The 57153-nt window shown below is 40.7% G+C and carries 61 protein-coding genes, 1 pseudogene and 4 riboswitches (2 of these 66 running past the window's edge); of the genes and pseudogenes, 49 read left to right on the plus strand and 13 right to left on the minus strand.

Annotated elements, in window-relative coordinates; genetic code table 11:
- On the minus strand, positions 1-213 hold the start of the coding sequence (locus tag ACDZ29_RS21605) for a LysR family transcriptional regulator (protein ID WP_375088623.1). It extends 690 nt beyond the left edge of the window; the window shows 213 of its 903 coding nt (coding positions 1-213); the start codon lies at positions 211-213; its stop codon lies beyond the left edge, outside the window.
- A gap of 124 nt (positions 214-337) precedes the next feature.
- On the opposite strand from ACDZ29_RS21605, the gene hutG reads away from it, so the two are divergent.
- From hutG to ACDZ29_RS21625, 4 genes are all read left to right on the plus strand, one after another.
- Positions 338-1294, plus strand: coding sequence for a formimidoylglutamase (gene hutG / locus ACDZ29_RS21610; protein ID WP_375088624.1), 957 nt, complete (start codon positions 338-340; stop codon positions 1292-1294).
- Between the two features lie 293 nt (positions 1295-1587).
- Positions 1588-1743 carry a hypothetical protein gene (locus ACDZ29_RS21615; protein WP_155727292.1) on the plus strand — a complete coding sequence of 52 codons (156 nt, stop codon included), beginning with the start codon at positions 1588-1590 and terminating at the stop codon, positions 1741-1743.
- 60 nt (positions 1744-1803) lie between these two features.
- A complete protein-coding gene (locus ACDZ29_RS21620; RefSeq protein ID WP_289316670.1) occupies positions 1804-2475 on the plus strand; it encodes an SOS response-associated peptidase in 672 nt (223 codons plus the stop codon).
- Positions 2476-2810: 335 nt separating this feature from the next.
- Positions 2811-2919, plus strand: a riboswitch (SAM riboswitch).
- 173 nt (positions 2920-3092) lie between these two features.
- Positions 3093-4409, plus strand: coding sequence for a Na+/H+ antiporter NhaC family protein (locus ACDZ29_RS21625; RefSeq protein ID WP_375088625.1), 1317 nt, complete (start codon positions 3093-3095; stop codon positions 4407-4409).
- Positions 4410-4608: 199 nt separating this feature from the next.
- On the opposite strand, the gene ACDZ29_RS21630 is transcribed toward ACDZ29_RS21625, so the two are convergent.
- Positions 4609-5082 carry a chromate transporter gene (locus tag ACDZ29_RS21630; RefSeq protein WP_375088626.1) on the minus strand — a complete coding sequence of 158 codons (474 nt, stop codon included), beginning with the start codon at positions 5080-5082 and terminating at the stop codon, positions 4609-4611.
- A 156-nt stretch (positions 5083-5238) separates the two neighbouring features.
- The gene (locus ACDZ29_RS21635; RefSeq protein WP_289324801.1) at positions 5239-5868 is read right to left on the minus strand and encodes a chromate transporter; all 630 of its coding nucleotides are present in this window, start codon (positions 5866-5868) and stop codon (positions 5239-5241) included.
- A gap of 244 nt (positions 5869-6112) precedes the next feature.
- Here ACDZ29_RS21635 and ACDZ29_RS21640 point away from each other — a divergent pair, with 244 nt between their 5' ends.
- The 3 genes from ACDZ29_RS21640 (at position 6113) to ACDZ29_RS21650 (ending at position 9976) form a co-directional block, all read left to right on the plus strand.
- A complete protein-coding gene (locus ACDZ29_RS21640; protein ID WP_370014774.1) occupies positions 6113-6991 on the plus strand; it encodes a LysR family transcriptional regulator in 879 nt (292 codons plus the stop codon).
- 124 nt (positions 6992-7115) lie between these two features.
- Positions 7116-7241, plus strand: a complete 126-nt coding sequence (locus tag ACDZ29_RS21645) for a hypothetical protein (RefSeq protein WP_375088627.1) — start codon at positions 7116-7118, stop codon at positions 7239-7241.
- A 743-nt stretch (positions 7242-7984) separates the two neighbouring features.
- Positions 7985-9976 (plus strand): alkyl/aryl-sulfatase, encoded by a 1992-nt coding sequence (locus ACDZ29_RS21650; protein WP_375088628.1) that lies wholly within the window; start codon positions 7985-7987, stop codon positions 9974-9976.
- Here ACDZ29_RS21650 and ACDZ29_RS21655 read toward each other — a convergent pair.
- Positions 9946-10113 (minus strand): hypothetical protein, encoded by a 168-nt coding sequence (locus ACDZ29_RS21655; RefSeq protein ID WP_370014777.1) that lies wholly within the window; start codon positions 10111-10113, stop codon positions 9946-9948. The two genes, ACDZ29_RS21650 and ACDZ29_RS21655, sit on opposite strands and share 31 nt — an antisense overlap.
- A gap of 159 nt (positions 10114-10272) precedes the next feature.
- Here ACDZ29_RS21655 and ACDZ29_RS21660 point away from each other — a divergent pair, with 159 nt between their 5' ends.
- The 6 genes from ACDZ29_RS21660 to ACDZ29_RS21685 all read left to right on the plus strand — a co-directional run bounded on the left by ACDZ29_RS21660 (position 10273) and on the right by ACDZ29_RS21685 (position 17815).
- Complete coding sequence (locus ACDZ29_RS21660; protein WP_289324807.1) at positions 10273-11511, plus strand: MFS transporter; 1239 nt, start codon at positions 10273-10275, stop codon at positions 11509-11511.
- A gap of 124 nt (positions 11512-11635) precedes the next feature.
- The gene (locus ACDZ29_RS21665) at positions 11636-12541 is read left to right on the plus strand and encodes a LysR family transcriptional regulator (RefSeq protein ID WP_289316662.1); all 906 of its coding nucleotides are present in this window, start codon (positions 11636-11638) and stop codon (positions 12539-12541) included.
- A gap of 169 nt (positions 12542-12710) precedes the next feature.
- Positions 12711-13886 carry an acyl-CoA dehydrogenase family protein gene (locus tag ACDZ29_RS21670; protein WP_375088629.1) on the plus strand — a complete coding sequence of 392 codons (1176 nt, stop codon included), beginning with the start codon at positions 12711-12713 and terminating at the stop codon, positions 13884-13886.
- A 27-nt stretch (positions 13887-13913) separates the two neighbouring features.
- Positions 13914-15488, plus strand: a complete 1575-nt coding sequence (locus tag ACDZ29_RS21675) for a class I adenylate-forming enzyme family protein (protein ID WP_375088630.1) — start codon at positions 13914-13916, stop codon at positions 15486-15488.
- A 464-nt stretch (positions 15489-15952) separates the two neighbouring features.
- Entirely contained in the window at positions 15953-17380 is a 1428-nt protein-coding gene (locus ACDZ29_RS21680) for an alanine/glycine:cation symporter family protein (RefSeq protein WP_375088631.1), read from the plus strand.
- 213 nt (positions 17381-17593) lie between these two features.
- Positions 17594-17815: a YozQ family protein gene (locus ACDZ29_RS21685; protein WP_289324811.1), complete on the plus strand. Its 222-nt coding sequence runs from the start codon at positions 17594-17596 to the stop codon at positions 17813-17815.
- 103 nt (positions 17816-17918) lie between these two features.
- Here ACDZ29_RS21685 and ACDZ29_RS21690 read toward each other — a convergent pair whose 3' ends face one another.
- From ACDZ29_RS21690 to ACDZ29_RS21710, 5 genes are all read right to left on the minus strand, one after another.
- The gene (locus ACDZ29_RS21690; RefSeq protein WP_375088632.1) at positions 17919-18764 is read right to left on the minus strand and encodes an energy-coupling factor ABC transporter ATP-binding protein; all 846 of its coding nucleotides are present in this window, start codon (positions 18762-18764) and stop codon (positions 17919-17921) included.
- An 18-nt stretch (positions 18765-18782) separates the two neighbouring features.
- Positions 18783-19496, minus strand: coding sequence for a cobalt ECF transporter T component CbiQ (gene cbiQ, locus ACDZ29_RS21695; protein WP_375091195.1), 714 nt, complete (start codon positions 19494-19496; stop codon positions 18783-18785).
- A gap of 49 nt (positions 19497-19545) precedes the next feature.
- On the minus strand, positions 19546-19857 hold the full coding sequence (locus tag ACDZ29_RS21700) for an energy-coupling factor ABC transporter substrate-binding protein (RefSeq protein WP_289324814.1): 312 nt from the start codon (positions 19855-19857) through the stop codon (positions 19546-19548).
- A gap of 1 nt (position 19858) precedes the next feature.
- On the minus strand, positions 19859-20602 hold the full coding sequence (locus ACDZ29_RS21705; protein ID WP_375091196.1) for an energy-coupling factor ABC transporter permease: 744 nt from the start codon (positions 20600-20602) through the stop codon (positions 19859-19861).
- 20 nt (positions 20603-20622) lie between these two features.
- Complete coding sequence (locus ACDZ29_RS21710) at positions 20623-20793, minus strand: hypothetical protein (RefSeq protein WP_289324815.1); 171 nt, start codon at positions 20791-20793, stop codon at positions 20623-20625.
- Positions 20776-20972, minus strand: a riboswitch (cobalamin riboswitch). Its footprint overlaps the gene before it by 18 nt.
- 205 nt (positions 20973-21177) lie before the next feature.
- Positions 21178-21368, plus strand: a riboswitch (cobalamin riboswitch).
- Positions 21369-21516: 148 nt separating this feature from the next.
- Here ACDZ29_RS21710 and ACDZ29_RS21715 point away from each other — a divergent pair.
- From ACDZ29_RS21715 to ACDZ29_RS21800, 18 genes are all read left to right on the plus strand, one after another.
- The gene (locus ACDZ29_RS21715; protein ID WP_289316654.1) at positions 21517-21885 is read left to right on the plus strand and encodes a ferredoxin; all 369 of its coding nucleotides are present in this window, start codon (positions 21517-21519) and stop codon (positions 21883-21885) included.
- 14 nt (positions 21886-21899) lie between these two features.
- On the plus strand, positions 21900-23555 hold the full coding sequence (gene cobJ, locus ACDZ29_RS21720) for a precorrin-3B C(17)-methyltransferase (RefSeq protein ID WP_375088633.1): 1656 nt from the start codon (positions 21900-21902) through the stop codon (positions 23553-23555).
- An 18-nt stretch (positions 23556-23573) separates the two neighbouring features.
- On the plus strand, positions 23574-24488 hold the full coding sequence (locus ACDZ29_RS21725; protein WP_375088634.1) for a sirohydrochlorin chelatase: 915 nt from the start codon (positions 23574-23576) through the stop codon (positions 24486-24488).
- Positions 24485-25252, plus strand: a complete 768-nt coding sequence (gene cobK / locus ACDZ29_RS21730; RefSeq protein ID WP_289324818.1) for a precorrin-6A reductase — start codon at positions 24485-24487, stop codon at positions 25250-25252. Before ACDZ29_RS21725 ends, cobK begins: the two co-directional genes overlap by 4 nt.
- Positions 25253-25267: 15 nt before the next feature.
- Entirely contained in the window at positions 25268-25915 is a 648-nt protein-coding gene (locus ACDZ29_RS21735; RefSeq protein WP_230156409.1) for a precorrin-8X methylmutase, read from the plus strand.
- A gap of 5 nt (positions 25916-25920) precedes the next feature.
- On the plus strand, positions 25921-27054 hold the full coding sequence (locus ACDZ29_RS21740; RefSeq protein ID WP_289335531.1) for a cobalt-precorrin-5B (C(1))-methyltransferase: 1134 nt from the start codon (positions 25921-25923) through the stop codon (positions 27052-27054).
- Entirely contained in the window at positions 27029-28231 is a 1203-nt protein-coding gene (cbiE, locus tag ACDZ29_RS21745) for a precorrin-6y C5,15-methyltransferase (decarboxylating) subunit CbiE (protein WP_375088635.1), read from the plus strand. Before ACDZ29_RS21740 ends, cbiE begins: the two co-directional genes overlap by 26 nt.
- On the plus strand, positions 28224-28931 hold the full coding sequence (gene cobI / locus ACDZ29_RS21750) for a precorrin-2 C(20)-methyltransferase (RefSeq protein ID WP_289316648.1): 708 nt from the start codon (positions 28224-28226) through the stop codon (positions 28929-28931). The genes cbiE and cobI overlap by 8 nt, the downstream gene beginning before the upstream one ends.
- Positions 28928-29704 carry a precorrin-4 C(11)-methyltransferase gene (gene cobM / locus ACDZ29_RS21755; RefSeq protein ID WP_289324822.1) on the plus strand — a complete coding sequence of 259 codons (777 nt, stop codon included), beginning with the start codon at positions 28928-28930 and terminating at the stop codon, positions 29702-29704. Before cobI ends, cobM begins: the two co-directional genes overlap by 4 nt.
- On the plus strand, positions 29701-30825 hold the full coding sequence (locus ACDZ29_RS21760; protein ID WP_370014800.1) for a cobalt-precorrin 5A hydrolase: 1125 nt from the start codon (positions 29701-29703) through the stop codon (positions 30823-30825). The genes cobM and ACDZ29_RS21760 overlap by 4 nt, the downstream gene beginning before the upstream one ends.
- A gap of 16 nt (positions 30826-30841) precedes the next feature.
- Positions 30842-32257 (plus strand): cobyrinate a,c-diamide synthase, encoded by a 1416-nt coding sequence (locus ACDZ29_RS21765; RefSeq protein WP_370014801.1) that lies wholly within the window; start codon positions 30842-30844, stop codon positions 32255-32257.
- A 14-nt stretch (positions 32258-32271) separates the two neighbouring features.
- Positions 32272-33081 (plus strand): uroporphyrinogen-III C-methyltransferase, encoded by an 810-nt coding sequence (gene cobA / locus ACDZ29_RS21770; RefSeq protein ID WP_375088636.1) that lies wholly within the window; start codon positions 32272-32274, stop codon positions 33079-33081.
- Positions 33060-33623: a nitroreductase gene (locus tag ACDZ29_RS21775; RefSeq protein WP_289335526.1), complete on the plus strand. Its 564-nt coding sequence runs from the start codon at positions 33060-33062 to the stop codon at positions 33621-33623. The genes cobA and ACDZ29_RS21775 overlap by 22 nt, the downstream gene beginning before the upstream one ends.
- Before the next feature lie 14 nt (positions 33624-33637).
- On the plus strand, positions 33638-34174 hold the full coding sequence (locus ACDZ29_RS21780; protein ID WP_370014803.1) for a cob(I)yrinic acid a,c-diamide adenosyltransferase: 537 nt from the start codon (positions 33638-33640) through the stop codon (positions 34172-34174).
- 12 nt (positions 34175-34186) lie between these two features.
- Entirely contained in the window at positions 34187-35704 is a 1518-nt protein-coding gene (locus ACDZ29_RS21785) for a cobyric acid synthase (RefSeq protein WP_375088637.1), read from the plus strand.
- Positions 35705-35891: 187 nt separating this feature from the next.
- Positions 35892-36164, plus strand: a complete 273-nt coding sequence (locus ACDZ29_RS21790) for an HU family DNA-binding protein (protein WP_063233522.1) — start codon at positions 35892-35894, stop codon at positions 36162-36164.
- Between the two features lie 207 nt (positions 36165-36371).
- A complete protein-coding gene (locus ACDZ29_RS21795; RefSeq protein WP_370014805.1) occupies positions 36372-36764 on the plus strand; it encodes a hypothetical protein in 393 nt (130 codons plus the stop codon).
- Between the two features lie 307 nt (positions 36765-37071).
- Positions 37072-37194 carry a hypothetical protein gene (locus ACDZ29_RS21800; RefSeq protein ID WP_289324830.1) on the plus strand — a complete coding sequence of 41 codons (123 nt, stop codon included), beginning with the start codon at positions 37072-37074 and terminating at the stop codon, positions 37192-37194.
- Here ACDZ29_RS21800 and ACDZ29_RS21805 read toward each other — a convergent pair.
- Positions 37187-37999 (minus strand): protein kinase, encoded by an 813-nt coding sequence (locus ACDZ29_RS21805; protein WP_375088638.1) that lies wholly within the window; start codon positions 37997-37999, stop codon positions 37187-37189. The genes ACDZ29_RS21800 and ACDZ29_RS21805 overlap by 8 nt on opposite strands.
- Before the next feature lie 439 nt (positions 38000-38438).
- On the opposite strand from ACDZ29_RS21805, the pseudogene ACDZ29_RS21810 reads away from it, so the two are divergent.
- Positions 38439-38684: pseudogene (locus ACDZ29_RS21810) on the plus strand (flavin reductase family protein); the annotation flags it as partial.
- Positions 38685-38745: 61 nt separating this feature from the next.
- Here the strand turns inward: ACDZ29_RS21810 and ACDZ29_RS21815 are convergent.
- A complete protein-coding gene (locus ACDZ29_RS21815; protein ID WP_375091237.1) occupies positions 38746-39276 on the minus strand; it encodes a hypothetical protein in 531 nt (176 codons plus the stop codon).
- A gap of 107 nt (positions 39277-39383) precedes the next feature.
- Here ACDZ29_RS21815 and ACDZ29_RS21820 point away from each other — a divergent pair, with 107 nt between their 5' ends.
- The 15 genes from ACDZ29_RS21820 (at position 39384) to ACDZ29_RS21890 (ending at position 53928) form a co-directional block, all read left to right on the plus strand.
- Positions 39384-39812: a MaoC/PaaZ C-terminal domain-containing protein gene (locus tag ACDZ29_RS21820; RefSeq protein ID WP_375088639.1), complete on the plus strand. Its 429-nt coding sequence runs from the start codon at positions 39384-39386 to the stop codon at positions 39810-39812.
- Between the two features lie 5 nt (positions 39813-39817).
- Complete coding sequence (locus ACDZ29_RS21825) at positions 39818-41140, plus strand: sigma-54-dependent Fis family transcriptional regulator (RefSeq protein WP_289324836.1); 1323 nt, start codon at positions 39818-39820, stop codon at positions 41138-41140.
- A gap of 270 nt (positions 41141-41410) precedes the next feature.
- Positions 41411-42565: an acyl-CoA dehydrogenase family protein gene (locus ACDZ29_RS21830; RefSeq protein ID WP_375088640.1), complete on the plus strand. Its 1155-nt coding sequence runs from the start codon at positions 41411-41413 to the stop codon at positions 42563-42565.
- 388 nt (positions 42566-42953) lie between these two features.
- On the plus strand, positions 42954-43754 hold the full coding sequence (menB, locus tag ACDZ29_RS21835; protein ID WP_370014811.1) for a 1,4-dihydroxy-2-naphthoyl-CoA synthase: 801 nt from the start codon (positions 42954-42956) through the stop codon (positions 43752-43754).
- An 18-nt stretch (positions 43755-43772) separates the two neighbouring features.
- Complete coding sequence (locus ACDZ29_RS21840) at positions 43773-45410, plus strand: AMP-binding protein (protein WP_375088641.1); 1638 nt, start codon at positions 43773-43775, stop codon at positions 45408-45410.
- Positions 45411-45462: 52 nt separating this feature from the next.
- Positions 45463-46209 (plus strand): SDR family NAD(P)-dependent oxidoreductase, encoded by a 747-nt coding sequence (locus ACDZ29_RS21845; RefSeq protein ID WP_375088642.1) that lies wholly within the window; start codon positions 45463-45465, stop codon positions 46207-46209.
- 135 nt (positions 46210-46344) lie between these two features.
- A riboswitch (TPP riboswitch) is annotated at positions 46345-46473 on the plus strand.
- A gap of 135 nt (positions 46474-46608) precedes the next feature.
- The gene (gene tenA, locus ACDZ29_RS21850; protein ID WP_375088643.1) at positions 46609-47292 is read left to right on the plus strand and encodes a thiaminase II; all 684 of its coding nucleotides are present in this window, start codon (positions 46609-46611) and stop codon (positions 47290-47292) included.
- 13 nt (positions 47293-47305) lie between these two features.
- The gene (locus tag ACDZ29_RS21855) at positions 47306-47890 is read left to right on the plus strand and encodes an ECF transporter S component (RefSeq protein ID WP_289316637.1); all 585 of its coding nucleotides are present in this window, start codon (positions 47306-47308) and stop codon (positions 47888-47890) included.
- A 12-nt stretch (positions 47891-47902) separates the two neighbouring features.
- Positions 47903-49372 (plus strand): ABC transporter ATP-binding protein, encoded by a 1470-nt coding sequence (locus ACDZ29_RS21860; RefSeq protein ID WP_370014815.1) that lies wholly within the window; start codon positions 47903-47905, stop codon positions 49370-49372.
- Positions 49373-50155 (plus strand): energy-coupling factor transporter transmembrane component T family protein, encoded by a 783-nt coding sequence (locus ACDZ29_RS21865; RefSeq protein ID WP_375088644.1) that lies wholly within the window; start codon positions 49373-49375, stop codon positions 50153-50155. It abuts the gene before it with no gap.
- Between the two features lie 32 nt (positions 50156-50187).
- A complete protein-coding gene (tenI, locus tag ACDZ29_RS21870) occupies positions 50188-50799 on the plus strand; it encodes a thiazole tautomerase TenI (RefSeq protein ID WP_375088645.1) in 612 nt (203 codons plus the stop codon).
- A gap of 1 nt (position 50800) precedes the next feature.
- Complete coding sequence (gene thiO / locus ACDZ29_RS21875) at positions 50801-51925, plus strand: glycine oxidase ThiO (protein WP_375088646.1); 1125 nt, start codon at positions 50801-50803, stop codon at positions 51923-51925.
- 14 nt (positions 51926-51939) lie between these two features.
- Positions 51940-52143 carry a sulfur carrier protein ThiS gene (gene thiS, locus ACDZ29_RS21880; protein ID WP_370014818.1) on the plus strand — a complete coding sequence of 68 codons (204 nt, stop codon included), beginning with the start codon at positions 51940-51942 and terminating at the stop codon, positions 52141-52143.
- A gap of 1 nt (position 52144) precedes the next feature.
- Positions 52145-52912, plus strand: coding sequence for a thiazole synthase (locus ACDZ29_RS21885; protein ID WP_289324846.1), 768 nt, complete (start codon positions 52145-52147; stop codon positions 52910-52912).
- A complete protein-coding gene (locus ACDZ29_RS21890; RefSeq protein ID WP_375088647.1) occupies positions 52909-53928 on the plus strand; it encodes a thiazole biosynthesis adenylyltransferase ThiF in 1020 nt (339 codons plus the stop codon). Before ACDZ29_RS21885 ends, ACDZ29_RS21890 begins: the two co-directional genes overlap by 4 nt.
- A gap of 191 nt (positions 53929-54119) precedes the next feature.
- On the opposite strand, the gene ACDZ29_RS21895 is transcribed toward ACDZ29_RS21890, so the two are convergent.
- The gene (locus ACDZ29_RS21895; protein ID WP_083450736.1) at positions 54120-54263 is read right to left on the minus strand and encodes a small acid-soluble spore protein P; all 144 of its coding nucleotides are present in this window, start codon (positions 54261-54263) and stop codon (positions 54120-54122) included.
- A 116-nt stretch (positions 54264-54379) separates the two neighbouring features.
- Between ACDZ29_RS21895 and ACDZ29_RS21900 the strand changes: the two genes are divergently transcribed.
- Positions 54380-54643, plus strand: a complete 264-nt coding sequence (locus ACDZ29_RS21900) for a hypothetical protein (RefSeq protein WP_061462981.1) — start codon at positions 54380-54382, stop codon at positions 54641-54643.
- 117 nt (positions 54644-54760) lie between these two features.
- Here the strand turns inward: ACDZ29_RS21900 and sspO are convergent, their stop codons facing one another.
- Positions 54761-54913 (minus strand): small acid-soluble spore protein O, encoded by a 153-nt coding sequence (sspO, locus tag ACDZ29_RS21905; protein ID WP_034312428.1) that lies wholly within the window; start codon positions 54911-54913, stop codon positions 54761-54763.
- A gap of 385 nt (positions 54914-55298) precedes the next feature.
- Between sspO and acnA the strand changes: the two genes are divergently transcribed.
- On the plus strand, positions 55299-57153 hold the 5' portion of the coding sequence (acnA, locus tag ACDZ29_RS21910) for an aconitate hydratase AcnA (RefSeq protein WP_289324850.1). Its footprint extends 857 nt past the window's final position; 1855 of the gene's 2712 nt are visible here — the first part of the coding sequence; it begins with the start codon at positions 55299-55301; its stop codon lies off the right edge, out of view.

Below are 57153 nucleotides of genomic sequence, written 5' to 3' on the forward strand. Positions count from 1 at the left end.
CAGGTCAACAGATCTCGTATAAAAAATCTCCCCTTCTTCCGTAAGCTCTAGCCCCCTTGTATTACGTTCCAAAAGCTGCAAACTAACTTCTTTTTCCAATTTCATGATGGCATTGCTTAAGGAAGGTTGAGATATATGTAGTATTTTAGCAGCTTGGGAGTAATTCTTTTCTTGGACAATGGTAGTGAAATAACGAAGTTGGCGCAAATCCATATATTCTCCTTTCTATAGCTTTAAACTATAGATATATTAAAATTTAGTATTGGTAATTATATATTATCTCATTTATAATTTTTAAAAAAGATATTTTGGAATTTTTAAAATAAAGGAGAAAATTATGTATATTAAACCGAATTTGGATTATTGGAATGGAAGGGTTGATTCCCATACTGACATGGACAGCTTCAGATACCACCAACGAGTACGTTTGGCACCGATTTCGGAATTACCCATCTCTTCCGAAGCATCCAGAACCTTTGGAATGATTGGCTTCAAATGTGATGAAGGAGTCAAAAGGAATAAAGGCAGGATTGGTGCTGCAGAGGGTCCTGATCACATTAGGAAGTCCTTGGCAAAATTACCATGTCATTTATCTTCCCAAACCGAGCTGTTAGATGCTGGAAATGTAACGTGTGAAGGTCCAGAGATGGAGGCTGCCCAAACTCAACTGGGATCAGCTGTTGCTAAAATATTGGAGAGTAAAGCGATTCCTATCATACTTGGCGGAGGACATGAAACCTTTTATGGCCATTATCTTGGGATTAGAAAATACATTGGACCAAAGGCTAGGTTAGGAATCATTAATATTGATGCTCACTTTGATATGAGGCCTTATGAAAAAGAAAGTTCATCAGGAACGATGTTTAAGCAGATTTTGGACGAGGATCAAAGGTGTGGATATTTATGTGTAGGAATTCAGAAACAGGGAAATACGAAGGCCCTGTTTGAAACTGCTGAGAGGAATAAGGTCGATTACATATTGGAAGAAGATTTGTCATTGAACGAAATGGATGAAACCAAGCAGCGGATAAATGAATTCGTTAAGAAAAATGACTTCATTATTCTTACATTATGTACGGACGTTATTGATTCAGCCTACGCACCTGGGGTAAGTGCACCCTCTCCGTTTGGACTTAATCCGAAATTGGTCCGTGCGATTATTAGGCATGTCGTATCAAATGAAAAGATCCTCTCCTTTGATATCTCGGAAGTGAATCCTTCTTTGGACGAAAATAATAAAACGGTTACATTGGCAGCACATTTAATAAATGAGGTTTTGCTGAATTTTAAATAATATATGGACATGGATTATGGGTATCTCCCACGCAATAACAAGAGGCATTCCTCATCGACCTTTTTGCTATCCGATTATCATTATCAGTAAAAATTTGTTGAAGTGAAAAACCTTTTGACCAGACTGTCTGTGATCATTCATGGACAGTCTTTTTTATGTATATGTAAATAGCGGTGAACTTTTATATAGACTCATCATTAGTGGATTAACTACGACTCTACTAAAGGTCAATAATGATACTTGTGGGTTTTTGGTTTATAATAACAACCATCTAGCCTAATGAGGGGGATCCTATGAATGAATATAATGTAACGGTTAGGAATGGCAGTACCTTAATTTTGTCAGAAATCATTAAAGCTGAAGATGAGAGGGAAGTCCTGGGCACACTTTTGATTTCCAGCGAATTATTTAATCAACCATTTACCGACATCAGGATTTTAGAACGCTGATTTGTACCTGCCCGTCCCATTTGTTACACTGTAATAAATCCTAAAACGGTAGGCGATATTATGTGCGGACGTTTCACGCTTTTCACGGACATTGAAGAAATAAAAGAACGGTTTAATATTCAAGGACCTTTTGATGAAGAATACCAATTCAGCTACAATATTGCACCTTCCCACTCCGTGCTATCCGTCATTAATGACGGGGCAAGGAATCGACTTGGATATCTTCGGTGGGGACTCATTCCTTTCTGGGCAAAAGATGAAAAACTGGGCTACAAAATGATCAATGCCAGAGCGGAAACCATTGCTGAGAAGGCAAGCTTCAAGAATGCGTATAAGAAGAAACGATGCTTGATAATCGCTGATTCATTTTATGAGTGGAAGAAGGAACCCGGGCGAAAAATACCCATGCGAATAAAGCTTAAAAATCATGCGCCATTTGGAATGGCCGGTCTCTGGGAATCCTGGAAATCTCCAGAAGGAATCAACATCTATTCGTGCTCAGTTATAACAACCGTTCCTAATGAGCTAATGACCAGCATTCATGACCGCATGCCTGTCATCCTTAAACCTGAAGATGAAAAAGATTGGTTGAATCCATCCATTAATGATCCTGCCTTTCTGCAGCAGTATTTAAAATCATTCGATTCTGAACAAATGGAAGCATTTGAGGTATCGACTGATGTGAATTCAACTAAAAATAATTCACCAAACCTAATACAACAAATTTGCTAAGAGGTCCTTAGACCTCTTTTTATTTTAGTTCCGTCCCGACAAATGACATTATTCGAGATTTCATCCAAATATCACAATTAACCCAAAAACCTTATTTACTGTACATGTAAAAGTCCGTTTATAATATTAAGGTCCACACTTGAAATGCTTTTAAACTAAACCTTGCGAAAATACATAAAATGCTGTACTCTTATATTTGCTTTTCAATAAGGCTTTCGATGTCACTTTCCGAGAGTGGACAGAGGTAAACTTGGAGCGGTTATAGCAATTTACCAGCCTGCTTCTTTTCTCTTGGACACCGGTGCATTTGATAATATCATTATATAATTTAAATCTTCTTATCAAGAGAGACGGAGGGACTGGCCCGAAGATGTCTCGGCAGCAGACTTTAATAGGAGTGCTGTGCCAAATCCAGCAGGCTGATTTTTGCCTGAAAGATAAGGAGGGCGTTTTTTATAAATTAAAAGACCTCTTCTTGTTGTGTTTAATGGAAGAGGTCTTTTTTATGCTGAAAGTATTTTTAGCTATAGCTTCCATGAAGGTGTTATTTACGAAAAATGTTAGAAGAATAAGTGCTGTGACACATGTCATGGGAAAAATAAAAAGAGGTGTTCATCATGAGTGCAAACAATAAAGGGAATCCGTGGGCATTGGTCCCATTTGTCGTTTTTTTAATTTTATTTATAGGGTCCGGAATCATTACTAAAGATTTTTATTCTTTTCCGGTGATTGTAGCGATTTCAATTGCATCGGCAGCTGCATTGGCAATGAATCGGAAAGAGACACTCAATCATAAGGTTGATATCTTCTGTAAAGGTGCCGGGGACGCCAATATTATGTTAATGGTTATCATTTTCCTTTTGGCAGGCGCTTTTGCCGAAGTTGCAAATGGCATGGGGGCAGTTGAATCTACGGTGAATCTTGCCTTAGCGGTTTTTCCGCAAAATCTATTAATGGTAGGGATTTTCATCATCGCTTGCTTTATCTCTCTATCCATGGGGACGAGCATGGGAACGATTGTAGCACTAGCACCTATTGGGGTGGGAATTAGTGAGCAAACCGATATTTCGCTTGCTTTTTCAATGGCGGCCGTTATTGGTGGTGCGATGTTTGGGGATAACCTTTCCTTCATTTCAGATACGACAATCGCTGCAGTTCGTACGCAGGGAACGAAAATGAAGGATAAGTTCAAAGTGAATTTTTTCATTGTTTTACCTGCGGCCATCATCACATGTGTCATCCTTGGAGTTTTAACAATGGGTGAACAAGCTGCCATCGCTCAACATTCTTATAATTGGGTGAAGATCCTTCCATATCTTTGTGTATTGATCACTGCATTGGCAGGTGTAAATGTGTTCCTGGTCCTATCCATCGGAATCGTATTTGCCGGAATTATCGGCTTGGCGGATGGAAGTTATCAACCGTTGGGTGTCATTCAAAAAATCGGAGAAGGGATGGCGGGAATGTATGAAATCTCTTTCCTGGCCATTTTAATCGCAGGCATGGTAGCTGTAATCAAGCATAATGGAGGTATCGATTATCTTCTCCACCTCGTGACCCGAAACAGCAAAACTAAAAAAGGGGCTGAATTCAGCATTGCCGGGCTTGTTGGTTTGACGAACCTTTCCACGGCAAATAACACGATATCAATTATCATTGCCGGGCCACTTGCCAAAAATATTGCTGAAAAGTATGGGATTGATCTGCGTAAATCGGCGAGCTTGCTTGATGTTTTTGCATGCTGCATTCAGGGGTTAATTCCATATGGGGCACAACTGCTTGTTGCAGCTGGGGTAGCACATATTTCTCCGATAAGCATCTTGCCGTATTCATATTACCCAATACTAATTGGCCTTTGTGGAGTCATAGCCATCTTGATTGGTTATCCGCGATTTCAGCCGGTAGATAATGAAACGAAGAAACGTACTTCTTAATAATGAGAATAAGCATGAAAATAAACCTTGAATCATTAGATTCAGGGTTTTACTTTGTAAGGTGTATGGAAACATTGGTAAAAAATAATTAAAAAGAGCGATGTCACCTCGCTCTTCCATCAGTTTAAGTGTTATCAATGTTTAAGAATTCCGATTCATATTGATTAACCCAACGCATAATGGTTGTGTGAGCTAGTCGTTATGAATAGAGGACAACACCAACTAAACCAGAAAGAATAATGACATAGGCTGGGTGCCAGCGTAATTTCAATAGGGCAAATAACGATAATCCAAAAACGAGTAATAAGCTTATCGTATGCCAAGAAAAGTTCAGGGCTATCAAATGATTGGAAAGTGCAAAGCTGATAGCTGCAAAGAGGATTAAACTAGTGACAACGGGTCTTAATCCATAAAACATCGATTGAATAACTGGATAATGATTCAATTTGCTGAAGAAGGTGGCTATAACGGTTACGAGTATAATGGCTGGAAGCAAGATTCCGAGAACGGATGATATGGCTCCTGCTAATCCAGCAGTCGAATAGCCTACGAGAATGGCACTATTGGTGGTGATAGGCCCGGGAGACATGCCGGAAATAGCGATTACATCGGTAAATTGTTGCGTCGTCATCCACCCATGCTGTAAGACTTCCGATTCTATTACAGGAATCATGGCGTATCCGCCTCCAAACGATACAAAGCCGATAATAAAGAAGGTGCTAAACAACTCCCACAATTCCATTATTATACATCACACACTTTCTTGAAAATTAGTTAGACCGTTTATTCCTATAACCTTCAGAAAAATAACTGTGATCTTTCATGGAACCTATATGCCAGCACCCATGAAGTATTCGAAATCGTTTTCTTCTATTTTCTTTTCTTTTCGGTCCATCTTGACATCGAAACCTAATTTCCTCTTAATAGAGATGGTCACAATACCTGTTATAGCCCCTGCTAATATAACCAAAACAGGGTGAACGAAGAAAAGGACTGGGATTCCAACTATCAAAATACAGAAAGTTGATTTGTCAACAATAGCCGTTTTTCCTATCTTGATAGCCGCATAAGCGATGATGGCCACTATCGAAGCTCTAATCGATATGAATGCGGATTCTATCTTCGGATTATCGTGAATGAAAAAATACAAAATGCCGAGGATTAGAACAATTAAACATGTAGGTAATGAAACACCAATCATGGCTGCCATTGCGCCCTTCATTCCGGCAATTCGATGGCCGATAAAGGTGGCGGAGTTAATGGCGACAGCTCCCGGTACGGATTGAGATAAAGCAAAAACATCCGTAACTTCTTCGTTTGTCAGCCATTTTCTTTTCTCCACTACTTCTTTTTCGATTAAGGGGATCATCGCAAACCCGCCTCCGAATGTCACAGGTGCCATTTTAAAAAAGGTCCAAAATAATTGGAACAGTGTTTTCCATTGTCCTTTCATTGACATCCTCACTTCCTTTGCTGCTCTGTTTAATTCTTATCATTAACATATCAAAGAAAAAGGACTGGGTAAATTGCAACAAAATCATCGGGTATAACAAAACGTTATACCCAGAAGCTTTATCCGTTTTATATAGAATTTCATTAATGCCCACCTAATCAGGGGAAATAGCGGTGTTTTCTTATTTCACCATTTAGCTATATGATGCTATCATTTTATTAAACCATTAAAAGACAAGGAGGTCGGTTTCTTGAAAATAGAAAATCTAAGAATGTTTTGTTTAGTGGTGGATGAAGGAAGTATAAGCCAGGCAGCGAGGTTAAGCTTCTTATCTCAACCCGCGGCAACAAGACAGATTCATCAATTGGAAAATTTTTATAACACTTTGTTATTCGACCGTGAGGAAGGGAGGCTAAGAGTGACGGAAGCAGGAAAGTTGTTATACCCTTTTGCAAAAGCTATTGTAAATGACTTTAACCATTCAAAAGTAGTGATTCAGCAATCAACGGGCGAGTACAATGCTAACCTCATAGTAGGTGCATCCTTGACAATCGGCGAGTATTTGTTGCCGAGCTTGCTTGGGAAATTCAAAAAACAACAGCCTGAAATAAAAGTGACATTAACGATAAAAAATACCCCCCGGGTTCTGGAGGATTTATCAAACGATGTCATTGATTTGGCCTTGGTGGAAGGACTTGTGGAAAACACCGATTTTATTGTAGACAAGTTCGCCGAAGACGAATTGATATTGGTTTGTCCATTTGACCACCCATGGAAAGACAGAAAAGAAATCCAGCTAGAGGAATTGGGAAATGAAAGGATGATATGGCGTGAATCCATATCAGGGACACGACTTATCGTAGAAAACATGTTAAGGGAGCATGGGGTTTTAGAAAAAATAGAAAGCTACATGGAGATTGGTAGTACTCAAGCGATAAAAAGTGCGGTTGAGGCTGGACTTGGAATCAGCATTTTGCCAAGGTTGACAGTTGCCAGGGAATTGGAACAAGGTTTTTTGCGGGAAGTGGGTATTTCCAGAATAGATATAACAAGAAATCTGTGGCTGGTCAGGAAAAACAAGCGTTTTAATAAAATAGGGGTGTCTAATTTTGTGGATTTTCTTCGATAGTGAATGAATTACGTCACCTCTCATCGTTTGGTTACATTTAAAGTGAAATTTTTGGCAGGTGACAAAGTGTTCAAATAATTTTTGAAAAAAGTTTATTGGCAGCGTTTTCATGGTTTTGGTTACGATGTGGCTGGGACTATGGAGGTCAGGTTACGTTACTAGAATCGCAGAGATGAAATTGGGATATAGCGTATTGAAAACAGGCATGGTCTTGGCTTCCATCACGATTTTCATGCCCCTACCTGGATAACCATCGCTCAAAGCATGGCAAAAGGCTGTGCCTATACTTTTTTAATGACTAGCCTTAAGGTTTTAATGTAGTTACTTCCTGGCCGATCAGGATTAATGACGAGCCAAAGCGCATCGTTTATGAATATAGCAGGGAGGCCTTTTATCACTGGTGTGCTTGACAATCGCATACGAAAACGTATCACTTGGTTTTGTGTATTCCTTCTTTATTGCCGCAGGCTTTCTTTTAATTTTTAGAATTGAGTTCTCAATCTTCGTTAAACCAGCTTAAAGGTTCGAATTAGTAGATGCAAAAGCAAAGACTTCTACAATATAAAAAGTTAGAGGTTTTTACATTGGATAAAGGTTCTTCTCAATAGAGAGGGGCATTTTTGCATTTGGATATACAGCTTACGCACCTTTATATGAAATGTATAACAAAATGGGGCATTACATATTTTCTATAGAAAAAACTATCTCATAATGTCTTTATGTTCAAAATATACCGGAAATTAAGTATGCATGAATGCTTTTTAGCTTCCGAGCCATAGCTAAAAAACGAATTGTATTAATGGATACAAGTGGATTTTATATAAATAAAATTGAAGTTACCATGAAAAATAGTAAATTTACTTAATGACAAATCAATTATAAAATAAAGTTACATTATTCTAAATATTTAAAAAATAGAAAGACTACCGTTTCAATATAAAGAAGAAATTACAACTTTGATATCTAAAAACTCAAATGGGAAAGGGGTATGGAATGTCCAATAAATCTTTTATTAAAGGAATTGTTTCCGTTCCATTTGTTTTTGTTTTACTAGTAGGACCTTCTGTTACAAATGCTGCGCCCGATATGCCAATGCCGGCAACACATTCAACAATTTCAGCAAATAAGGCTGTTTATAAACAGTTGGATTTTACAGATAAGGAAGATTTCGAAAATGCACATAAGGGATTTATTGCACCTTTAAATATGAATCCAATTAAAAATTCAAAAGGTAACGTAGTATGGGATAGCAATCGATATTCATTCATCAAAGAAGATCAGCCGGCAAGTTATACTGTAAACCCTAGCTTGTGGAGACAGGCTCAATTACAAAATATAACGGGCTTATTTAAAGTTGTAGATGGAGTTTATCAAGTTCGGGGACAGGATCTATCAGTGCTTACCATAGTTGAAGGAAGAACAGGATTAATCGTTTTGGATACACTTTCTACAATTGAAACAGCCAATGCAGCCATGGAACTGTATTTTGAACATCGACCCAAAAAACCAGTAAGTGCAATAGTTATTAGTCATAGTCACGCGGATCACTTTGGTGGTATAAAAGGCATTGCTCAATACGCTGAAAATCCAGCAAAGGTGCCCATTATTGTCCCAGAAGGATTTAACGAAGAAGCGCTAAGTGAGAACATTCTTTTAGGTAATATAATGTCTCGGCGTGCAGGGTATATGTTCGGAAATCTTTTACCTGCAAATGAAAAAGGATTTGTAACTTCTGGTATTGGCCCGGGATTAAGTAACGGAACTTTTAGCTATTTACCTCCAACGATTGAAGTAAAGGATGATATTCAAACGGTGGAAATAGACGGAATAACATTTAAATTTTTATTGACGCCGGATTCAGAAGCTCCATCTGAGATGCATTACTATATCAATGATTACAAAACTTTAGTGGTAGCCGAAAACACCGGACACACGTTACATAATATTTATACATTAAGGGGAGCTAAAACCAGAGATACCTTAAAATGGGTAAAGGCACTTGATGAAACAGTAGATCTGTTTGGAAATGAAGATATAGATGCTATGGTTACCGCCCATACATGGCCTATATGGGGGAAAGACCGTGTTCTGGAACAGTTGGAAAGTCAACGTGATTTGTACAAATATATTCATGACCAAACCATACGATTAGCTAATTTAGGTCTCACACCAGATGAAATCGCGGAAAAGTTAAAGCTTCCTGAAAAGTTGGATAAAGTCTGGGCCAATCGGGGGTATTACGGAACATTGAAACACAACGTAAAAGCGGTGTACAACTTTTATTTAGGATATTTCAACGGTAATCCATCCGACTTGGATCCATTACCACAAGAGGAATCGGGAGCTAAATATATAGAATATATGGGTGGGGAAAAGAAGGTCATCAAGCGGGCAAAACTTGATTATAAAAAAGGGGAATATCGCTGGGTTGCTCAAGTCTTAAAGCATGTAGTCATGGCCAATCCCAAAAATACAGAAGCAAAAAATTTACTGGCTAAAGCTTATGAGCAATTAGGATACTCAGCTGAATCTTCTGTGTGGCGTAATTTCTATCTTACCGGCGCAGATGAGTTAAGGAATGGTGTGGCAGACTCGAAGGGAAGTGGCGGAATGATGAATCTTGATACGCTGCTCAATATGCCAATGGATGATTTCCTGAAATTCTTATCCATTAAATTAAACGGAACAAAAGCGGAAAATAAAAATATGACATTCAATATGAAATTTACAGATTCGAAAACTAATTACATGATTGATCTGGATAATTCTGTGTTTAATTTCAAAAAAGGGAAAATGGCGTCCACTCCTGATGCAACATTAACATTAGATAGAATAACCTTCTATCAGATTGCTCTAGGACGTGAAGATTTATCCAAAATGGAGGCGGCCGGGAAAGTTTCCATTTCTGGTAATAAAGAAAAATTCGAAGATTTCTTGTCTTTGCTGGATCAATTTCAACCAAAGATTAATATCGTTACTCCGTGATAATCAATCGCTTTATATTCTGTAAGCAGGATGGATCGGTGACCAATATCTGTACCCACGAGTCTAATATATAGTCTCGTGGGTTTGAATGTATCAATTAATCCTGTAGGCATCCATTTTCGTTTTAATAAATTCATTCATTGTTTTTTAATGAATGAAACGCTCCTAAAAGTCACAGAACAATAATCAATAACCATAAAAAGAAAAATTTCAAGTCTTGTAATTTGAAAGGGATTGTAAGCGCTTCCTTCAAGGGGGGGAGTTTTGTGAAAATATAAAAGATGGAGTGATGGGGAATGCAGCTGTATGCAAGTAAGAAACGAAAATTAATGATTAGCGGCCTTTTATTTGTTGGAATGATTTTAAGCTTTTTTGATCGTGTTGCCATAAATGTCGGTATTATTCCAATTGCAGATGAGTTTCATCTCAATACGTCCCAGACAGGTTTTTTAATCAGTATATTTTTTGTTAGTTACTCTCTCATGCAACCGCTTGGTGGATGGATGACCGATAAGTACGGAGCCAGAGTCATGGTTACTGTTTCTTTATTCAGTTGGTCTTTGTTCACGGTAATGTCGGGGTTTGCTTGGTCATTTATGTCTTTATTATTCATCCGTTTTCTGTTCGGGTTAGGTGAAGGGCCTTTCTATCCTGCCAGTATGTCCACTATAAGAGATAACTTCCCGGAAGAAGAACGGGGCCGGGCAAATTCGTTTTTCTTGTCTGCCCAGAATATTGGCGGGATATTAGGTACTGCACTTGCCGCTTCCATGGTGGTGGCTTTCGGTTGGAGGGGCTTGTTTACCATTGCCGGAATTCTAGGGATATTAATTTCTTTCGGAATTTGGTTCATTCTAAAGCCTCAAGAAACTCAAGCGGTTAAAAAAGATAAACCGAAACAAAAAAAGGTTGCTCTGAAACTTTTATTTAAAATTGAAAACATTTGGAAACTCATAACTTTCAAGTTTATATCAAATATTATCAACTATGGTCTGATCACTTGGATGCCTATATATTTGGTTAAGGAAAAAGGGGTTGATTTAATAGCAGCCGGGGGTTTATTGGCAATCCCTTATATTTTTGGTTTCTTGATGTTTAATGTAAGCGGTTGGCTTCTGGATAAGCATATGGCTAACCGGGAGAAGTATCTTGCCGCTGCAGGTGCTTTATTATCGGCAATTTTTCTCTTTTTAATGTCTAACGCCACGTCTATAGCACTTATCATCACTTATCTCACTCTCAACTCCGTAGCGCTGTCCTTCTTTGGAACCGTTCTATACACGATCATCATAAAATACTCACCAAAGGAACTTACGGGCTCTGCATCCGGACTCGTAACTTTTGCCGGTCAAATTGCAGGTGCGGTTTCTCCTTTAGCCCTCGGTTTGATTATCAGTTTGTTTAATGACTCCTATAATGCAGCTTTCCTGTTTTTGGTGATAACGGCGCTATTGGGAACGGTTGTTGCCGTATCTATTAAAAATAATCGGGCACAGCCAGCTAAAGAATACGAAAAAACAACTACCATAGTTTAAAACTAGGAATGGAGTCCTGCTTTGGTGCAGACATTGTGATGGGTTCTGATTCTCCTTCTCTATAATTGAAAGGGCTTTCTGTTAGAGGTATTATATTTGTAATAGGATAGAAGGAGAATGAACCATGAATATTGAACAATTGGAATATATCATTAAGGTAGCCGAGGTTAACTCGATTTCCACGGCTTCAGAAAGCCTACATATCTCTCAATCTGGAATCAGCATGGCCATTACGAGTTTGGAGAAGGAATTAGGTATAAAAATCTTCAAGAGGTCACGATTAGGAACCATACCTACAGAAGATGGAAAGGAAATCATCCAGAAAGCTCTTGAAGTATTAAGCAAATTGGAAGAAATAAGAGACAGTGCCCAAATACATTCAGATACGATGGAAAAAGAGTTACGCCTATCATCTACACAAGGTTTATTTCTTACGGTTTTACCTAAATCATTAGCGTTATTTAAGAAGAAGTATCCCGAGGTGAAAATTATGATTGAAGAGAAAGGGGGACAAGAGATAACCGAAGATATACTGAATGATAAGATAGACATCGGACTATTAAATATTCCAAGGGTTAAACCGAAAGAAAATGAGTTGGAATTTCAGCCCCTAATGGAAGCAAAAGTGATTGTGTCGGTCAGTAAGAATTCCCCTCTAGTGAACCGGAAAAGCATAACCCCACAAGAGCTGCTGGACCAAGATTTAGTCGTCTACAATGGACCAAGAATGAAGACATTTATTAAAGAATTTTTTACTCTATACGGTGAGATGAATATTTTGTTTTTCACAAATAATACAGAGATTATCAAAAAAACGGTCGCTGAAGGATTAGCCATTTCCTTTTCGTATGATATTGGAATTAACAGCGATCCCTATTTCCTAAGCGGGGAACTTGTGGCTATTCCTTTGGTGGAGCTAGAAAATAATTCAATGGAATTCGGTTACGTTCGCTCTAAGAAGCAACATTTTTCAAAAGCTGCAAGAGAGTTTATTAAATGTCTCGAATTCTACACTACTCTTAAATATTAGTTTCCTATGGTGATTGGGAAACTAATATTTTTTTGCATTTACATCAATATTTCTTATGTTTGTATCATATTTCTTTAATTTACTTAAATATAATTTACATTTAAAATTAATTTTATAACATTTTGAATATTAAATTAAATGCGAAATTCAAAGGTGAAAGGGGAAAACTATGGTAACTATGAAGGAAGAGAAATTAGAGGTGCTTCAAACAAAGTTACAGGATTTTATTCAAAATGAATTGCTTCCCTACGAACAGGAGCATGAATTAAACGCTGAAGAGGATATCCCGATGGAAGCCATACAATGGGTAAGAAAACGCTCCAGGGAATTGGGCTTTTACGGGATTAACCTCCCTGAAAAATATGGGGGACAAGATGTTAGCTTAAAAGGGCTATGCATGTTTAAGGAAGAATTGGCCCGTTCCGGAGCGGTTTTATGGGGGCAGGTTATAGGGGAGGTTGGCGGGCCGCTAAGAATTGGTCAGATGTTGGAAAGTTTTACACAGGAGCAAATAGAAAAATATGTGATGCCGGTGGTGACGGGAGAAGCTAGCTGCTGCTTTGCCCTTACAGAACCAAATGCTGGATCAGATGCTTTTGCTATCGAAACAACAGCCGTTAAAGACGGGAATGAGTATATATTAAATGGTAAAAAACATTTTATCAGTGCGGCCCCCTATGCTGATTTCGCCATTGTCATAGCGAAAGAAACTCAGAAAGGAGAAAAAGAAGATAGAATCACTGCTTTCCTGGTAGATAAAAAAACACCCCATCATTCGGGGTTTGAACTAGGAGACATTCAAGTCCCACTATCAGGAGAACGCATACATGCTGAATTGAATTTCAATCAATGTCGAGTTCCTGCCGCCAATATAATCGGAGAAAGAGGAAAAGGGTTACTGCTCGGATTGAAAAGAATAAACACAAATCGCGCTTCCCATGCGGCCGGCTTCATCGGGATGGCTCAACACCTTCTCAATTTATCTATTGAACATGCTAAAAAGCGAGTACAATTCGGCCGGCCTATCGGTGACTTCCAGGCAATTCAGCATATGCTCGCAGAAATGGCGACGGAAATCTACGCGGCAAAGTGCATGGTCTATGATGTGGTTGAAAAAATCGATCAAGGAGAAGAGGATCGGGCCGGCACCTCCATGGCTAAACTGTTTGCTTCAGAAGTAAATAGCCGTGTGGCCGATAAGGCTATCCAAATCTTCGGCTCTAAAGGCTTGGTAAAAGGGCATCCGGTAGAAAAGATGTACAGGAGTGCACGAATGTATCGGATATTAAGCGGAACCTCAGAAATTCAAAAAAATACAATTGCCAAAGCATTATTAAAAGGGTAAAACCTTTATCGAGGGAGGAAATGATATATGCTGAATAAGTTGACATTTCAGTCACTGTTGAATAAAGGAATGAAACGATTTGGAGAACTGCCGGCTATTACCTTGTTGCCAAACGGAGAAACGATAACTTACGAAGAGTTATGGAGAAAAACAGAACTTATCTCTTCTTATTTACTTCGCCTGGGTGCAGGAAGGGGTGTCCGCATAGCTTCTATCATTCCAAACAGTTTGGAAAGTGTGATGTTTGGTTTGGCTATCCAGCAATGTGGAGCTACCCTAGTGCCATTAAGTGAAAAACTGGGGAAACGAGAAATAAAATTCATTTTAAAGGAAGCAAAACCAGAAGTGGTCATAATAGCTACGCAGACACACTTTGACACCTTATTTGAGTATTTAGAAGAAATGAAGAAGGACGGTGTCCATATCATTGGGCTTCCTGGATTTAATATTAATTATCCGGAGGAGTTTGAACAGTTTCAATGGCCCGGTGAAATAAAAAATATGGACTTGCCATTAGCTGAAGAAAAAGACATTGCCCTTCTGTCATACACAGGCGGGACGACGGGTACACCCAAAGGCGTCATGCATTCCCAGAAAGGACTCGGCGCCGCCATACTTTCTGCGGCTATCGAAGACCCGCTAGACGACCGAGACCGGGTATTGCTAAGTACGCCAATTGTGCATTCTGCCGGTTCATTACTTTGGAGGTCCCTTGTTTCGGGCGTCCATGTCTATGTGATGGGCTCATTTGACGCTGCAGCATTCATACAGGCGATAAAGGAACATAAAATTACGACGACATTCATGGTACCGACAATGTTATACAGACTCCTTGATCAGACAAAGAAGATGGAATATGATATGAGCTCCATGCGAAATATCTTCTACGGCGCGTCACCAATTTCACAAAAGCGCCTTAAAGAAGCTTTTGAAGTATTCGGGCCTATCATGCGCCAGCAATACGGCATGACAGAGTGTAATATTGTCATTACCAGACTATCGAAAAGCGCTCATTTATGGGCTTATCATAACAATTCGGAAATTTTGAAAAGCTGTGGAAAACCGTGCATTTTCACCGAAGTTCGACTGATTGATAAAGATGGAAATGATGTAAAACCATCCGAGTTTGGAGAAATTATCGTAAAATCACCAGCAATGATGGTAGGCTATTATCAAAGACCTGATCTTACCCAAGAATACATCCGTGATGGTTGGTTCTACACTGGTGATATTGGTAAATGGGATGAAAGCGGTTACCTTTATATTGTAGATAGGAAGAAAGATATGATCATTACAGGCGGGATGAATGTATATTCTTCAGAAGTGGAACGAGTGGTGAACCAGCACCCTTCTGTTGCATTAAGTGCTTGCATAGGCGTTCCCCATCCAGATTGGGGAGAAGTAGTTTGTGTCGTGGTAACACTGCGAGAAGGATTGACCTGTACTAGTGAGGAATTAATTGATTTCTGCAAACAAAGAACCTCTAAGTATATGGTTCCTAAAGTAGTCTATTTTATTGATAAGTTTCCATTAACGCCGATTGGAAAAATTGACAAGAAAGAATTAAGAAAGATGTTTGCACAAGGTATTCCAACCATCTAGGAGAGGCAGAACAAGGATATCATAAAAAAGCCTAATTTCAACATTGAGACCTACAGCAAACCAGAATATAAGATAGAGCAGATGAATGCAAAACAAGCCTCGCATGATAACCTGGAATCGGGACGTGTGAGGCTTTTATGCACTATATATAAGATGTTTTTGAATATTAAGGATAACAATGGAATTTATTTAACGTTGTAGTGAATGTTAAATGAAGTGAGTCAGAATGATTTAATATCATTAGAGAATGATATTGATATATATTTTTTCGATTGATTCCACCAAATCATGAATGAAAAAAAATGTGAGTTAGGATATAATATATTATTGTATTGGAGATTCATTCTGGAATTTCCTTTTTTTATGGGCTTCATTTGTTTATCTCCCTAATGAATCGGGAAATAAATTATAGTTGTATATGTTTTTGAAATAATATTTAGAGTTAAGTAGAGGGGTTTGTTTTAATGGAGATGTTAGAAAAATTTATTAGTGAGACAAATGATGTGTTATGGTCTTCCATATTGATCATCATGTTGATTGGATTGGGTCTTTATTTTTCCGTCCGCACGAAGTTTGTCCAATTCAGAATGGTAGGGGAAATGTTCAGGCTATTGGGCGAAGGGGCCACAGCTGATAAAAAAGGTGTGACATCGTTTCAGGCATTTTGCATAAGCACGGCATCGCGGGTAGGAACGGGTAACCTTGCAGGTGTTGCCATCGCAATCACCATGGGAGGTCCGGGAGCCGTTTTCTGGATGTGGTTAATAGCACTGATCGGAGCTGCTTCGGCTTTTATTGAAAGTACACTTGCTCAAATCTATAAGGTCAAGGATGGGGATGCATTCCGTGGCGGTCCTGCCTATTATATGGAAAAAGCATTGAATGCCCGTTGGATGGGGATCGCGTTCGCTGTGTTGATTTCGCTTACATTTGGACTTGCTTTCAATTCGGTACAAGCCAATACGATTACAAGCGCATTCAACGAATCATTTGGAATTGAAAAGTGGGTTACGGCAATCATCCTGGCTATCGTAACGGCTGTCATCATTTTTGGCGGGATCAAAATGATTGCAAAGGTATCTGAAGTTATCGTTCCCATCATGGCAGGAGCCTATGTGATAGTGGCGTTGATCATCATCATCATGAATATTACCGAGTTACCGAGTGTTTTTGCTTTGATCTTTGAAAGTGCATTCGATGGAATAAAAGAAGTGGCTGGCGGAGTACTGGGAGCAGCCATGATGCAGGGAATCAAGCGCGGCTTGTTTTCAAATGAAGCCGGGATGGGTAGTGCACCTAATGCTGGTGCGACTGCTGATGTCAGTCATCCTGTCAAGCAAGGGCTCATTCAGTCTCTGGGTGTTTTTGTCGATACGCTCATCATTTGCAGTTCGACTGCCTTCATCATTTTGTTCTCAGGTCTTTATACATCGAAGGAAACGGATGGAATCGTTCTTACCCAAAATGCCCTTGGAACCGCATTGGGATCTTGGGCTGGCATTTTCCTTGCCATCATTGTACTGTTATTCGCCTTTAGTTCCATTGTGGGTAACTATTATTATGGAGAGTCGAACATTGGCTTCATCAATGAAAATAAGGTTTGGTTAAACATCTATCGTATCGCAGTTGTAGGGATGGTGATATTCGGTTCGCTTGCCTCACTGAAATTTGTTTGGGGACTGGCTGACTTGCTGATGGCCCTTATGGCCATTATCAACCTAATAGCCATAGCATTACTTGGGAAAATTGCATTTGCTGCACTGGCGGATTATCAAAAGCAAAAGAAAAGTGGGAAAAATCCTGTCTTCCATGTGAACAATATTAAAGGTTTGAAGAATGTGGAATGTTGGGGTGACCCAAACGATAATGTGGATGTGAAGAAGGAGGCCTAACCTCTTATTAAGCTTACATGTAAAGTCCTTGAGAAGGGATTTTGCTTGTAAGTTTTTTTGTGAATCAATTGATTGAAAATAAGTAGAGTCAGCCTTTTTTCCTCCTTTTTTTATCATTATTGAATATTGCTTTGTTTTTTACACAAAATACCTTTGTCTTTATTACTGCTGTCAATCGATGATTGGACAATTTGAAAACTGGGAGTGAAAACAATGGATAGCAAGCAATCAAAAAATGAATCTTCAGAAATCGCAGGAAGAACATATGATGTCAGCGATTATAAACGGGAAGATACTTTATCTTCTGGATTGGCTACAACCCACGAACAAGTTTCGGATACTTATGCGGAAGGCGAGATAAAAGCTGTCATTGATGATGTAAACGGAAAGGATATCGAGATTAAAAAAGAAGAATCTGAGGAAGAAAGGAAATGACTTGTTTTTTGGTTAGGGTCAAGAATTTTCGACTGATATTTTAAGAATATAATGATTTAATCCCCTAGCTTTTTGAATGATGAAAGAAGCTAGGGGATTTTAATTAATAAATTTTTTCTGTCTCGATTTTTTGAAGCAATTCTTCCTTCGTTCTGGGGACAAGTTCCTTTTCTCCGGGTATTCTTGATTGAAGAAGGGCTTGAAACATTTCAAAAACCCACGGCTTCTCGAGATGAGCCTTCATCAAAATGTCTTCATCATGAAAAACGGATACAGGGTCCCCTTGGTATATGACCTTACCATCGTTCATGACAACGACTTCATCAGCCCATTGATAGGCTAAATTAACATCATGAGTTGATAGAATTATCGTTTTGTCTGGGTGGTGGATACTGTCCAGCAGAGCCATGATCTGTCTGGAGAAATAAGGATCCAATCCAGCGGTAGGCTCGTCTAAGAGCCAGACATCGGGTTCCATGGCTAGTACCCCGGCAATGGCGACACGTTTTTTTTGCCCTAAGCTCAAAAAATGGGTAGGTTTGTCTTTCATTTCCGTTACTTCCGTTTGATCCATCGCCCATTGCACTTTCTCATGGACTACATTTCTATCCCATCCTAAATTCATCGGTCCAAACGATATATCCTGTTGAACATTAGCGGAAAAAAGCTGGGAGTCGGGATCTTGAAAAACGATTCCGACTTGTTTTCGTAATGATAATAATGCTTTACGGTCATATTTCATTTTCTTGCCTTTAAATCTGATCGTTCCTGATGTTGGTTGTAAAAGACCATTTAAATGGAGGAATAGAGTCGATTTACCGGCTCCATTATTGCCTAATAATGCAATCTTTTTACCTTGTTGAATCAGTATTGAAAGATCTTTTATCGCGAACGTCCCATCTGCATATTGATGCGTGAGGCCCTCTATATTAAAGATATGCTCTTCCATTTTTGAATTGCCTCCAATTTACATATATCCATAAATAAGGATTAAGCTTCCTAGTATTACAATGGCGATCAGCCAATTGCGTGAGGAAAAGGTATAAGTATCCTCGATATAAGAAAGGTTCTCCTGATATCCTCTTGCGTTCATGGCCATCGTCAATTGCCCAGAGCGCTGGAATACTCCCAAAAATAATGATGAGGTTAGTAACCCGAGAGATCGAATGCCTTGCCTTACCGAACCATATCCCAGTCTTGAAGCTTGTGCTAAGTGAATGGCCAAAGCTGTATCTAAAAAAATAAAGATGAAGCGATAGGTCAATTCTATTAAATCGATCAATAAGGAAGGGACTTTAAGTTTTCGCAGTACGGATAGAATGACGGTAATGGGTGTAGTCAAGGTTAAGAAATATAAACAGCTTATACTGCTAAATACGACAGTGATCAAATTGATCACTGTACCAATGCTGCCATCGCTGATGAAAATTTGCCAATTTCCGACTTTCCAGGACCACCAAATATTCGGCATCGAAGTAAATGTACTGGAGATAGAAAAAAGGATGGTAAGTGTGCCTGATACTAGAAAGAATCCTGGTAATAAGAGTAATTTCAGATAATACGAAGGCGGGATTTTTGCCACAAAAATGATTAAAGCGCTCATCACCATAAAAGTGATGAGCGAAACGGCCAAATCCCTTACCGTTAACGAAAACAGCATAAGGGAGAGTGCAAAAATCATCTTTTCCAACGGATGTACATCCTTTAGCCCATTGAAATAGGCATATTTATCAATGAGTAACATGTTTCGATTTTTCGTTCATTTCTTGTTTGGTTTGTTTATTCCTTTGTCTCATTACGCCAATGAAGTATCCAATGAAACCAGCTCCGATTGCAGCTTGCAGCGCAAATAATAAGCTCTCGGTTTCTGCACCTGGCGGCTCCCAAATACTATTGAACCAAGGCTTGTATTCCGGCTGAATTTTAGTGATGGCTTCTTCAGCTTCGCCGTCGGCACCGCCAAATTCCGTTCCTTGTTGGGTTATTAACGGTATGGTGGCAAGAATGACGACCAGGAAAAGCAGCAATAAACTTTTTTTCATGTTAACGTGCCTCCTTAGATAAAACTCGCAGCAATTTCAATTCGCCTAGATTGTATTTTTTTAGGAAATTCATCACAACCACTGTCAATAATCCCTCGCTGATTGCCAAGGGAATTTGGGTCAGGGCAAATATTCCAGCAAATTTATTGAATGAGGCCTTGAATCCACCTACCTCGGATGGAAAAGCAAGTGCAAGTTGAACGGAAGTTACCACATAGGTTCCTAAATCGCCAAAAGCAGCTGCCAAGAAAACGGCCAGCGAAAAAGACCATCCCAATTTAGTTGCGCCCTTGAAGACAAAGTAAGCAATGAAAGGTCCGCATACAGCCATGGAAAATGCATTGGCCCCTAATGTCGTCAATCCTCCGTGAGCCAGTAGAACAGCTTGAAATAATAGAACGATGGAGCCTACGACACTCATGGCCAATGGCCCGAATAATATGGAACCTAAACCAACTCCGGTAGGGTGTGAAGAACTTCCCGTAACGGAAGGAATCTTCAAGGCAGATAATATGAATACGAATGCACCCGATAGACCGAGCATCATTTTTGTTTCTGGGTTTTCCCTTACTTTGGACCTAATGGACCGGTAACCCAAGATTAGAAATGGAAGGGTCACGGCCCACCAAAATATGGCCCATTCAATTGGTAAAAAGCCCTCCATGATATGCATGGCCATCGCACGTTTTGGGACAAGAAGCAGTAAAATGACAAAATAAAGAATTTTCCAATTGACTCTTTTCATTCTTTCTCCTTTCAACACCTTTAATTTTTCTGCCAAAACTTTAGAAGAAAAGCGGCGCCCAACATAAAAAGCACTTCTCTCAAAAGAAAGAAGTGCGTAATGAACAGGAATTTTGCAGCATAAACCAATATGGGCCATTCTGCCTGATCCGCACACCCATCCTCGTAGGCTGAAACAGTTTCACGCTTCATGGCAGGTCTCCTGGCTTAGGTTCATTGTCCCGTTACATCCTTCCCATCTCATTTGACAGTGGATTAATGTTAACGTAATAGGACTTCCCTTTACAGTGGCGGGACCGCTCCGGACTTTCACCGGCTTCCCTTTTAAGCTGAATTCCGAGAAATTCAACACCATAAAACTTATGTAATTATTTCGAAAATTCTCGTATAGTGTACCATAAAGAAATAATTCCAGCTACACTCTCTTTTTTTTTTTTTTTGACTAAGATTGCAGAGAGGAAAGGCTTATGGCTGGATTTACACTATTAAACTTTTCTAAACAGTCGGAATAAACTATTGAATTTTGCTAAAGTTGTTATATGATAGATAAGGTTAGCTATAATTGTATAATAAAACCAAATATTTCATTTTAAAAGTGCTCTTGTGTGAATATGCAAGGGATAATAGGGAAATCGGTGAAAATCCGATGCAGCCCCCGCTACTGTAAACGCTGATGAATTTGTCGATAACCACTGGCTTAAAGCCGGGAAGGGACAAAGTAAAATGAAGCGTAAGCCAGGAAACCTGCTTTTGAAATTGTATGATACTTTTCGGAGGGAAAGGTAGAAGGACTATGACGATTTTGGGAGATTCAGCATATTTGCGGAGGGCTCCTCATTCATATAGTTTTTTAAACCTTGACTCTTATGTTAAGGTTTTTTATTTTGCCTTTTCCCTGAACTCAGGAGGAAGAAGATGACTACTTGGAACTTGAAGGGTACAAATACGCATTTGTTGATTTGCAATGGAAGCAGTTGCATGAAAAAGGGCGGGGAAGAAGTAACTCAAGCGATTCGCGATGAAATTACTTCAAAGGGACTGGATTTGAAAATTCATACAACCAGGACACGCTGTAACGGAAGATGTAAGGATGCCTGCGTTGTGATTGCCTATCCCCAAGGGAAATGGTATAGAGTGGATACGCCTGATTTCGGTCGGGAGATTGTCAGCAATATCGAAGATGGTGAATATGTTCCACAGATGATCTACCAATTCAGTGATGGGGAAATGACGCCTAATCCGGATTTTCCTGCTCATACGGGTATTTCAAAGAACAAATCGTAAAAGGAGATGTCTTAATGAGTACAAACGGTAAATTATTCGTCGTGGGCTTTGGACCAGGGAATTTTGAACACATTACCAAACGTGCTGTCGAAGCCCTTCAAGAAAGTGACTACATCATTGGTTATAAAACTTATGTTGAACTCATTCAGGGACTGCTTACAGATCAAACGATCATTAGTACGGGGATGACTGAAGAGGTATCACGTGCTCAGGAAGCAGTAAAACAAGCGGAGTTGGGAAAAAAAGTGGCTGTCATTTCCAGTGGGGATGCCGGAGTGTACGGGATGGCAGGGTTGGTTTATGAAGTATTGATTGAAAAAGGTTGGAAAGAAGAAACTGGAGTGGGCATTGAAGTCATTCCTGGTATTTCTGCAATCAACTCTTGTGCGTCTTTACTTGGGGCACCAGTCATGCACGATTCGTGTACGATCAGCCTCAGTGATCATTTAACTCCTTGGGACCTAATCGCTAAAAGGGTGGAAGCAGCTGCAATGGCTGATTTTGTCATTGCGCTTTATAATCCGCGCAGCGGCAGGCGGACTAGGCAAATTGTTGAAACACAGAAAATTCTCCTTCGCTACCGTTCGCCAGATACACCAGTCGGGTTGGTGAAAAGTGCTTATCGCGATCGGCAGGATATTGTCATAACCAATTTGAAAGATATGTTGAATCACGATATTGGAATGTTGACCACCGTCATTATCGGTAATTCATCCACCTTCTTATACGATGACAAAATCATCACACCAAGAGGTTATCAGAGGAAATATACATTGAATTCGGAAAAGCAAACATTGAAGCCGCATCAGCGTCTGCAAAAAGAAGCAGAACCGTGGGCATTAGATCAAGAAGCCGATTCCATGCAAGAAACCTTAAACGAGCCTGCTGGAGGAGTTGGATTACTTACAAAAGCACCAGAAAAGAAGTCCGCTTCTTTTGAAATGGCAATGGAAGCCTTGTCAAGAGTGAAGGGTCAAACCGTTCAGCAATCCATTAAGCCGATTGTCCAGCAAAAAATGGAGTCGGTATTCGAACTTGCCGTAAGTCCAGGTGTGGCGAATAAACAATTCACTCCCAAACAAATGATGACACTTGCGGAAGTTGTCGGGGAAAAGGGAACGATGGAATACACGCCAAATCATAAGATCGTTTTAAAGATCCCGACAACGGACCCGGAAGTCATTACGGGGAAATTGCAATCAGCAAACTTTCTATTATCGCCGATTGGAGATGTACTGACATTAAAAGCCTGTGATTTCTGTGATGGTGAAAAAGCGGAATCCATACCATATGCGGATGAAATACACCGGGTGCTTGGCGGAATGAAAATGCCTAAGGAACTGAACATCGGATTTAATGGGTGTGGAATGGCTTGTTATAGTGCCGTGATGGATGACATCGGGATTGTTTTCCGAAAAGGGAAGTTCGACTTATTTCTTGGAGCTAAACCGGTTGGAAGAACGGCCCATCCAGGTCAGCCGGTAGCTGAAGGCATTGAACCGGAACGGCTTGTTGAATTGATTACGGACATTGTCGGGGAGTATAAGCAAAATGCCCATCCAAATGAGCGGCTTTTTAAATACTTCAAACGTTCAAAAAAGATACAGAATTTTTCTTATCAGGACATTGCTCCCAAAATAAACATAGAGCCTGCGCCTTGTGAAGACTAATCAAGAGGGGGAAAGTAAATGAAAGCAGTTTTGTTTGTAGGACACGGAAGCCGCCTGGCTTCGGGAAACGAAGAAGTCGTTCATTTTATTAAAAATATGATTCCGGCAATGGATGACAGTTTTTTGGTAGAAACGTGCTTCCTGGAATTTGCGACACCGAGTATATCAAAAGGCATTGATAATTGTGTAAAACGAGGGGCTACGGAAGTTATCGTCATACCGATCATTTTGTTGCATGCAGGACATTCGAAATTACATATCCCAGCTGAAATAGAGGATGGGAAAACCAAATATCCAGAAGTGAAATTCACATATGGTCAAACGATCGGGGTCCACCATGATGTATTGACGATCCTGACAGACCGACTTGAGGAAGCCGGCTTCGATACATCCTCGGAACAGGCTGAGACAGCAATATTGCTAATTGGCCGAGGAGGCAGTGATGCTGATGCAAATAGTGATATATATAAAATTTCCCGATTGTTATGGGAAAAATTAAACGTTAAATGGGTCGAAACAGCGTTCATGGGTGTAACGGACCCGCATGTTGATGAAGGCATTGAACGATGCATCCGGTTGGGGGCAAAAAAAATAGTGATGCTGCCATATTTCCTCTTCACGGGGGTGTTAATGGAAAGAATGGAGGATATGCTGAAAGGCTATCAAGAGCAATATCTTGATCGGGAATTTATTTTGGCGAAGTATTTTGGGTATCATCCAACCTTACAGAACATTCTGCAAGAACGAGTAATTGAAGCTAGTGAAGGCAGATCAAGTGGGGCACGTGATTTGGAAAACTATCGAAAATATGTCGAGGAACATGGACATGCCCACCATCATCACCATCACGACCACGACCATGACCATCATGACCACGACCATCATGACCACGACCATCAGCACGATGGGCAAGAGGTGGGTACGTCAAAATGATTTTGTTCTTGGCGGGTACAAGTGATGCGCGGGAATTAGCGATTGAGATGCAGCAGGTGGGATTCAAGGTTTTGGCAACTGTTGTAACCGAGTCGGCGGCGAAGAGTTTGCAAGATGCAGGGATATCCACCCGGATTGGCCGATTAACTGCAGAGGATATGACCTCTTTAATCTCTGAAAAAGGTTTTCAGGCTGTAGTTGATGCAAGTCACCCATTTGCGGAAGAAGCATCCAAAAACGCTCTTAACGGAGCAAAGGCAGCAAATGTTCCTTATATTCGTTATGAGCGTGAAAGCCAACGGTTTCAGAATGACAAATTGATAGTTGTCCGTGATTATGAGGAAGCTTCCAAGCTGGCTGCTGCAAAACGGGGAGTCATCATGCTCACGACCGGAAGTAAAACCCTAGCGGTGTTCGCAAAAGAATTGGTAGGACTCGAGAATACCAGAGTCATAGCAAGAATGCTGCCACGCATGGATAATATGGAAAAATGTGCGCAGCTAGGCATTGAACAAAAAAATATCGTTGCGATTCAAGGTCCATTTTCCAAAGAATTAAATAAAGCCCTATATAAACAGTATGGCGTCACATTGATGATAACGAAAGAAAGTGGCAAGGTCGGTGCGGTTGATGAGAAATTGGAAGCCGCGTTGGAATGTGGAATAGAGACGATTATGATATCAAGGCCAGATGTTGACTATCAAAATGTTCATTCCAGTTTTGATCATGTCATTGCCGAGTTGAATAATCAGTTGAATAAATAATAGGAGGAATGCAAGATGGACTTTAAAACGGATTTCAAACCACTAACGGTAGATCCAGACAAAATATATGATTATAGTTTTTCAATGATAGCTGAAGAAATGGGCGATCATGATTTTTCTGAGGATGAATGGAAGATCGTCCGCCGGGTCATTCATGCTTCAGCTGATTTTGAATTGGGAAGAAGTGTCATCGTCCATCCAAATGCCATTCAAGCTGGTGTGGAAGCCATTCGCAAAGGTAGACATGTCATTGCGGATGTGCAAATGATCGAGAGCGGTACAGGCAAAAAAAGATTTCAAAAACACGGCGGGGACGTTCATTGCTACATTTCAGATCCAGATGTGATGGTCGAAGCAAAACGTTTGAATACGACAAGAGCGATCATTTCGATGCAAAAAGCCGTAAAGGAAAATGAAGGGGGCATTTATGCCATTGGCAATGCACCTACAGCTTTACTTGAGCTCATTCGCCTTATTAAAGAAGGGATTGCAAAGCCGGACTTAATTATTGGAATGCCTGTTGGGTTCGTTTCTGCAGCGGAATCGAAAGAGGAACTGGCTAAGATCACAGAAGTGCCATTCATTACGAATATTGGCCGAAAAGGTGGAAGTACTGTCACGGTTGCAGCATTGAACGCAATTTCCCTTTTAGCTGATAGTTAATAAACATGGAAAAGAAAGTAAAAAAAGATCCCTCACAAATGCGCCATGGGTATACGACGGGGGCATGTTCGACAGCCGTGACTAAAGCGGCATTGACCGCTTTGATCACGGGGGATGCCCTTGAGGAGGCTACGATCTCCTTGCCTATCGGCCGTGATGCCACTTTCACCATTGAGAGATATGATATATCGGAAAATTCGGTTAGTGCAGAAACGATTAAAGATGCCGGAGATGATCCAGATGCCACCCATTTGGCACATATCATTTCTACTGTCAGCTGGTCGGATGCACCAGGAATCATCTTGGATGGAGGGATTGGTGTGGGGCGAGTGACCAAACCCGGGCTTCCCGTTCCTGTAGGGGAAGCGGCCATTAATCCTGTACCGCGCAAAATGATATTAACCACTGTGCAACAAACCTTGGAAGAATTTAAGATTAATAGAGGAGTGAAAGTCGTTATCTCCGTGCCTGCAGGTGAAGAAATAGCTAAAAAAACATTAAATGGCCGCCTTGGGATTGTGGGAGGCATTTCCATTTTGGGAACAAGGGGCACCGTCGTCCCTTTTTCCAGTTCCGCCTATATGGCAAGTATCGTCCAGGCTATCAGTGTCGCCAAGGCGAGTGGGTGTGAGCATCTTGTCTTAACCACTGGCGGGCGTAGTGAAAAGTATGCAATGGGCCTTCTTCAGGATTTACCTGAGGAAGCCTTTATTGAAATGGGTGATTTTGTAGGCTTCTCACTTAAGCAATGTAAAAGGCAGGGAATTAAAAAGGTATCACTGATTGGTATGATGGGGAAATTTTCTAAAGTTGCCCAAGGTGTGATGATGGTGCATTCAAAAAGCGCTCCGGTCGACTTCGGTTTTCTATCGGAAATAGCCCAAAGCGTCGGAGCTGAAGATGATCTTGTTCTTGAAATCAAGAATGCAAATACAGCGTCACAAGTCGGGGATATGATGTCAGCGATCAATAATTTTGATTTTTTTAATAAACTATGTGAATCCTGCTGTCACTCTGCTATAAAGCAAGTGAAGGGTGGCATTGAAATGGAAACGGCGATTTATTCGTTGAAAGGACAATTACTGGGAAGGGCTGTTGGAATTGAGTCAATCGATGAAATTAATCGGGATAGGGGATAACGGTCAGGAAAGCTTACTGCCTCAATATGCCCAATGGATAGAAGAAAGTGAAGTGCTGGTCGGGGGTGAGAGGGTCTTATCCTTCTTTCCTAACTATTCCGGCAAGAAGATTGTCATAAAGGGCGGTTTGAAAAAAGTGGTAGAACAACTGCAGGATGAAACTCGTCCAACTGTTGTCTTGGCTTCCGGTGACCCATTGTTTTATGGAATGGGAGGCTATCTTTCCAGCAAAATCAACATGGAGGTTTACCCATATTTCAGTTCCATTCAGCTTGCTTTTGCAAAAATGGGTGAAAGCTGGCAAGATGCTTTTCTAGTTAGTGTTCATGGCCGCAGTATGAAAGGGCTGGCCCAAAGGATTGATGGGAAAGCGAAAGTTGCCTTGCTTACTGACGTCGAAAATACTCCCAACCAACTGGCTAAATATCTCCTTTCATTCGGAATGACTGAATATCGGGCATTCGTGGCTGAAAATCTTCAAGGAGAAACTGAAAACTCAGGTTGGTATGAACTTGAGGAAATGATGGAGCGGGAATTTTCCCCGTTGAATGTCGTCATTTTAAAAAGAAAATCTGAAGGTCCAAGTTGGACTTTAGGGATAGAAGATGAAGAATTTTCGCAACGTAAGCCGGATAAAGGACTCATAACCAAAAAGGAAATTAGAGTATTAAGCCTGCATGCGCTGAAGCTCAGAAAAAACAGCATAGTTTGGGATGTTGGGACGTGTACGGGGTCAATGGCAATTGAAGCGGCTAAGTTTGCATCCGAAGGACAAATCTTCGCAATTGAAAAAAATGAGCCTGACTTAGAAAACTGTTATCAAAACCAACGTAAATTCCGTACCGATATAACAGCCATTCATGGTAAAGCTCCGCAAGGATTGGAAACTTTTCCAGATCCTGATGCGATCTTCATTGGGGGGACCGGCGGCGAAATGGTAGATTTAATCAATACTTGCTGTAAACGGCTTAAAGAGGGCGGCAGGATCGTTCTAAATGCTGCAACGATTGAGAATCTTTACCGGGCTAATGAGGCATTTGCGGAAGCTGGTTTTCACACTTCCATCATGCATGCGCAAATTTCCCGAAGTAAGCCAATATTGGGAATGAACAGATTTGTACCACTTAATCCGGTTTATATCATTACTGCACAAAGAAAGGAAGACATGAATGAGTAATCTTGGTACATTATATGGCCTTGGCGTTGGCCCAGGCGATCCAGAGCTTATTACAGTAAAGGCATTTCGCGTGATTCAGGAATCTCCGGTCATTGCATATCCAAAAAAAAGAAAAGGCAGTAAAAGCTACGCCCACCGTATCGTTGAAGTTTACATCCGTCCTGAAGAGAAGGATATGCTGGGCCTTGTTTTTCCGATGACGAAAGATCAAGCGATTTTGGATCGGGAATGGAACGGAACGGTTGAAAAGGTTTGGCAAAAGTTATACGAAGGAAAAGATGTCGCTTTCGTTACGGAAGGTGATCCTCTTTTATATAGTACGTTCATACATATGATGAAATTGATGCAGGAGCTGCATCCCGAAGTCGAAATCAAGACAGTCCCGGGTATTTCTTCGTTTAATGGATCGGCGTCAAGGTTGGGCATCGCTTTGGCAGATGGTGATGATCATGTCGCGATTGTTCCGGCAAGGGATGATTATGAAGCGATGAAGAAGGCAATTGAAGATCATGATGCCGTGGTGTTCATTAAAGTGGCAAAAGTCATCGATTTAATGATTACTGTTTTAAAAGATTTAGACTTGCTTGAAAAGGCCTCGGTCGTTACCAAAGTCACATCCGATGAAGAAGTGATTTGGAAAGTGAGTGAATTGGAAGGACTTGAACTAGAATACTTAACATTGATGGTGGTGAGAAAATGAAGATATTTATTGTAGGCGCTGGCCCAGGAGATCCGGATTTGATTACTGTAAAAGGATTGAACATTCTTCAAACGGCGGATGTGATTTTATATACGGATTCGTTAGTGAATGAGGAATTGATTGCTAAGGCAAAACCGGATGCCGAGGTGCTAAAAACGGCTGGAATGCATTTGGAAGAAATTGTTGGCATTATGGTTGATCGGGTTAAAGAAGGAAAGCTGGTTGCCAGGATCCATACAGGGGATCCTGCCATGTACGGCGCAATCATGGAACAAATTGTCCTATTGAAGAAAGAAGGTATTGGTTATGAGGTGATCCCTGGCGTAAGTTCGGTGTTCGCCTCGGCAGCGGCAATAGGAGCAGAGCTGACTATCCCGGATTTAACCCAGACACTCATATTGACGAGGGCTGAAGGGCGTACGCCTGTTCCGGAATTTGAGAAGTTACGTGATTTGGCTAGTCATCACTGTACGATTGCCCTCTTCTTGAGTGCGACCTTGACTAAAAAAATCGTTAAAGAACTCCAGGCAGCCGGTTGGCAGGATGATACTCCGGTCGCAGTCATTCAACGGGCAACATGGCCGGACCAAAAAATCGTCCGTACCACTTTAGTGAATTTAGATGATGATATGCGTAAAAATGGTATCCGCAAGCATGCAATGATTTTGGCTGGATGGGCGTTAGACCCTAATATCCATGATAAAGATGAATACCGTTCCAAACTATATGATGCGAGTTTTACCCACGGTTTCAGAAAAGGTGTTAAGCCATGATCATTGAATTGAAGGAAGAGGAACTTGCTCCCATTAAACGGTCACATACTTATGCGATCGTTGCGATTACAAAGCATGGTGTCGAGCTGGCACGAAAATTACATACCGTTTTTTCGAATTCCGATCTTTATTACATGAGCAAATTTGAAAAAGGGGACGAAGAGCATAAACAGATCCAGCTTTTTTCGGGAAGTGTCCGTATGCTTTTACCAGCTTTATTCAAGGAATATAAAGGAATCATTTTAATTATTTCACTCGGTGCAGTCGTGCGGATGATTGCACCAATTTTGAAGGATAAGAAAACGGATCCAGGTGTGGTTGTCATTGATGACAAAGGGGAAAATGTCATCAGTGTACTGTCAGGGCATCTTGGGGGAGCAAATGAACTGACTAAGGAAGTTGCTGCTGCCCTTGACGCAAAAGCTATAATCACTACGGCTTCGGATGTACAAAAAACGATTCCTGTCGACTTATTCGGCCAGCGTTTTGGCTGGGTTTGGGATTCTGCAGAAAAATTGACGCCAGTAAGTGCGTCCGTTGTAAATGAAGAGCATGTTGCCGTTGTACAGGAGTCAGGTGAACGGAACTGGTGGTCGTATGAAACGGCATTACCTGAACGGATAATCGTATACCCGTCTATTGAAGAAGCGCTTCAAGCAAAGCCACAAGCAGCCCTGGTCGTGACTCACCGCATGCTTAGCCAGCCGGAAAAGAAAATCTTGGAAAATGGGATCGTCTACCGCCCTCAAGTCATTGCTCTCGGTATCGGGTGCAATAGAGGAACAGCGGCTGCCGAAATTGAGCAGGTGATTGAAGAAACACTAGCGGAATTATCGTTTTCCTTAAAAAGCGTTAAAGCGATCTGTACCATTTCCTTAAAGAAAGACGAAATTGGCTTAATTGAAGTTGTTAAAAAATATGGCTGGGAATTTGTTTATTATGAACCGGAAGAGCTTAATCAAGCTCAGATCGAAGCGCCATCCGATACAGTATTTAAATATACAGGTGCATATGGTGTGAGTGAACCGGCTGTCAGGATTTATACGAAAGCCGAACAATTGGAACTGGTTAAAAAAAAATCGGGGAACGTAACCATATCAGTTGGGATCATTCCTTTTTAAGGAGGCAGAAACCTATATGAACGATAGAAGATTGGTAATTGCAGGTACCGGAAGCGGTGTCGGAAAAACGACATTGACCATCGGAATCATGGCAGCCCTCCAGAAGAAAGGCTATACGGTTCAAGGGTTCAAATGTGGTCCTGACTATATTGATCCAACCTATCATACTGCAGTTACAGGACGAATTTCACGTAATCTTGACAGTTGGATGTTCGAACATGACACCGTCAAGGAAATTCTTAACAAAGCAGCTACTGGAGCTGATATATCGATCATTGAAGGAGTCATGGGCTTTTTCGATGGCAAAAGTCCTTTATCCAATACAGGATCGACCGCTGAAATCAGCGTCATCACGCAAAGCCCTGTCCTGTTGGTAGTCAACTGTGCCAGCATGGCACGGAGCGCGGCTGCCATTGTAAAAGGATTTCAGGACTTTTCGACCGGTCCGAACATCATTGGGGTCATTGCCAATCAAGTAGGAAGTGTAGGCCATTACAAAATCGTCAAATCAGCCATTGAGCAAGAATGCGATGTACCGGTGCTGGGATATATGAAACGGGAAATGGATATTGATATTCCTAGCCGTCATTTGGGCTTGATTCCTGCGATTGAACGCGGTGAACTTAACCCGTTTTTCGATAAGCTTGCACAATTGGTCATGGAAACGATCGATATCGATCAGTTATACCGTTTGTCAAAGACAAGGGCCGTTTCCAGTGGAAACTCAAATATATTTCAACCCCAAAATGAAAAGGAGGTGTGCATTGCCGTCGCAAAAGATGCAGCCTTCAATTTCTATTATCAGGAAAATCTTGAGTTGCTTGAAGCATATGGGGCGAACATCAAGTATTTTTCTCCATTAAAAGGGGAAGAAGTTCCAATGGATGCTGATGGCTTATACCTTGGAGGCGGTTTTCCTGAGGAATTTGCAGATGAACTTTCCGGGAACGTGGGTGCTATCAGATCCATCAGAACCTCCATTGAAAAGGGGATGCCGACCCTGGCGGAATGTGGGGGTTTCATGTTTTTGAGCAAATCGATTGAAACAACTTCAGGAGAAACGCATCAGATGGCAGGAATGATACCAGGCAGGATTAAAATGCAGAAAAAACTTGCGGCACTTGGGTATCGTGAAATTACAGGAACTTCAAGCAATTTTTTGATCAATGAAACTGAACAGGCAAAAGGTCATGAATTCCACTACTCGACATTTGAAGCGGATGATGATCTTACACATGCTTACGAAGCCAAAGGCAGATTCGGTTCCAAACAAGAGGGGTGTGTATTAGGTAACCTTGTTGCAGGGTATACACACTTTCACTTTGCTTCCAATCCAATATTGGCAAAGAACTGGATCAATGCTTGCTTAAAACAAAAAAACAGATTCACACAAGAAACCATCAACATGGAAAAGGTATTTTTTGAAGATTAAGAGGAGGCGCGAGCATGAAACCGGGAAAAGTACATCTGGTCGGTGCGGGTCCCGGAGATCCGAAACTGATTACGGTATATGGGCTGGAATGTATCCAAAAGGCGGATGTCATTGCATATGACAGGCTTGTCAATCCAGAACTATTAACCTATGCTAAAGAAAATGCAGAATTGGTATATTGCGGAAAATCACCAGGGAAACATCATCTCATTCAAAATGAAATACATGAACTTTTAGTGGAAAAAGCATTACAGGGGAAAAACGTCACCCGTCTAAAAGGTGGAGATCCATTTGTCTTTGGTCGGGGCGGTGAGGAAGCAGAGATACTGGCTGCTAACGGAATTGAATATGATATCGTCCCAGGAATCACAGCGGGAATCGCAGCTCCGGCTTATGCGGGCATCCCGGTTACCCACCGTGAACATGCCTCAAGTTATGCCATTGTGACAGGACATGGCCGTGATTACAAGGGGCAGGATAACCTGAATTGGCAGGCATTGGCCCAAGGCATCGATACCATCGCTTTTTATATGGGAATAGGTAATATGCCGTTTATCTGTGAAAAATTGATGGAGCATGGCAGGGACGGTAAAACGCCAGTGGCTGTCATCGAATGGGGTACGACAGATAAACAGAGGACGATTACAGGTACTTTGAGTTCGATTTCTTTGCTGGCTATAAAAGAGGAAATTCAAAATCCGTCAATCTTTCTAGTAGGCGATGTCGTCCAATTAAGGGAGAAAATCCAATGGTTTGAAAGAGTGATTGAATCAGAGTCCACTTTTGAAGGGAATGAGTCGAAATGTCCATCATTCAAGAATTGAAGGAACGCAGGGCAATAAGGAATTACGAAGAAAAAGAAGTGGAAGACCAAAAAATCAGGCAGTTATTGGAAGCAGCTACCTATGCCCCTAATGACCGTTTACGTGAACCTTGGAGTTTTTATGTGATCAAGGGAGAAGCGAAGCAACGTTATGAAAGATTGGCAGAAAAGTATTTACATGAACGCTTCCCGACCAAACCAAAATTGATTGATAGTTCACTGGAAGTCGTAAAGACGACACCGCTTATCATTGTCGTGACTTCCGATATATTGCCTGACGATCCGGATTCATCCGAAGACAATGTTTTTGCTTCTTGTTGTGCCGTCCATTCGATGTGGCTTGCCGCAAAAGAACTTGGTCTTGGATTCGTTTGGCGCACTAGGGGAGTGGGTCTTGTCAGGGATGAACGCCTGCACGGATTCATCGGTTCACCGGAAAATAAAAAAGTGATCGGCACCATTTTTGTCGGGTACCCTAAAGCCGATCAACCAGCTCCTGCTACTAAAAGGACTTCATACATAGAGAAAACAGTATGGCTATGAAGGTAGGTGAGTGAGTGGCACGCAGAGGATTATTCCTTATTTATACGGGAAATGGGAAAGGGAAGACGACTGCCTCATTAGGGGTGACTTTAAGGGCGATCGGCAGAGGAATGAATGTCAAATTCCTTCAGTTCATAAAATCTCCAGAGCGTACATATGGGGAAGCATTGGCTTTAAAGAAATTAGGAGTTGAAATGGAACAGCTAGGTATTGGTTTTACATGGACCAAAACACCAGAAGAGCATCGCAGCGCATTACAGTTAGCTTGGGAAAAGGCGAAACAGGCCCTTGGTGATCCTGACATTGATTTACTTGTTCTGGATGAGTTGAACAATGCGTTAGCCATCTCCAAATTCCCGATAGAAGATGTCTTGCCACTGACTGAAATCATCGATGCGATTCATAATCGTCCCGCTCATATGCATTTAGTCATTACCGGTAGGGATGCCAAGCAAGAGATTATGGAAATGGCGGATTTGGTTTCATCCATTGAGGCGACCAAGCATTATTATGACGAGGGTATCGGCGCTGTCAAAGGATTAGAGTTTTAGGGGGTGAGCGGAATGAAGGCACGATCCATCATGATACAAGGGACGTCATCCGATGTAGGGAAAAGTTTGATTTGTACGGCATTTTGCCGGGTATTTTCCAATAAAGGATTACGTGTTGTCCCATTCAAATCACAAAACATGGCTTTGAATTCTTTTGTAACCTTGGATGGCGGTGAAATCGGAAGGGCTCAAGGAGTACAGGCGGAGGCAGCGCGGATCACGGCAACAACGGATATGAATCCGATATTACTGAAACCGAAGCAGGATATGGTTTCGGAAGTCATCGTGCACGGCAAGCATTTTCTTGATATGAATGCAAAAAGCTATCGGAATCAATTTGTCCAAGAAGCCATGCCCATCATCCGTAAATCGGTTGAAAAGCTTCAAGATGAATATGACATCATCGTACTCGAAGGTGCAGGAAGTCCGGCTGAAATTAACCTTAAGGACCGGGATATTGCGAATATGCGAATGGCCAAACTCGCGGATGCGGCTGTCATTTTAGTGGCCGATATTGATCGTGGTGGAGTATTTGCGTCCATAATCGGGACGCTTGCCTTATTGGATAAAGATGAACGCGATTGTGTAAAGGGGATCATCATCAATAAATTTCGTGGCATGCGAGAACTGTTGGACGATGGCATTGAATGGTTGGAAAAGGAAACCGGGATTCCGGTTCTCGGGGTGCTTCCCTATTTAGATGTGAATATTGAAGCGGAAGATTCGCTTGCACTCTCTTCCTTACGTTTTAAAAAACCTAAAAAGGCTGAGTTTCCGATTGATGTAGCCGTCTTGAGATTTCCGCGGATTTCCAATTTTACAGATGTGGATCCTTTTTTTGATGAACCTGGAGTAGGTGTCCGGCTAGTTAGCAGTGTCAATGAGTTAGGTAATCCTGACCTTCTTATTTTGCCGGGTACAAAAAACACGATGGAAGATTTAGAGTGGATGAAACATGTGGGGTTGGATGGAGCCATTAATGATCTGCGTGAACAAGGGGCGATGATCTTTGGTATATGCGGCGGTTTTCAAATGCTTGGGACTAAACTTTTCGATCCTGACGCTGTAGAAGGTAACGGTGAGAACGCAGAAGGGCTTTCGCTTCTTCCGGTGGAAACCGTATTTCAAGCAGAAAAGAAAACAGTACAAATGGAAGGTGTACTTTCTGCTGGGATAATGGAAGGTCAAATGAATCTTAACGGTTTCGAAATACATTTAGGCAGAACGACATTGAAGTCACAAGTAAAGCCCTTTCTTTTATTGAAGGATGGAAGAGAGGATGGAGCCATATCCACTGACAACAAGGTAATGGGAACATACCTTCATGGGATTTTCCATAATCGCTTGTTCACTAGATTACTAGTTAACCAAATTCGGCGGAACAAGGGGTTGGATGAAGTGAATGAAAACGTTCAAAGCGACTCGGAGCGTAGGGAGGAAGCGTATAATCTCTTGGCTTCCCATTTGGAAGAAAACATTGATATGGATACCATTTATCAATGGCTGCAGCTGGAAACTACAGAAAGTTGAAAAATGGTCCGACAGAATCAAATTATGAGTTAATCAAAGCCCCCATCCTTAAAAAATGACTAAAAAACACATCAGTATAGGGTTACACTTCCTTTTATTTAGCCATATTAAGTGACAGACGCATATAAGATATGTTATGTTGTCTTCTCTACATACTTTAAAGAATATAAAAGGATGAGGTGTTCATATGAATAAAACAGAATTAGTGAGTAGTGTGGCAGCACAAGCTGAACTGACAAAAGACGACGCAAAAAAAGTAGTGGATGCATTGTTTGAAACAATCACGGCTACTCTTGCTAAAGAAGAAAAAATCCAATTAGTTGGTTTCGGTACATTTGAAGTGCGTGACCGTGCAGCTCGTACAGGAAGAAACCCGCAAACTGGCGAAGAAATCCAAATTGCAGCTAGTAAAGTACCCGCTTTTAAAGCAGGTAAGGAATTAAAAGAAGCTGTAAAATAGAAATCAATGAAGAAAAACCTGGCGATGAAATTTTCGCCAGGTTTTTTTATTTACTGCCTGATACTCGTTCTTGAGCAGGGCGATTCGTAAAACGGTAGATTATTTTCAATTAACCCGTCTTATGCTATTCTTGAGTTACCAAGAATCCACTGAAATGGAAAAGGTAAATAACGATCTGTTATTTTTTTTATGAGGCGGGATATAGTTATGAAAAGGCCATTAGGAGTTTCTTTAATTGGTTATTTTTATATTTTCGGTGCGAGCATTTTACTGTTTACATCAGTTTTCTATGATCCTAATGCCAATCAAATAGGGTTGATGACAAGATTTGGATTAGCTGATGTACCAGAACGCTTGATTCGAGTATTAGTGGCGCTTATATCCATCGTGATGATCTACGGATATATGAGGTTGGAAATGTGGGGATTTTGGATGATGATTGGATATTCAGCCCTGTTCGGAATGATTAGTTTGACTTTATTATTATCACACAATCAACAGCCTTTTATTGGAAATTCGATTTGGTCAATGATTGTTTTGATATATTCCATTTATGTAAAGCCTTCGTTCAAGATGAAACAGCAAGGCATACCTAATTAGTCCACTTAAGGAGAAGTGGTCCAATATACAATTCGGTTTATCGATTCTTTTTAATAATGTCATTTTAAATGGATGGCAGTAAGGGCATTATCATTTCACCAACAATGAAAATAATCTCACTCCACCAGAAAAGTAAGGCAGTAATGGAATTAACCCGAATGAAAAAAATTTATAGTACTTATTAATAAGGTTTATACTGTGACTATGTTAGGCTAATGAATAACAAGCTTTAAAATCAATATAAAAGAGGTGAAAGATATGTTGAAGAAAATAATGAAAAAAATCAAACAACTTTCCCAAGGCAGCAGTGAGCGAAGACATGGTCATTATCGCCGAGGCAGCAGCAGTAGCAGCAGAGGGTATAAACGATCTCCCATGGGTGGAAGTGACCGCTACAAAAGAAAAGGACGAGGCAGTAGCAGCTAATTGAAATTCTTAGACTCTAAAGCAGCATGCAGGTCCATTGAGAGTTCTTTAATATCTGAATAAGGTTCTTGGATGCTTAATAACCTTTTCAGTATATGCACGGTTTCTTTTTCTAACGAAAGCTCTTCTGTCCAAGGAAGAGCCTTTTTACTTTTGGAAGCGTACGTCGTATAAAGTACATATAAGAGTATTTCCCCCAAATCGTAAAAATCCTGCCTTTTCATCTCCAAAATGGATTCTTTTGCGAGATTGGCCGAAACGGCCCGTTTAGACAAACCAAAGTCTATCAAGATGGGATGATGGTCTTTAAGTAAAATATTTGGTATACGTAAATCTTGATGGAAAATGTCATGGTTGTGTAGAAAAGATACTAACCCCACCAGGTCATCAAGAAAAAGTAGAGACTCTTTCTCAGTGAACGTTATATGATTCAAGAAAATATGATCTTCTAAATTATCCCCTTCAATGAAATCCATCACAAAATAAACATTTCCGTCTTGTGAAAATTTCTCGTGAAATTTGGGCATGTTTTTGTGGTTTAACATTCGTAATATGGAGATTTCACTCTCAAACTGTTCAAGCTCTTTTTTGCTGCGGCGTTTACTTGTCCGGAGCTGTTTGATCACTATATTTTCATTCGTTTTCAAATCATTGCAAAGATAAACAATGCCGTAGCTACCTGTTCCTATTACAGACGTTACCTTGTAGTGGTTATTCAAAACCACTCCTTTTTTTAAAGGTATATCCACAAAAAATTGATAGATCTTTCGAATGGAACGCAAAATTGAAACTTCCCTCACCACTTTCATTTATTTGAGTCAAGAATACACCATACTGATTAACTAAGCTGGAAATATGAATGTTCATGGATAGTTTAACACTGATTTTTGATAATGCGGTAATGAAAGTCTTTTCTTCGGGGTGTTCCTTTATACGATATCCAATAAAATATTGAAAAAATACCAATCGTAAGAATTCCCATCAATGAAAAAAGTATTAAAAGACTATTTAAAATTTTACGTAATTTCATATTATGAAATTATCACATTTTTTTAAATTTTACCTTTTACTATAATGAATTCATAATAAAAGAGCAGGAGGTGAAAAGATGGATGGGCGAGAGTTAAGAAATTGCTTTGGTAAATTCCCAACCGGAGTTACGATCGTGAGCTGGTTTGATGGGAAGTTCAAAAGGGCATTACTGTGAATTCATTCACCTCGGTTTCATTGGATCCCCCGCTTGCTTTAGTGTCAATTCATAAAGAAGCAAAAGCTTGCAATAGCATTAAAGATAGATCATTTACCATTAATATTTTGTCGGATGAACAAGAATCCATTGCATGGCAATTTGCGGGCAGCAAACAGGAAACACTTGAAATTGACTGGGATAACAAGGGGATTTCGCCAAAAATAAATGGAAGTGTTGCCTGGATGGAATGCAAACCATGGAAAGAGTATGATGCTGGTGATCATATTTTGTTCATAGGTGAAATCCAAGAATTACATTTCGAAGATTTGGAAGCGCTTACTTTCTATCAAGGGAAAATGGGGTCTGCTAAACAACTCGTAAAAAAAGGGGGATTCTTATGGGCATTAAAATCCCGAGTAAAACAGCTAAATTCACGAGTAAACCGGCGAAACTCGCGAGTAAAACAGCTAAATTCACGAGTAAACCGGCGAAACTCGCGAGTAAAACAGCTAAATTCACGAGTAAACCGGCGAAACTTGCGAGTAAAACAGCTAAATTCACGAGTAAACCGGCGAAACTCGCGAGTAAACCCGCCAAATTCACGAGTAAACCGGCGAAACTTGCGAGTAAAACAGCTAAATTCACGAGTAAACCGGCGAAACTCGCGAGTAAACCCGCCAAATTCACGAGTAAACCGGCGAAACTTGCGAGTAAAACAGCTAAATTCACGAGTAAACCGGCGAAACTCGTGAGTAAACCCGCAGAATTCATGAGTAAACCACCTAAACTCACGAGAAAAACAGCTAAACTCACGAGTAAACCGGCGAAACTCGCGAGTAAACCCGCCGAATTCACGAGTAACCCATCCAAACTCACGAGTAAACCATCCAAATTCACGAGTAAAACAACATATGAACTCCCATTTTATAGTATTTGCTTGGAAAGTTATGTATAGTTAGTATTATATTAAAATTGAATATTCAGAAAAATAAAGGAGCGATGTTATGAGTTTAACAATCACAGATTTGTTCATCGGCCAGGTTGCTAGTTTGCAACGCACATTTAATGAATCTGACGTAAAATTATGTAATGAACTAACAAAAGATTACAGTCCGATTTATCAAGTGAATAAAGAAGCATGGAAAAGTAATTTCAGCAAGCCGGTTGTACCTGGTTTGTTAACGGAAGGCCTTATCACTCAAGTGATCAGTGAAAAACTCCCTGGTAGTGCCTGTATACTTTTACAAAAGGAATTGGTCTTTTATCATCCAGTACATTTAGGCGATATGATTTCAGCTGAACTGGAGATCATTGATATTAATTTGAATAGAGATTGGGTTACGCAAAAGGTGACTTGTTTTAATCAGGAAGGAATTGAAGTCATTAAGGGGCAAGTTGTAATTTTTGTTTTAAGTAATCAAGATATTAGGTGATGTAAATGGAAAATGTCAAAAACGTGTTAAGGAATTGGGGATCGATTGAAGTTGATGAAAATGGAAGAGTTATAGGCGCCACTGCTGACTTTTATGAATATTTCATGATTATGCCGACTGATTTGATAGGAGAGTCCATAACGAGGGTCATTCACACTTCTTCCACCCTTTCTTTGAAAGGTCTTGCTCACAAACATGTATTTTCTGGTGTGATCAGCGGACACTCTTGTTTCATAAGGGTAGTTCGACGAGAAGCTGGTACCCTTTATACCATAATCATCCGACAAGATGAACTGGAATACAGTGATTTAGTGTATTTTGCCAACTCTTTGGAGAAGAATAAAGCCAAGAAAAATTCCTTGTTACAAAGTCGATATAGCTTCGAAGAGATTGTTGGAAAGAGTGAGGAGATAGAGAGAGTAAAAGAGCTGGCCGCCAGAATAGCTACTAGCAGTTCAACCGTACTGCTTACAGGGGAAACGGGAACGGGAAAGGAACTTTTTGCCCAAGCGATCCATAGTTTGAGTACAAGAAAAGCACAGCCTTTTGTGCCGGTAAATTGTGCCGCGATTCCAGATGAATTATTTGAATCGGAGATTTTTGGTTATGAGGCTGGCGCTTTTAGCGGGGCGAAAAAAGAAGGTAAGCCTGGAAAAATAGAATTAGCCCAAAATGGTACGTTGTTTTTAGATGAGATTTCAGAATTGCCTTATCAGGCTCAAGGTAAGCTATTACGAGTTTTACAGGAAAGAGAAGTGGAAAGACTAGGCGGGACGGGGACTAAAAATGTTGATATACGTATTATTGCGGCGACGAACAGGGATTTAAGAACCCTTATTCAAGAAGGAAAATTCCGCCAAGATTTATATTATCGACTTTATGTTTTTGAATTGAAAATTCCTTCCTTAAGGGAGCGGCACGAAGATATTCTTCCTCTGGCATATCATTTCGTCGAGTATTTCAATAACAAGTTAGGCTCCAATGTGAAAGAAATTGATCCTAAACTCCAAGATTGGCTTATCCAATATGATTGGCCTGGTAACATCCGTGAAATCAAAGCGATAATCGAACGCGGAATGAATATCGTGGATGGAGGGACTCTAACTCTGGATTCTATATATTTTACACCTAATTTCATATTGGAGGTTCCCTCAGCTATGGATAATTCTATGTCCGGTACGTTGGATGAAGTTGTAGGTAATGCTGAAAAATCAGCCATTCAGCGAGCATTAAAAGATTCGGAAGGGGATCGTTCTTTAGCAGCTCAAAAGCTGAAAATTCATGTTGCTAGTTTATATAGGAAAATTGCCAAGTACAAATTGAAATAGCAGAATCAACAATGAAAGGTAATCAGGTTAACCATTAGGGCACACTTATAAAGTGTGTATTTTTTTGTGAAGTTTCGCAAATTCGATTTGCAGTATTGCGAAAAAATGCAAACTTGCGAAGGCTTTAGGAAACAATAGCCAAATTTGTAGCGAATTCTAGTTGGCACACAACTTGCAATAATAGTTTGTCATGTAAGAGGTTTCATGTTTCGTAGAATGTCCAAAATATAGGTATCGGATAAATTAGTAATTAAACTTGGAGGTAATGATATGCTGAATTTTTCTTTTACGGAAGAGCAGGATTATTTTCGTAAAATATTGAAAGAATTTGCTAAGGAAGAGTTGCTTCCACATTATACAAAATGGGATCGCGAAGGGATTACTCCAAAACATTTGTGGGAAAGGCTGGGGGATCTTGGCGTGAATGGTCTTCGGATTCCAGTGGAATATGGAGGAAGCGGTGCGGATTGTGTGACAACTGGGATAGCTGCTGAGGAGATAGGTCGTGGAGATTTCAATCTTACTTACGCAGTGATGTTGAATGCATTAATTGGTGAAATTATCAATAATCACGCTAGCGAGGAACTGAAAAAAGAGTGGCTTCCCAAAATCTCAAGTGGTGAAAAAATTGTTGGCATTGCCATTACGGAGCCATCCGCCGGTACGGATGCAGGCGGAATTAAAACAACAGCTGTCCATAAAGGAAATAAGTATGTGCTTAATGGAGAAAAGTCTGGAATTAGTGTAGCTATGTGTGGAGATGCCTTTGTTATATTTGCAAAGACGGAACCTGAATGGGGAAATCGAGGGATAAGTGCTTTCATGGTTCCTGCCGATATTCCAGGAGTTGAATGTAGAGGGTACACAGACATGGGGAATATCCCGATTGGAAGAGGTTCGATATATTTAACCGATGTCGAGGTTCCGGAAGAGTATATGATTGGTCTTCAAAATAAAGGGTTTTCCCAAGTGATGAATGGGTTTGATTTAAGTCGGCTGTTAATAGGGCTGCAATGTGTGGGCACCGCTTCACAAAGTATCGATGAAACCATCGAACATGTGAAAATCAGACATTCATTTGGTAAACCGTTGGCGACATATCAAGGGGTCTCCTTCCCCATTCTGACCCACCATACCCAATTAGAACTGGTGAAGTGGCAAGCCTATCGAGGACTTTGGCTTCGTGACCAGGGGTTGAATCATAGTAAAGAATCGGCTTCTGTTAAGTGGTTAGGTCCTAAATATAGTGTAGAAGCTATCCATGAATGTTTACTGTTGAATGGTCATTATGCTTATACGAAGGAAATGCCTCTTGAGCAACGCTTGCGTGACGTGATTGGGTTGGAAATTGGTGATGGCACTGCACAAGCCAATATGATGGTCATTGCAAAGGACATAATAGGAAAGGAGTTCCGTTCTCATTAATCCAAAGGAATGTAGTTTATGGTAAAAGTCAAACCGAAGAATACAGTGGACTTTTACCATGGGTGTTAGGAACGATGGAGTTTATCAATGAATTATTTCAAAGAAGTCAGCGAGCCCAGAATCTTCAATAAGTAATAAGACCACTGTTCCAGTGATTAAGAGAGGGGCTTATGGCCGAGGCCATAAGTAAAGAGTTGAAAAAGATACATGGGTAATCATTCATAAAGGTTAGTATTTTTCATTCAGTTGAAACCGAAACGATTAAAGAAGAAATAGAAAACATTTACAGTCGTAATAGTGCCGATTACGTTCGTAATGAACAAAGAATTGATGTGATGCAAGGTAAATCATCCTAAATGGACTAGGACAATGAAGGGAATGAAAAACGATGGAATTAACAGATGTAATCTATGAAAAAAAAGGTGGAATTGCAAAGATAACAATGAACAGACCTAAAGTTTACAATGCTTTTCGTGCCAGAACCATTCAGGAATTAATTTGGGCCTTCCGGGACGCTTGGGATGATAATCGTGTTGGTATAGTGATTCTGACTGGAGCAGGTGAGAAGGCATTTTGTGTAGGTGGGGATCAAAAAGAAAAGGGAGAAGAAGGAGGATATGATCATTCGGGTGGTTTAGGTGGTGGAATGGGACTGGAAATCGAAACGCTGCACCAAACGATCCGCAACATTCCTAAGCCGGTCATTGCAGCGGTTAATGGGTTTGCCATCGGAGGCGGACATGTCCTTCATGTCATTTGTGATCTAACAATTGCATCTGACACGGCAAAATTCGGCCAGAGCGGGCCAAAGGTCGGTAGTTATGATGCAGGTTTTGGTTCAGCTTATTTAGCACGAATTGTCGGAGAAAAGAAAGCAAGGGAAATCTGGTATTTGTGTGAACAATATTCTGCACAAGAAGCAAAGGAAATGGGACTTGTGAACAAAATCGTTGCCCCAGAACAACTGCACGAGGCAGCAGAAGAATGGGCAAGAAAGATCCTTGATAAGAGTCCTACTGCGCTAAAAATGCTTAAATATTCCTTTAATGCAGATAGTGCAAACATTCAAGGGATTTCTCAGCTATCGATGGGCAGTTTAGCGATGTTTTACAATACACAAGAATCGGAAGAAGGAAAAAATGCCTTCCTGGAAAAGAGGCCTGTAGATTTTAAAAAATTCAGAGGTTGATGAGGGGGATGGAAACTGGTGAAATTGGAGACGATTTTGACTCAGGAATATGTGGGGAAATATCAAGGCGTTTGGCCAAACCGAACGATCTTGGATTATTTGAATGATGCTATAGTAAAGCATCCAGATAAGATAGCGATTATCGATAAAAAAAGTAGTTTTACTTACAAGCAGCTTGGTAAGTTGGTCGATCGAATCGCTTTGGGTCTCTTGCATATAGGATTGGGTAAAGGGGATGTTGTCTCTTTTCAACTGCCTAACTGGAATGAATTTATAATCTTACACTATGCTGTTACAAGAATCGGTGCCATTAGCAATCCCTTGATACCGATTTATCGAGATAGGGAAATTGGCTATATGGTTGGGATGGCAGAATCAAAAATGATTGTTGTACCAGATTATTTCCGTGGGTTTTATTACCCTGACATGATTGAGAGACTAAGCCATCAATGGCCATCAATGAAACATATATATGTGATTGGGGACAAGGCGCCGAAGGGGATGAAACTGTTCTCCTCACTATTTGAGGAACCTTGGGAAGACCGGATGGATTCATCCATTTTGGATGAAATCACACATGACCCCAATGATGTGACTGAAGTTATCTTTACCTCGGGAACCACTGGAAGTCCAAAAGGAGTAATGCATACACATAATACTCTTTGTATATCAACGGATTATTGGATTGACCACTTACATTTAACCTCCGATGACGTTCTTTTCATGGCGTCAACGTTCGCTCATCAAACAGGTTTTGGTTATGGAGTTAGGCTCCCTACTCATATTGGAGGTACGGGAGTCTATCAAGACATTTGGAATCCGAGAGAGTTTATTGAATGGGTTGAGAAGGAAAAGATAACGTTTACGGCGGGAGCTACTCCTTTTCTCCAAGATACGATTCAAATGGAAGGGATAGAAAGTTATGACCTCAATTCGCTACGAGTCTTCGTAGCTCTAGGTGCCCCGATTCCCAGGCATTTAGTAAAGGAAGCCGTGGAAAAAGTACCGTTCAAGATATTGTCAGGATGGGGACAAACGGAAGATGGCTTGGTAACCTTGACGAGACTTGAGGATCTAGAAGAAAAACTGACGAATACCGACGGAATTCCCTTTCCGGGGATGGAGCTAAAAGTAGTGGATCTTGATGGGGAGATCTGTGCTCCGAATATAGAAGGTTCTTTATTAGTAAGGGGTCCGGCTCTTTTTGTCGGCTATTTTAAACGGATCGATGATACTTTAGCTGAGTATAGTGACGGATGGTTCAATACCGGTGATCGAGCATTTATTGATGAAGATGGATATATCCGGATTTCTGGAAGAAACAAAGACATAATCATACGTGGCGGCGAAAATATTCCAGTAGCTTATGTAGAAAATGTATTGTATGAACACCCGGATATTTCTAGCGCTCAGGTTATCGCTGTTCCAGATTCTCGTCTTCAGGAAAAAGCATGTGCATGTATCAGCATGAAAATGGGAAAGAGCCCGATTACGATGGATTCCATGCAGGAATTTCTCTCGGAAAAGGGTTTGGCCAAACAATATTGGCCTGAATTTCTTGAAATAATGGATGACTTTCCTCGTACGGCAAGCGGAAAAATCCAGAAATTCCGGCTCCGGGAAATGATAAATGAAAAGATAATAGACAATATATAAGCAGCTTAAATAAATCCATATTGACTAAATGGTGAAAGTGGAGGGGAATATGATGAATAAAAGAATGGCATTTATCACAGGTGCCGGGAGCGGAATTGGCAGAGAGATTGCAAAAAAATTGGCTTCTCGCAATTTTAACATCATCGTGGCTGATTTAAATCTTAAAAATGCAGAGGAAACGGTTTCTATAATCGAAAAGTCGGGTTTTGAAGCCAGAGCGGTCCATTGTGATGTAACGAAATTAGAAAGTGTTAAAAAAGCCGTTGAAGAATCAGTGAACCATTATCAAAGAATAGATATATTGGTTAATAATGCAGGCTGGGATAAGGTGGAACCTTTTTTAAAAAGTGATCCCAGCACATGGAAAAGGATTATCGATATTAATTTACTTGGGCAGATCCATACTTGCAAGGAAATTTTACCTCTTATGATTGAAAATGGTTACGGCAAGGTAGTAAATATTGCATCAGATGCAGCTAGGGTCGGATCAAGTGGAGAGGCAGTTTATTCGGCTGCTAAGGGAGGGGTGATTGCCTTCACAAAAACGATAGCAAGAGAAATGGCACGTCACAAACTCAACATCAATTGTGTTGCACCAGGCCCTGCTGATACTCCTCTATTTCAAGAAATAGGCTCTTATAATGTTGGTATAGCAAGCGCCTTGGAAAAAGCTATTCCATTCCGTCGGCTAGCTCAACCCGAGGACATTGCTGGTGCTGTTGCCTATTTCGTTTCGGAAGATGCAGGGTATATTACGGGGCAAACTCTTTCCGTAAATGGTGGATTAACAATGGTTTAATTGATCGTGGTTAGGTGGGTATGCAAGATTGAAAGGCTAGTAATCCTAAAGCAATATAGCTTGAAAACTTTTTCTAATCGTTTGACAATTGGATTTATCGTGTTAATATAAAGGCAAATGAATTATATATACAATTTGTACCACTAGGGGTGCTTTATAGGTGAAATTTGGTTTTACCTGAGAAGCTGAGATTAAAGTATGACTTTAAGACCCTTAGAACCTGATCTGGTTTATACCAGCGTAGGGAAGTGGGGTCTGGGACAATACGTTTCTGTATTATTTCAAGTACAACCACTTTCTTTACGTTAAAGAAAGTGGTTTTTTATTTGCAAAAAAGAGGTGATTAAAGGTTTTTATCCCGTATCATTCATTGAATAATAGAATTTGGAGGTAATGGACATGAAGTTTTCAGAGGAGATCCGCCAGGAAGTTGATCATATTTGGGAAGCTAGTTTTAATCACCCGTTTGTTGCAGGAATTGGAGATGGCACATTGCCATTAGAGTGTTTTCGTTTTTATGTTATGCAAGATGCCTATTATTTATCTCATTTTGCTAGAGTTCAAGCTTTAGGAGCAGTAAAGGCAACAGACTTACATACAACAAGCAGGCTTGCCGGCCACGCACAAGGAACATATGAAGCGGAGTTGAAGCTTCATGAAAATTTTTCTGAGAGATTAGGCATCACAAAAGAAGAAAGGGAAAATTTCAAACCCGCCCCGACTGCTTATGCTTATACTTCCCATATGTATCGTGCGGCTTATTCTGGACATTTAGGGGATGTTATTGCAGCTATCTTGCCATGTTACTGGCTGTATTATGAAATTGGCGAAAAGCTGCAAGGGTGTGAACCGGAAGAGCCGATTTATCAAGAATGGATAGCGGCTTACGGAGGAGAGTGGTTCCGCTCTTTGGTGGAAGAACAAATTGCGAGGCTTGATGAGATTGCTGAAAAAGTAACAGATGAAGATAAGGAAAGAATGAAGGAACATTTTATCCTTAGCAGCCAATATGAATACTCATTTTGGGAAATGGCTTATCGCTTAGAGACATGGCCTGCTCATAAGGAAATACTGGAAGTATAAAGGAGAATGAAACATGAAAAAAGGATTGAAATTAACGGATATATTAGTCACTATCGTGATTGCCGTAGCATTTGGAATCGTTTATATCCTTTGGGGTTCGATATATTATTCCGTTAAACCATTAGGATTACATCTAGATCAACTTATTTATGGAATGTGGTTTATAGCTGGCCCCGTTGCCTTTTTGATTTTACGGAAACCGGGTGTAGCACTTCTGGCAGAGATAGCTGCAGCTTCCGGTGAATTCTTTCTGGGTTCACCATGGGGGCTGACCGTACTCTTATATGGGGTGGTCCAAGGTTTGTTCGCTGAACTGCTGTTCATGGCGTTCAGATATAAAAAATTCAATATGTCGGTGGCCGTTTTAGCTGCGGTGGCTTCCTGCCTGGGATCAGTCATCATGGATTTTGCATACGGGGAAATAGGTGCGCTCTCTCTTTGGAATCTATCGTTATTCATGATTGCGAGGTTCTTGGGTTCCATATTCTTTGCAGGTGTAACAGCTTATTATCTAGTTAAAGTCCTGGAAGCAACAGGAGTAACTAATCTTGTTCGTCCAGTTTCAAGTAAAGATTATGCAGAACTGGACCAAAAGTAGAGGTTGATGGCCATGGAACGAATCGTTCATGTTGAGAAGTTAAGAATGAAATTTCCAGGTGATGAGTCATTGATTTTCAAGGACTTATCCGTCTCATTTGATAAAGGTGAAAAAGTTCTATTGTTGGGACCATCAGGATGTGGTAAGTCGACTCTTTTGCAAGTATTAAGCGGATTGATTCCGAATTCCATCGAAGTTCCGATGAAGGCAGAAGAATTGAAGTGTCCTTCTTCATGGGGATATGTTTTTCAAGACCCTGATAGTCAGTTTTGCATGCCATTTGCTGATGAGGAAATTGCCTTCGTCCTTGAGAATCTTTCCGTCCCTAAAAAAGAAATGAAAGAGAAGATCCAAAAACATATCCGTGAGGTAGGATTGAATCTAGACGATATCCATACAAGTATTGATACATTATCAGGCGGGATGAAACAGCGTCTGGCCATTGCTTCGGTATTGGCCCTTGAACCGGAAGTGATATTTTTAGATGAACCAACCGCCATGCTCGATCCGGAAGGAACAAAAGAAATCTGGGACTTGTTGAAGGGAGTCGGACGAGACAAGACGGTTATTATCGTGGAACATAAAATTGATCATGTTTTAGAATTCATCGAACGAATCGTGCTTTTTAATGATGACGGTCAAATCATAGCTGATGGTCCAAAAGATACCATTCTTTCCCTATATAAAAATGAAATGAAAGAACATGGAATTTGGTTCCCAGGTGTTTGGGATGAGTATGTACATGACCATGAGCTCATTCGTGAAAACCCATTTAGTGTGGGGGCCCCCCTTATTCATGTGCAAGGTTTTAGCGGATTCCGGAAAAAGGAAGCGAAAATCAAGGTTGAGGAGCTGCAGGTCCATTCAGGGGAATGGATTGTAATCAGTGGAGAAAATGGCGCGGGGAAGAGTACTCTTTTACATGCACTGATGCAGTTCATAAAAACGAGTGGTCAGTATGAATTAATGGGGTCCCCTATTAGAAGGGTGAAAAATCTAACGGATCATATGACGTTTGTTTTTCAAAATCCTGAGTTTCAGTTCGTTGCAAATTCTGTATATGAAGAAATTGCTTATTCATTGAGAATTGAAAAAAGGCCGCAACAAGAAATCGAGGAGAGAGTCCAATCATTACTTGGAGTGTTCCGCCTTGAGGCACATCGGGATAAACATCCGTTTCAATTATCAATGGGTCAAAAGCGTCGCTTAAGTGTAGCTGCCTCAATCGTAATAGACAAAAAAATCATTCTCCTGGATGAGCCAACCTTTGGCCAAGATTCGAAAAATACCTTTGCATTACTGGAATGGTTTGAGGAATACCGAAGGCGCGGAACAACAGTGATCATGGTAACTCATGACGATCATATTTCAAACAACTTTGCAACCAGGATCTGGACGGTTAAAGACGGATACGTAATAAGTGATGAAAACATCACGCAATCAGGATTTTTGGAGACAAAAGTTAAAAGGAGTGTCATGTAGATGAATGTTACAAATGCAGAAACATGGCTCCATAAGGTTAATCCAAGCCTTAAACTTTGTGTATTGCTCGTGTTATGCATCGTGGCGCTATTCATTCATGACCTGAATTACATGATGAATATTACCATTGGCGTTTTACTTTTATTTTTGTTTTTTACCGGGCATTCGATAAAACGCATCTTACTTTTGTCGATCCCTTTTTGTTTCATTTTTATATCCACCTCTTCCGCAATGATATTATTCGGGCAAGGTGAAACGGTTTGGTTTGAGTGGGGTCTCATATCGATTTCGGAAGAAAGTTTCATGAGGGGATTACTGGTAGGCTTTCGATCATTGCTTTTCGCGGCACTAGGTTTAACTTTTTCCTTAACGACGAGACCAGTGAACTTGTTTTATTCCTTAATGCAGCAAGTAAAGCTTAAACCGAAATATGCCTATAGTTTCATGGCGGCATTAAGGCTCATCCCCATCATGATGGAGGAATTTCAAACGATACGAAACGCGATGAAGGTACGTGGTTTCAAAAGGGGAAAAGGGATTAGATCGGTATATTTTAAAATGAAAGCTTATTCCATCCCGTTGTTATCCGGAAGCATCAGACGTGCTCACCGAATCGCGGTTGCGATGGAGGCCAAGCGATTTACAGACACCCGGGATCGAACATACTATTATGAATTTGGGTTTTCAAGAAAAGACCATGGATTCATTATGTATTTTTTCATCCTGCTGTTGGCTGGGTTTTATCTATCGATTCAATTCCCGTTACTATCTTTGATTTTATGAGATTGCAACTTTACTAGTTAGGGGTTCTTAGTATGAATGCACTTGAATTGCATATTATTTCTACTGGGAAACAGCCAATTGAAAAGTTCGTAGAAATCGCTTCTAGGATTCAGGAACATGTTGATTTCTTCTATCTAAGGGAAAAGCACATGAATGCATCAGAACTCTATCGGGCAGTGACCCTATTGCATGATAATAATATTCCGCTGTCTAAGATCATCATAAATGATCGGGTGGATGTAGCCTGGGTACACAAAGTATTTGGTGTGCAATTGGCTTTTCATAGTTTAGATGCAGGAGTCGTAAAAGGAGCATTTCCAGGGATGAGTGTTGGCTGTTCGATCCATTCCATGGATGAAGCGAAAGCCGCTTTCCGTAACGGGGCCGATTACGCGATCTATGGACATGTTTTTGAAACAAATTCAAAACGCGGCCTACCTCCTAAGGGAGTGGAGGAACTTCATGCAATCACAAGAAATGTCAATCTTCCGATTATTGCGATAGGCGGAATAACTCCTTCCAATTGCCAAGTTGTAAAGGATGCGGGCGCACACGGAATTGCGGTCATGTCAGGTGTGCTTGAAGCTGAAAACCCGGTTAGAGCCGTTAAAGAATATTCGAAGTCTTTAGGAAAGGAGACATAAAATGAATTCCATATATGATGCAATCATTGTTGGGGGAGGAGTAATTGGTGGATCCATTGCTTTTCAATTAGCCAAACGAGGTAAAAAGGTCCTTTTATTGGAAAAAGATAGAATTGCCAGTAAAGCATCCAGTGCTGCAGCCGGGATGTTAGGAGCACAAGCCGAATTAGATGCTGATAACCCGCTTTTTAGTTTGGCAAGCCGAAGCAGGGGGATGTTTCCTGCACTGTCGGAAGAATTAAAGGACTTAAGTGGAATTGACATCGAATTAGTGAATAAGGGTATGTTTAAGGTGGCGCTAACGAATGATCAGGTAGCCGAATCGATGGACATGATCAAAGTCCAGCAAGATGCGGGACTAGAGGCGGAATGGTTATCGACTGCCGAAATAAGGAAAATGGAACCACTTCTTTCGGATGAGATTAAGGGAGCCATGTTCATTCCGAAGGATGGACAAGTTTCAGCCACCAGGCTGTCGCTCGCTTTTGCTAAATCTGCAGCTTCCCTTGGTGTAGATATAAAGGAATTTGTCCATGTCTCTGATTTATGTACGGAAAACGGATGTGTAAAAGGAGTGGTCACAAATATAGGTGAATTTTCAAGTGAAAATGTAATTGTGGCAAGTGGTGCGTGGAGTGCCTTCCTCCTTGAAAAATCAGGGATAAACCTCGATACATATCCGGTAAAGGGAGAGTGCTTTTCCGTCCTGACTGATCGCCCATTACTTGAAAAAACGATCTTTTCACATGGCTGCTATCTTGTGCCCAAAGTTGGCGGAAGAATCATTGTCGGCGCAACGGTTAAAGCGAACACTTTCGATCAAAAGGTAAGTTTGGAAGGGATTTCAACGTTAATAGAAAAGGCAACGCAATTGCTTCCGGCAATTAAAGGAACCGAGTGGGAAAAGACATGGGCAGGTATACGCCCCCAAACAGGGGATGGATTGCCATATTTTGGTGAACACCCAGCATGCAAAGGACTTTTCATTGCAACGGGGCACTTCAGGAATGGCATCCTGCTTTCTCCAATTACAGGTGTACTTATAGCGGATATGGTGGAAAGGAAGACAAATCCTGAATGGTCCGCTTTTCGATTGGATCGTTCGATACAGACCCTTTTTTCTTAATGGAGGTGGATGAATTGGAATTGATTATTAACGGGGAAAAAATACGGATACCTGCTGATGAATCAACAGTTACAGCGCTTTTGAAACACTTTAATTTACATCAAAAAGTAGTGATCGTTGAATTGAATGATGAAATATTAACAAAAGAAAATCTAAGTGAAACACTTTTGTCAAATGGAGACAAGGTCGAGATTGTACATTTTGTAGGAGGCGGATGAAATGTTAAAGATAGGTTCTTATGAATTTTCTTCAAGGTTATTATTAGGTACTGGGAAATATCCGAATTTCGATGTTCAAAAGCAATCAGTGGAGGTTTCAGAGACGGAAATATTAACGTTTGCGGTCCGGAGAATGAACATTTTTGAAGCCAGTCAGCCTAATTTCTTAGAAAAGCTTGATTTGAAAAAATATACACTCCTTCCCAATACAGCAGGAGCTAAAACGGCTAAAGAAGCAGTGCGTATAGCCCACCTTGCGAAGGCTTCAGGTTTATGTGACATGATTAAGGTAGAAGTCATAGGCTGTCAAAAAACCCTTCTGCCCGATCCGATTGAAACATTGAAAGCTGCTGAAGAATTAGTGAAACTGGGATTCACTGTATTACCCTATACCTCGGATGATGTGTTGCTTGCTAAACGCCTGGAAGAAGTGGGATGTCATGCAATCATGCCTGGTGCTTCACCGATTGGCTCTGGTCAAGGCATTATAAACCCACTGAACTTACGATTCATCATCGAACAATCAGAGATTCCGGTTATTGTTGACGCAGGGATTGGAACGCCCTCCGATGCGGCAATCGCCATGGAATTAGGGGCGGATGGCGTATTGCTTAACACTGCAGTCTCCGGAGCAAAAGACCCCGTCAAAATGGCGAAAGCAATGAAGCTTGCCATTGAAGCAGGTCGATTAGGGTATGAAGCAGGAAGAATTGAAAAAAATGAATACGCCATTGCAAGCAGTCCAGTTGAAGGAATGAGCATTGGATGAATGAACGTTATTCACGTCAAGAACTTTTTGGCCCTATAGGGGAAGAAGGGCAATTGAAAATTCGCAAAAAACACGTTTTAGTGATTGGAGCGGGTGCTCTTGGTACAGGAAGTGCGGAAGGCCTTGTACGAGCAGGAATTGGGAAGCTGACCATTGTAGACAGGGATTATGTGGAGTGGAGTAACCTTCAAAGACAACAGCTTTATTGTGAAGAAGATGCTGAAAAAAGAATACCGAAAGCAGTGGCAGCGAAGAATCGTTTGAATGCGTTAAATTCAGATGTTGCCGTAAAATCGCTTGTGGCGGATGTCTCGGTTGATGAACTGGCGAAGCTCGTTGAAGACGTGGATTTAATATTGGATGCCACTGATAATTTCGATACCAGGATGATCATTAATGATAGTGCACAAAAATATAAAATACCCTGGATTTACGGAGCCTGTGTTGGGAGTTATGGGATAAGTTACACGGTGATTCCAGAGGTGACCCCATGTTTGAATTGTTTGCTTGAAACGGTTCCAATTGGAGGGCTGACCTGTGATACGGCTGGGATCATTAGCCCTGCCGTTCAAACGGTCGTTGCCCATCAAATGGCGGAAGCATTAAAAATCCTTGTCGAAGATTATGCATCCCTTAGAAACAAGATCGTATCATTCGACCTTTGGAAAAATGAGCACTCGTCCATTGATGTAACGAAATTAAAAAAAGACAGTTGTTTGTCATGCGGGGAAAATCGTACTTATCCACATCTTTCCTTTTCAAATCAAACAAAGACTGCCGTATTATGCGGGAGGGATTCTGTCCAGATCCGGCCGGCGATGAAACTTGAAAGAGACCTAGCGGAACTGGAAAAAAATCTTCTTGCACAAGGTGGGAAAATCGTTAGAAATCCTTATTTACTTTCATTTACGAACGGAAACCATCGGTTGGTTATTTTTAAAGATGGACGGGCATTGATCCATGGAACTAAAGATATTGCAGAAGCCAAAACATTATATCATCGTTATGTTGGGTGAAGAAAACGAGAATGGCACTGACCTGATATGAACAAGCGTATTAATGAAAGAGATGCCAAATGAATTTGGCATTATAATAGGAAGTTATCGAACATTCTTCTTGCGACTTGATTGCAGTGAAAACATAAAACGAAAGCGGTGCTGCCCATTCGGGCGGCACCGCTTCGCTTTGGATCGATTATATAAGCAGCTTACATATCATGACTGCTATTATGCTTCTGACGGGAGTGCTGTCTATTTTTTACCTTATGAGAACCGCTTAACGGTGCAGGTTGACCTGGGTTATTTCCTTTAGGTGCATTTTTTCGAATATCTTTACCATCATTTTTGTTCATGTGCGATCCCTCCTACTACTTAAGATAATCAGTCCGTGAAATTTTATTCACATACATATATTTGCAAACCTCGTACATGCTATGGATGGACACTATATTTAAGGAGCTGAACCCAAATGCAGGATAAACAGGATAAGCGAAGGACTTTCCAGGAAGCCCAGCAAAGTTATCAACAAGTATTTGATGTATACTCATCGATCGAGAAAAACGCACCGAATTACGGAACGGAATTGAAACATGTGAAGCAGGAAGTGAATGAGGCCTATCAGCAAATACAATCTGCTTTAGTCACCGCTTCCGAGCATCAGAGAGAACAATTGAAGCAATTCGAGCAGGATATTCAGGCTATCGTCAATGAGGTCAATTCAGAGGACTATTGAGTGCCTAGGTCTATCGGGATTTTCCTGATTTTTATAATGGAATAGGCTTTTTGAAAAGAGCAGTACATCTGCAATTTCAAAAAGCCTATCCTATTTAAAGCCTAGAAAAGAAGGAAATCATTGGTTTTTCTTTCTTTTTTTATTATTTTGCCTTTGCATTTCCGATAATGGGGGTTCATTTCCCAGTTCATCATTGTAACCTGCTCCATTACCTTGCGCTTTTGCAGCATTCATTCCTGGTATAACATGATTTGCCTTTTGTTTTGTCATTTCGACACCTCCACACATAGAATGTGATAATGCGGAATGATTATGTATGTATGACTAATATGTTTTACTGGTATAATTTATCAGGCCGTAAATGGTAGTATTTTCAATGAAAACCACGTTAGTAAGGCTTCCTAAATGCACTTTAACATGTGGGGAATTTTTTTCTATAAGAGAAACTTATCAAAAACAATAACTTTCTTGTTATTTACTTATACTCATTTCTATATTAGTATTAAGTTGAAGGAAGAGTTAGGGTGGGAGAAGAGAGAGAAAATTCGACAAACTAACTTTTTTATTTATATTTATAGTAAACATGGTTTCAGTGAACCAGGTTTTACTTTTATGTGCAGAATAAGTTCTGACAGTTTAATAGGGGGTAATATTCATGACGAAAAATGACGTATACCAAGCGCGTAAGTCCTTTGAAATTGAAGGAAAACGCTACAACTACTACAGCCTAGACGCTATTGAAAAAGCAGGGGATGGCCAAGTATCACGCCTTCCATATTCCATCAAAGTATTACTTGAAGCGGTACTTCGCCAAGTAGACGGAAGAGTCATCACAAAAGAACACGTTGCGAACCTTGCTAAATGGGGAACAAGCGAGCAACAAGATATAGATGTTCCGTTCAAGCCATCACGTGTAATCCTACAAGATTTCACTGGTGTTCCAGTTGTTGTGGATTTAGCTTCTCTACGTAATGCATTCGCAGCACTTGGTGGAGATCCAGACAAAATCAACCCGGAAATTCCGGTTGACCTTGTAATTGACCACTCTGTTCAAGTTGATAAAGCAGGTACAATGGATTCCCTTGATGCCAATATGGATCTTGAATTCGAACGTAATGCAGAGCGTTACCAGTTCCTAAGCTGGGCTCAAAAATCATTCAACAACTATCGTGCAGTTCCACCGGCAACTGGTATCGTTCACCAAGTTAACCTTGAGTACCTTGCGAACGTGGTTCATGCTGTTGAAACTCCAAACGGCGACTTCGAAGTATTCCCTGATTCTGTCTTCGGTACAGATTCACATACTACAATGATCAACGGTATTGGTGTTCTTGGTTGGGGTGTCGGCGGTATCGAAGCAGAAGCAGGCATGCTAGGACAACCTTCTTACTTCCCGGTTCCAAAAGTAGTTGGTGTTAAATTGACTGGCCAACTTCCTAAAGGTACAACAGCTACTGACCTTGCATTGAAAGTGACACAAGTTCTTCGTGCACACGGCGTAGTTGGTAAATTTGTTGAGTTCTACGGCCCAGGAGTAGGGTACCTTCCACTTGCTGACCGTGCAACAATCGCTAACATGGCTCCTGAATACGGTGCTACAGTTGGTTTCTTCCCTGTTGATGCAGAAGCGATCGATTACATGCGTTTAACAGGCCGTGATGAAAAACAAATTAAAGTGGTTGAATCTTACTGCAAAGAAAATGGATTGTTCTACTCTCCTGAAAACGAAGATCCAGCATACAATGATGTTGTGGAAATCGACCTTTCAGCAATTGAACCAAACCTTTCAGGCCCTAAACGCCCGCAAGATTTGATTCCACTTTCTCAAATGAAATCATCTTTCCATGACGCTATCAATGCACCTATGGGTAACCAAGGTTTTGGCATGGACAATTCCGAATTGGATAAAGAAGTAACTGTTAAATTTGCCGATGGTAAAGAAACGGTAATGAAAACAGGTGCGATTGCAATTGCTGCAATCACAAGCTGTACCAACACTTCTAACCCGTACGTAATGCTTGGAGCAGGTCTTATTGCTAAAAAAGCAGTTGAAAAAGGCTTGACTGTTCCGGATTATGTAAAAACATCATTGGCACCAGGTTCTAAAGTTGTTACTGGTTACCTTCGTGATGCAGGTCTTCAACCATACCTTGATCAATTAGGATTCAACGTAGTTGGTTACGGCTGTACAACATGTATCGGTAACTCAGGTCCATTGGCGGACGAAATCGAAGCAGCAGTTGCTGAAGCAGATCTTCTAGTAACTTCAGTACTTTCCGGTAACCGTAACTTTGAAGGTCGTATTCATCCACTAGTGAAAGCAAACTATCTTGCTTCTCCAACTTTGGTTGTTGCATATGCACTTGCTGGTACTGTGGACTTCGATCTTAACAATGATTCACTTGGTAAAGACAAAGATGGTAACGATGTATATCTTGCTGATATCTGGCCATCACAAGAAGAAGTTAACGCTGCTGTTAAAGCAACAGTTACACCGGAATTATTCCGTA

Source organism: Peribacillus sp. RS7 (assembly GCF_041956845.1).
Lineage (GTDB): Bacteria > Bacillota > Bacilli > Bacillales > DSM-1321 > Peribacillus.

What these genes read in the sequence shown, in the direction of transcription:
- ACDZ29_RS21675 (WP_375088630.1), top strand. Translation starts at nt 13,914, where the DNA reads ATGCTGAATAAGTTGACATTTCAGTCACTGTTGAATAAAGGAATGAAA.
- ACDZ29_RS21765 (WP_370014801.1), top strand. Translation starts at nt 30,842, where the DNA reads ATGAACGATAGAAGATTGGTAATTGCAGGTACCGGAAGCGGTGTCGGA.
- ACDZ29_RS21700 (WP_289324814.1), bottom strand. Translation starts at nt 19,857, where the DNA reads ATGAAAAAAAGTTTATTGCTGCTTTTCCTGGTCGTCATTCTTGCCACC.
- ACDZ29_RS21670 (WP_375088629.1), top strand. Translation starts at nt 12,711, where the DNA reads ATGGTAACTATGAAGGAAGAGAAATTAGAGGTGCTTCAAACAAAGTTA.
- ACDZ29_RS21735 (WP_230156409.1), top strand. Translation starts at nt 25,268, where the DNA reads ATGGACTTTAAAACGGATTTCAAACCACTAACGGTAGATCCAGACAAA.
- ACDZ29_RS21635 (WP_289324801.1), bottom strand. Translation starts at nt 5,868, where the DNA reads ATGTCAATGAAAGGACAATGGAAAACACTGTTCCAATTATTTTGGACC.
- ACDZ29_RS21650 (WP_375088628.1), top strand. Translation starts at nt 7,985, where the DNA reads ATGTCCAATAAATCTTTTATTAAAGGAATTGTTTCCGTTCCATTTGTT.
- ACDZ29_RS21790 (WP_063233522.1), top strand. Translation starts at nt 35,892, where the DNA reads ATGAATAAAACAGAATTAGTGAGTAGTGTGGCAGCACAAGCTGAACTG.
- ACDZ29_RS21665 (WP_289316662.1), top strand. Translation starts at nt 11,636, where the DNA reads ATGAATATTGAACAATTGGAATATATCATTAAGGTAGCCGAGGTTAAC.
- ACDZ29_RS21890 (WP_375088647.1), top strand. Translation starts at nt 52,909, where the DNA reads ATGAATGAACGTTATTCACGTCAAGAACTTTTTGGCCCTATAGGGGAA.
- ACDZ29_RS21725 (WP_375088634.1), top strand. Translation starts at nt 23,574, where the DNA reads ATGAAAGCAGTTTTGTTTGTAGGACACGGAAGCCGCCTGGCTTCGGGA.
- ACDZ29_RS21855 (WP_289316637.1), top strand. Translation starts at nt 47,306, where the DNA reads ATGAAAAAAGGATTGAAATTAACGGATATATTAGTCACTATCGTGATT.
- ACDZ29_RS21690 (WP_375088632.1), bottom strand. Translation starts at nt 18,764, where the DNA reads ATGGAAGAGCATATCTTTAATATAGAGGGCCTCACGCATCAATATGCA.
- ACDZ29_RS21830 (WP_375088640.1), top strand. Translation starts at nt 41,411, where the DNA reads ATGCTGAATTTTTCTTTTACGGAAGAGCAGGATTATTTTCGTAAAATA.
- ACDZ29_RS21845 (WP_375088642.1), top strand. Translation starts at nt 45,463, where the DNA reads ATGAATAAAAGAATGGCATTTATCACAGGTGCCGGGAGCGGAATTGGC.
- ACDZ29_RS21760 (WP_370014800.1), top strand. Translation starts at nt 29,701, where the DNA reads ATGATCATTGAATTGAAGGAAGAGGAACTTGCTCCCATTAAACGGTCA.
- ACDZ29_RS21900 (WP_061462981.1), top strand. Translation starts at nt 54,380, where the DNA reads ATGCAGGATAAACAGGATAAGCGAAGGACTTTCCAGGAAGCCCAGCAA.
- ACDZ29_RS21710 (WP_289324815.1), bottom strand. Translation starts at nt 20,793, where the DNA reads ATGAAGCGTGAAACTGTTTCAGCCTACGAGGATGGGTGTGCGGATCAG.
- ACDZ29_RS21785 (WP_375088637.1), top strand. Translation starts at nt 34,187, where the DNA reads ATGAAGGCACGATCCATCATGATACAAGGGACGTCATCCGATGTAGGG.
- ACDZ29_RS21775 (WP_289335526.1), top strand. Translation starts at nt 33,060, where the DNA reads ATGTCCATCATTCAAGAATTGAAGGAACGCAGGGCAATAAGGAATTAC.
- cobM (WP_289324822.1), top strand. Translation starts at nt 28,928, where the DNA reads ATGAAGATATTTATTGTAGGCGCTGGCCCAGGAGATCCGGATTTGATT.
- cobA (WP_375088636.1), top strand. Translation starts at nt 32,272, where the DNA reads ATGAAACCGGGAAAAGTACATCTGGTCGGTGCGGGTCCCGGAGATCCG.
- ACDZ29_RS21705 (WP_375091196.1), bottom strand. Translation starts at nt 20,602, where the DNA reads ATGAAAAGAGTCAATTGGAAAATTCTTTATTTTGTCATTTTACTGCTT.
- ACDZ29_RS21630 (WP_375088626.1), bottom strand. Translation starts at nt 5,082, where the DNA reads ATGATTCCTGTAATAGAATCGGAAGTCTTACAGCATGGGTGGATGACG.
- tenA (WP_375088643.1), top strand. Translation starts at nt 46,609, where the DNA reads ATGAAGTTTTCAGAGGAGATCCGCCAGGAAGTTGATCATATTTGGGAA.
- ACDZ29_RS21685 (WP_289324811.1), top strand. Translation starts at nt 17,594, where the DNA reads ATGGATAGCAAGCAATCAAAAAATGAATCTTCAGAAATCGCAGGAAGA.
- ACDZ29_RS21820 (WP_375088639.1), top strand. Translation starts at nt 39,384, where the DNA reads ATGAGTTTAACAATCACAGATTTGTTCATCGGCCAGGTTGCTAGTTTG.
- ACDZ29_RS21795 (WP_370014805.1), top strand. Translation starts at nt 36,372, where the DNA reads ATGAAAAGGCCATTAGGAGTTTCTTTAATTGGTTATTTTTATATTTTC.
- ACDZ29_RS21715 (WP_289316654.1), top strand. Translation starts at nt 21,517, where the DNA reads ATGACTACTTGGAACTTGAAGGGTACAAATACGCATTTGTTGATTTGC.
- thiO (WP_375088646.1), top strand. Translation starts at nt 50,801, where the DNA reads ATGAATTCCATATATGATGCAATCATTGTTGGGGGAGGAGTAATTGGT.
- ACDZ29_RS21615 (WP_155727292.1), top strand. Translation starts at nt 1,588, where the DNA reads ATGAATGAATATAATGTAACGGTTAGGAATGGCAGTACCTTAATTTTG.
- cobK (WP_289324818.1), top strand. Translation starts at nt 24,485, where the DNA reads ATGATTTTGTTCTTGGCGGGTACAAGTGATGCGCGGGAATTAGCGATT.
- cobJ (WP_375088633.1), top strand. Translation starts at nt 21,900, where the DNA reads ATGAGTACAAACGGTAAATTATTCGTCGTGGGCTTTGGACCAGGGAAT.
- cbiE (WP_375088635.1), top strand. Translation starts at nt 27,029, where the DNA reads ATGAAATTAATCGGGATAGGGGATAACGGTCAGGAAAGCTTACTGCCT.
- ACDZ29_RS21885 (WP_289324846.1), top strand. Translation starts at nt 52,145, where the DNA reads ATGTTAAAGATAGGTTCTTATGAATTTTCTTCAAGGTTATTATTAGGT.
- ACDZ29_RS21620 (WP_289316670.1), top strand. Translation starts at nt 1,804, where the DNA reads ATGTGCGGACGTTTCACGCTTTTCACGGACATTGAAGAAATAAAAGAA.
- ACDZ29_RS21625 (WP_375088625.1), top strand. Translation starts at nt 3,093, where the DNA reads ATGAGTGCAAACAATAAAGGGAATCCGTGGGCATTGGTCCCATTTGTC.
- ACDZ29_RS21680 (WP_375088631.1), top strand. Translation starts at nt 15,953, where the DNA reads ATGGAGATGTTAGAAAAATTTATTAGTGAGACAAATGATGTGTTATGG.
- ACDZ29_RS21660 (WP_289324807.1), top strand. Translation starts at nt 10,273, where the DNA reads ATGCAGCTGTATGCAAGTAAGAAACGAAAATTAATGATTAGCGGCCTT.
- ACDZ29_RS21825 (WP_289324836.1), top strand. Translation starts at nt 39,818, where the DNA reads ATGGAAAATGTCAAAAACGTGTTAAGGAATTGGGGATCGATTGAAGTT.
- ACDZ29_RS21645 (WP_375088627.1), top strand. Translation starts at nt 7,116, where the DNA reads ATGTGGCTGGGACTATGGAGGTCAGGTTACGTTACTAGAATCGCAGAG.
- menB (WP_370014811.1), top strand. Translation starts at nt 42,954, where the DNA reads ATGGAATTAACAGATGTAATCTATGAAAAAAAAGGTGGAATTGCAAAG.
- cbiQ (WP_375091195.1), bottom strand. Translation starts at nt 19,496, where the DNA reads ATGATTTTTGCACTCTCCCTTATGCTGTTTTCGTTAACGGTAAGGGAT.
- ACDZ29_RS21805 (WP_375088638.1), bottom strand. Translation starts at nt 37,999, where the DNA reads ATGAAAGTGGTGAGGGAAGTTTCAATTTTGCGTTCCATTCGAAAGATC.
- cobI (WP_289316648.1), top strand. Translation starts at nt 28,224, where the DNA reads ATGAGTAATCTTGGTACATTATATGGCCTTGGCGTTGGCCCAGGCGAT.
- ACDZ29_RS21860 (WP_370014815.1), top strand. Translation starts at nt 47,903, where the DNA reads ATGGAACGAATCGTTCATGTTGAGAAGTTAAGAATGAAATTTCCAGGT.
- sspO (WP_034312428.1), bottom strand. Translation starts at nt 54,913, where the DNA reads ATGACAAAACAAAAGGCAAATCATGTTATACCAGGAATGAATGCTGCA.
- hutG (WP_375088624.1), top strand. Translation starts at nt 338, where the DNA reads ATGTATATTAAACCGAATTTGGATTATTGGAATGGAAGGGTTGATTCC.
- ACDZ29_RS21655 (WP_370014777.1), bottom strand. Translation starts at nt 10,113, where the DNA reads ATGAATTTATTAAAACGAAAATGGATGCCTACAGGATTAATTGATACA.
- ACDZ29_RS21895 (WP_083450736.1), bottom strand. Translation starts at nt 54,263, where the DNA reads ATGAACAAAAATGATGGTAAAGATATTCGAAAAAATGCACCTAAAGGA.
- ACDZ29_RS21740 (WP_289335531.1), top strand. Translation starts at nt 25,921, where the DNA reads ATGGAAAAGAAAGTAAAAAAAGATCCCTCACAAATGCGCCATGGGTAT.
- tenI (WP_375088645.1), top strand. Translation starts at nt 50,188, where the DNA reads ATGAATGCACTTGAATTGCATATTATTTCTACTGGGAAACAGCCAATT.
- ACDZ29_RS21865 (WP_375088644.1), top strand. Translation starts at nt 49,373, where the DNA reads ATGAATGTTACAAATGCAGAAACATGGCTCCATAAGGTTAATCCAAGC.